The sequence below is a fragment of the Neobacillus vireti genome (genome assembly GCF_036962345.1).
Taxonomy (GTDB): Bacteria; Bacillota; Bacilli; order Bacillales; family Cytobacillaceae; genus Neobacillus; species Neobacillus vireti_A.
Window position 1 is genome coordinate 1 of the sequence record NZ_JBALNB010000021.1, and the last position, 55,660, is coordinate 55,660.

Genomic DNA, 55,660 nt, shown 5'->3' on the forward strand with positions numbered 1-55,660 from the left:
GTAGGACGTTGCCAGGCAAATGAAGCACAACCTGATTAGGGTTGTGTTTTTTTGTGTTATTTGGATGTTTAAAGGGTGGAGACAGAATAGTTATAGAAGATTCATGCCCGTATGATGGTGTTTTACTAAAAAGAGGAACGAATGTTGGTTATTCGTGCCCATGCGGTGGTGTTTTACTAAAAAGAGGTAACAAAAGCTGGCTATTCGTGCCCGTGCGGGGGCATTTTTATTGAAAAGGGGAACGATAGTCGGAGAATTATGTAATCTGATTTCCAAAAGAGGTCATAATTAAGGTTTGAGGGAATCAGAACCCCAATGTGATTCCCTCAAACCTGATTTTCCCACGAGAGAGGGAACCAAGCCAACTCTTTGATTCCCTCAAACCTGACTTTCCTACGATAGAGGGAACCAAGCCAACTCTTTGATTCCCTCAAACCTGATTTTCCCCACGATAGAGAGAACCAAGCCAACTCTTTGATTCCCTCAAACCTGATTTTCCCACGATAAAGGGAACCAAGCCACTCTTTGATTCCCTCAAGCTTAATTCTCCCACGATAAAGGGAATCAAAAGCCACAAAGCTCCTCCACCCCCTACAAATTACCTAAAAACTAATTTAACAGGTTTCACACACGCGAAATATGGAGAAAATCATTAGTAGCAGTTGTTTGCAACTACATAAAATTTTCAGTATAATTAAAGTCAAAGATAGTCAAAGTCAGATGAAGGAGGTGGGAAGATGAGGAACATCTCCGATATTATCGAAAAGTATTTGAAGCAAGTGCTAGAAATGAGTGAGCAAGAGCATGTTGAAATAAAGCGCAGTGAAATTGCTGATAAATTTCAATGTGTTCCTTCACAAATCAATTATGTCATTAATACACGCTTTACCATTGAACGAGGATATATCGTAGAAAGTAAACGCGGGGGAGGCGGATATATTCGAATTATGAAGGTTCAGTCACATGATTTAGTTGACGTAATCGATCATTTACTATCACTCTTTGATAATCGTATTGCACAGTCTACGGCAGAAGATGTTATCTATAGACTAGTCCATGAGGAGATAATCACAAAAAGAGAAGCGAAAATTATGTTAAGTGTTATTGATCGTTCAGTCTTATATATTGATCTTCCATTCCGAGATGAACTTAGAGCTAGAATGTTAAAAGCAATGTTAACATCATTGAAATATAAATAATATATACCAGCTAGAGAGGTGAAATAAAAAATGATTTGCCAGGAATGTAATCAAAGGCCTGCTGCACTGCATTTTACAAAAATCATCAACGGTGAAAAAACGGAAGTTAATCTTTGCGAAAAGTGTGCCCATGAAAAGGGCGAGATGTTTATGATTACTGGAGGATCTGGTTTTACTTTTAATAACCTATTAGCAGGTCTATTAAATATAGATACTACTGTTCAAAAGCAAAATCAAAATACGTTCCATCAGGAAGAAATTCTCCAGTGTAATGTATGTTCGATGACCTTTCCGCAATTCATCAAAGTGGGGCGTTTCGGATGTGCCCATTGTTATGAGACATTTCATGAGCAGCTTCCGCCAGTTTTAAAGAGACTTCACAGCGGGAATTGGTCACATAGCGGTAAAATACCGAAAAGAATAGGTGGAGGTATTCACCTAAAAAAACAAGTAGAAAATCTAAAAAGTGAACTAAAAGAATTAATCCAACAAGAAGAATTTGAGAAAGCTGCTCAGATCCGAGACGAAATCCGAACACTTGAAAAAGAATTACCGGGCAGCAATAAGGGAGGGGAATAACGTGTCGCTTGAACGCTTTATTAGTCAAGCAGTCAGCTCATGGATGAGCGAGGAGGGACCTGATTCAGATATTGTCCTTAGTTCCCGAATCCGTTTAGCCCGAAACTTTGAGAATGTAAAATTTCCAACATTATTTTCCCACGAAGAAGCACAATCCATTATTTTAAGGATGGAAGAAATACTCCGTGAATCAAATTTTTCAAAGTTTGGGCAAATGGAATTACTAAAAATTGATGAATTACAGCCTTTACAAAAAAGGGTGTTAGTAGAAAAGCATTTGATTAGTCCAAATTTAGCAGAGGATTCACCATATGGTGCAGTTCTTTTAACCGAAAATGAAGAAGTTAGTATTATGATTAATGAAGAGGATCATATCCGCATTCAATGTTTATTTCCAGGACTGCAATTAACAGAGGCTTTGGCCGCAGCAAATGAATTGGACGATTGGCTTGAGAGTTTTATTCACTTTGGTTTTGATGAGAAGCACGGATATCTTACAAGCTGCCCTACGAATGTAGGTACCGGTCTCCGAGCTTCAGTCATGATGCATTTGCCAGGGCTTATTTTGACCCAGCAAATAAATCGTATCATTCCGGCCATTAATCAGCTGGGATTGGTTGTAAGAGGGATCTATGGTGAGGGGAGTGAAGCGCTCGGCAATATATTTCAAATCTCCAATCAAATTACATTAGGAAAGTCAGAGGAAGATATTTGCCGTGACCTAAAAGGTGTTGTAAGCCAGTTAATTTCACAAGAAAGGTCTGCACGTGAAGCATTACGCAAAACTTCGAACATACAATTAGAAGATAGAGTATTCCGATCTTATGGTGTGTTATCCAATAGCAGGATCATTGAAACCAAAGAGGCTGCAAAGTGCTTATCTGATCTTCGCTTAGGTATTGATATGGGATACATTGATAATCTCCCTAAGAATATTTTAAATGAATTAATGATTTTAACGCAGCCAGGATTCCTGCAGCAATACGCAGGCGGGCATTTAAGACCAAATGAAAGAGATATAAGACGAGCAGCCCTAATTCGAGAACGACTAAAAATGGAGCAAGATAAAAGGTGAGGAGGAATGGAATATGATGTTTGGCCGTTTTACTGAGAGAGCTCAAAAGGTATTAGCTTTAGCACAAGAGGAAGCAATTAGACTAGGACACAACAATATTGGAACTGAGCATATTTTATTAGGTTTAGTCCGTGAGGGAGAAGGCATTGCTGCAAAAGCGCTTTATGGGCTTGGACTAGGTTCTGAGAAAATTCAAAAGGAAGTAGAATCGTTAATCGGAAAGGGCCAGGAAGCATCCCAAACGATCCACTACACACCTAGAGCGAAAAAGGTTATTGAATTATCTATGGATGAGGCTAGAAAATTAGGACATTCTTATGTTGGTACAGAGCATATTCTCCTTGGCTTAATCCGTGAAGGAGAAGGTGTAGCAGCAAGAGTTCTTAATAACCTAGGAGTAAGTTTGAATAAAGCACGTCAACAGGTACTTCAATTGCTAGGCAGTAATGAATCTGGCGGACATCAGGGAGGGACCTCAGTCAGCGCAAATACTCCAACTCTCGACAGTCTAGCTAGAGATTTAACGTCAATCGCTAGAGAAGGAAGCTTGGACCCTGTCATTGGAAGAAGTAAAGAAATTCAGCGTGTTATTGAAGTGTTAAGCCGTCGTACAAAAAACAACCCAGTTTTAATTGGTGAACCAGGTGTCGGTAAAACAGCTATTGCTGAAGGACTTGCACAACAAATTGTGAATAACGAGGTTCCAGAGATTCTTCGTGATAAGCGAGTTATGACATTAGATATGGGAACAGTTGTAGCTGGTACCAAATATCGTGGAGAATTTGAAGATCGTTTGAAAAAGGTTATGGATGAAATTCGCCAGGCTGGCAATATCATTCTTTTTATCGATGAATTGCACACATTAATTGGAGCAGGTGGAGCAGAAGGTGCGATTGACGCTTCTAACATCTTAAAGCCATCCCTAGCACGTGGCGAGCTTCAATGTATTGGAGCCACTACGCTGGATGAATATCGTAAGTATATTGAAAAAGATGCCGCACTAGAACGCCGCTTCCAGCCAATTCGTGTGGATGAGCCAACAGCTGAGGAGTCGGTCAGAATACTAGAAGGTCTTCGAGATCGTTATGAAGCGCATCACCGTGTTTCCATTACAGATGAGGCTATTGAAGCAGCGGTAAAGCTGTCTGACCGCTATATTTCTGACCGTTTTCTCCCAGATAAAGCAATCGACTTAATTGATGAAGCTGGGTCAAAAGTCCGTTTACGTTCTTATACAACACCGCCAAATTTGAAAGAATTAGAAGTGAAGCTTGATGAAGTTCGTAAGGAGAAAGATTCTGCTGTTCAAAGCCAAGAATTTGAAAAAGCAGCGTCCTTGAGGGATACAGAACAGCGCCTACGTGAGCAGTTGGAAGAAACGAAGAAGACATGGAAAGAAAAGCAAGGGAAAGAAAACAGTGAAGTTACAGTTGAGGATATTGCGAGTGTTGTTGCAAGCTGGACCGGAATACCTGTCTCTAAGCTAGCTCAAACAGAAACCGCAAAATTACTTAATTTAGAAGAAATTCTTCATTCCCGAGTCATTGGTCAGGAGGAAGCGGTTAAGGCTGTTGCCAAAGCGGTTCGTCGTGCAAGGGCAGGTTTAAAGGATCCAAAACGCCCAATTGGTTCTTTTGTTTTCCTTGGCCCTACTGGTGTAGGTAAAACTGAGTTAGCTCGAGCACTTGCTGAAGCCATGTTTGGTGATGAGGATGCCATGATTCGAATCGATATGTCGGAGTACATGGAAAAGCATTCTACATCCAGACTGGTTGGATCTCCTCCAGGGTATGTTGGTTATGAAGAAGGTGGTCAACTAACGGAGAAGGTAAGAAGAAAGCCGTATTCCGTTATCCTGCTCGATGAAATTGAAAAGGCACACCCTGATGTATTTAATATTTTATTACAAGTTCTAGAAGACGGTCGCTTAACGGATTCTAAAGGAAGAACCGTTGATTTCCGTAATACCGTTCTGATCATGACCTCCAACGTAGGAGCCGAAGCATTAAAACGTAATAAGTATGTTGGTTTTAATATTCAAGATGGAGAACAGAATTATAAGGATATGAAGGGAAAAGTAATGGAAGAATTGAAAAAGGCCTTCCGTCCAGAATTCTTAAACCGTATTGATGAAATTATTGTCTTCCATGCTTTAGAGAAAAAGCATCTTGGAGAAATTGTTACACTGTTATCTGACCAGCTTGTGAAACGTCTCCAAGAGCAAAATATATCTTTAGAGCTTACGGAAGCTGCTAAGGATAAAATATCGATTGAGGGCTACGACCCAGAATACGGTGCCCGCCCATTACGCAGGGCTATTCAGAAGCATATTGAAGACCGTCTCTCTGAAGAATTGCTCAGAGGTACAGTTTTAACAGGTCAGCATGTTATAGTTGATGTGGATAATGGTGAATTCTTAGTTAGAACTGCTGAGAAAACTACTCTAACTAAATAACCATTACTGACTTTTAAGAAAAACTAAAGGGGTACACGAAACAAGTTTGACCGTGTACCTCTTTTTATATTTGGCTGTTTTCGTAGATTATTGTTAAAATCTTAAAGCCGATTTTAACGTGAAAATAGTTATTTGTGCTTTTGAATAAATTTTGCAGCTCTTTCAAAAAATGCTATTTTCTGCAGGAATTAAGTACAAACATTAAATTTTGTTTAAATAGTAATAATATAAGAAAAGAGCCTTGTATTTAGAGTAGGAGAAGATAGAAATGGCCAAACGCAAAACGAAGTTCATGTGTCAGGAGTGCGGGTATGAATCTCCTAAATGGATGGGAAAATGCCCTGGATGCGGGCAATGGAACAAAATGGTGGAGGAAGTGGAGGTAACAGGTGGAAATAGAAGGGGTGCCTTTGCTCATTCTCAGGGAGGTTCTACAATCCTCTCCAAGCCAACCCCTATTACAGCAGTTGAATCCCTGTCTGAACCTAGGATTCTTACCGACTTACAAGAACTTAATCGTGTATTAGGCGGTGGAGTGGTAAAGGGTTCACTGGTATTAATTGGTGGTGACCCTGGTATCGGTAAATCAACCCTGCTTCTGCAAGTATCATCTCAACTGGCGAATAAAGGGAATAAAGTCTTATACATATCCGGCGAGGAATCCTTGAGACAAACGAAGCTCCGTGCGGAAAGGCTGGGAGTCCAGTCTGAAAACCTGCTTGTGTATTCTGAAACCAATTTAGAAGAAATAAACCGAAATATTGAAAGTACGAGCCCCAGCTTTGTTATTATTGATTCTATACAAACTGTGTTTCATCCGGAAGTAACTTCTGCGCCAGGCAGCGTTTCACAGGTTCGCGAGTGTACCTCTGAGTTAATGAGAATAGGGAAAACAAATGGGATTGCTATTTTCATTGTTGGTCATGTAACAAAAGAAGGATCGATTGCCGGACCAAGACTACTAGAGCATATGGTAGATACCGTTCTTTATTTTGAAGGGGAACGCCACCATACGTATCGAATTCTGCGGGCGGTAAAGAATCGTTTTGGATCAACAAACGAAATGGGAATTTTTGAAATGAAGGAATTTGGGCTTGATGAAGTGGCAAACCCATCTGAGATTTTCCTTGAAGAAAGATCACAAGGTGCAGCGGGTTCAACGGTGGTAGCCTCCATGGAGGGTACACGTCCGGTACTTGTTGAAATTCAAGCTTTAATCTCGCCAACAAGTTTTGGGAATCCAAGAAGAATGGCAACAGGGATTGATCATAATCGTGTTCCATTGTTAATGGCTGTATTAGAAAAGCGAATGGGCATGCTGCTTCAGAATCAGGATGCATACCTGAAGGTGGCTGGCGGGGTAAAATTAGATGAACCTGCTATTGATTTAGCAATCTGTGTAAGTATTGCTTCCAGCTTTCGAGATAAACCTACGAGGGCAACAGATTGTATTATCGGTGAGGTTGGGCTGACTGGTGAAGTAAGAAGAGTCTCTAGAATTGAACAGCGCGTTCAGGAGGCTGCAAAGTTAGGCTTTGAACGTGTCATTTTACCTGCTAATAATTTGAGCGGCTGGCAATCTCCGAAAGGTGTAGAGTTAATTGGTGTATCTACTGTAGCTGAAGCCTTAAAAGCAGCGTTGGGAGTGTAGTAGATGGAAAATAGAAAGCTGGGTGAACAAGCCGTAAGCGAGGTTTTACAGTTTATTGCCCCGGGTACACCTATTCGTGAAGGAATCGATAATGTGCTTAGGGCAAATACCGGCGGGCTGATTGTAATTGGGTACAATGATAAGGTTAAAAGTATCGTGGATGGTGGTTTCCAAATCAATTGTCCGTTTTCTCCAAGCTATCTATATGAGTTAGCAAAGATGGATGGGGCAATTATCCTGAATGAAGCAGGGAATACCATTTTAATTGCGAATGCTCAGCTTGCACCTGATTCAGATATTCCTGCTTCGGAAACGGGCATGAGGCATCGTACAGCTGAAAGGGTAGCGAGACAAACAAAGGCACTTGTTATTGCTATTTCTCAAAGAAGAAATGTAATCACGCTCTATCAAGGAAATTTCCGGTATGCACTTAAAGATATTTCTGTCATTCTAACGAAGGCGAATCAGGCTATTCAAATGCTAGAAAAGTATAAATCAGTCCTCGAGAGAAGCATCGCAAATTTGAGTATTTTAGAGTTTGAGGAGTCCGTTACCTATAACGATTTTCTTCTTGTTCTGCACCGATTCGAAATGGTGTTAAGAATAAAAAATGAACTGATTACGTACTTAAACGAGCTCGGTACTGAGGGCAGACTGATTCGTCTGCAAATGAACGAAATTTTAACGGACCTAGAAGAAGAGACAGCCCTTATTATTAAAGATTATGCTTTGGATAGGGATATAAAGGCAAGAGATGTCCTTAAACGAATGCAGACAGTCACCAGTAATGGATCATTAGATGATATTACGATTTTAAAACTAATGGGTTATCAAGGATATATTCCGTTAGATGAAAGTAAACAACCTCGTGGGTATCGGATTTTGAACAAAATACCTCGTCTTCCAATGGTGATTATTGAAAATATCATTAACAGCTTTAGTGAGTTTTCCGCAATCGTCTCAGCAAGTGTTGAAAATTTAGACGATGTTGAAGGCATAGGAGAAATTCGCGCAAAAAAAATCAAGGAAGGCTTAAAGTTAATTAAAGATCGCTTATATACGGAGCGACAAATATAAGTTTTTTAAATTTCCATTTGTTGACAGAAGATTTCTCGAGTGCTACCCTATGAAGTGAAAATTATAACGATTTATTTTAACCATTTTGACAAAATAATCGACAAACAAAGGTTTCAATTTTGGGAATATGTTTATAATGAGTAGAGGAGGTGAAGGAATGTTAAGACGTATTGTGCAAGCATGTTTTCTCATAACTGGCGGTACGCTTGGAATATTGTTAATTCCGCAACTGCTAAAATTAATTAATTTTGATGACATTCCAATAATCAGTAACTCATATGCAGCAGCTATTATAGGTGCAATTATTTTTTATCTTATAACTTTTTGGGCAGTAGATTATGTACTTGAGTTTATTAAATGGGCAGAAGATTCACTGGTAAAAATCCCGGTAACAGATGTGATTTTTGGCAGTATGGGATTAATCTTTGGCTTATTAGTAGCCTTTTTAATCGGATTTGCTCTAAATGCAGTTCAAGAACCTATACTAAATGCTGTCGCTCCCATTTTACTGACATTATTATTTGGTTACTTAGGCTTTCAGGTGGGATTTAAGAAAAGAGATGAGTTTTTAAATCTTTTTGGCAGCCGAGGGAAAAAGAAATCTGGGGATGAAGATCCTGAAAAGGCTGAAGGGCAATCGCTGAAGATTCTAGATACAAGTGTAATTATTGATGGTCGAGTGGCTGATATTTGCCAAACAGGGTTTTTAGAAGGAACCATTGTAATTCCTCGTTTTGTGCTTGAGGAATTACAGCATATAGCTGATTCTTCTGACGTCCTTAAGCGTAATAGAGGGAGACGGGGATTGGATATCTTAAATCGAATTCAAAAGGAACTTGCCATTAAAGTTGAAATTTATGAAGGCGATTTTGATGAAATACAAGAAGTGGACAGCAAGCTGGTGAAACTAGCCAAGATTACGAACGGTATGCTTGTAACAAATGATTTTAATCTTAATAAGGTATGTGAATTACAGAGCGTCTCTGTCTTAAATATCAATGATTTAGCCAATGCGGTTAAACCGGTGGTCCTGCCTGGAGAAGAGTTAGCCGTACAGGTAATCAAGGATGGAAAAGAATATCACCAAGGTGTTGCGTATCTTGATGATGGAACCATGATTGTAGTGGAAGAGGGCAGAGAATATATCGGAAAAAGAATAGATGTTCTAGTTACGAGTGTTCTTCAAACTTCAGCAGGAAGAATGATATTTGCAAAACCAAAATTACTAGAGAAGGCACTGTAATGGCGGACAAAATAGCGGAAGCACCAAGTCGCTAGTGCTAGACAATAAGAAAGAGCAGATTGGAGTTTTTCTATGGCTTATCAAGTCATTATCCCGGCAGCCGGCCAAGGGAAAAGGATGGGAGCGGGGAAAAATAAGCTTCTGTTAGAACTAAATAACATGCCTGTACTCATTCACTCTCTAAAGGTGTTCGATGAAGATGAGTTATGTGAGGGCATTATTTTAGCTATTAGCCCTCAGGATGAGGTAGAATTTAAATTATTATTAAAGCAGCATCAGGTGAAAAAGGTGCTGAGATTAGTTCCTGGTGGAAAAGAACGTCAGGATAGCATTTATAATGCATTAAAAACAGTGGAGACCGATGGAATTATTCTTGTTCATGATGCCGCCCGACCTTTTATTCTGAAGGAACATATTCACCGATTGTTGGAAACAGCACAACAAACAGGTGCAGCAATCATTGGAGTGCCAGCGAAAGATACCATGAAAACAGTACGTGATCATTTGGTAATGGCAACTGTCGAAAGGTCTAGCTTGTGGGCTGTTCAAACCCCACAAGCTTTTCGTTTTTCCATATTGTATAAGGCATATGAACAGGCCGAGAAGGATTCTTTTATTGGCACGGATGATTCAAGTTTGGTAGAGAGAATCTCTCATCCAGTCACCATGATTGAGGGGGATTATGATAATATCAAGCTTACTACCAAAGAAGATTTATTTTTTGCAGAAGCAATAGTTAAGAAAAGACAAGGGAGTTTTTAAATATGTTTCGAATTGGTCAGGGCTTTGACGTACACCAATTAACGGAAGACCGTCCGCTTATAATTGGAGGGATTACGATCCCCTATGAAAAAGGGCTGCTAGGTCACTCAGACGCAGATGTATTATTGCACACCGTAACAGATGCATGTCTTGGAGCGATTGGGGAAGGTGATATAGGCAGGCATTTCCCAGATACAGATCCGGAGTTTAAAGATGCAGATTCTGCTAAGCTGTTGGAACATGTATGGCAACTTGTGAAGGACAAAGGATATGAGCTTGTAAATGCAGACTGTACTATTATTGCACAGAAGCCAAAAATGGCACCCTATATCGGGCAAATGAAAGAGCGAATTGCAGAATTACTAAATGCTTCTCCTGAACAAATCAATGTAAAAGCAACGACAACTGAGAAGTTAGGTTTTACAGGCCGTGGTGAAGGGATTGCCTCACAAGTAGTTGTATTGTTGAAAAAGATATAATTTATCTTTATTGCGTAAATACACAATGATAAAATAAATCAGATGTAGTTATTAAACTTAGAGAAATGTCTAGCTGCAGCGCCTAGGGGCTCGGGTCATAAGCCAATCCGTCAAGAAGGTTAAAGAGCAACCTTCTAGCCGGCTCGTCTTATGCCTGTCGCCCCTGGTCAAGGCGCTTCCGCTCTTCTAATAGGAGGCATAATGATGTCAAGTGAAGTTCGTGTAAGGTATGCTCCAAGTCCAACTGGACATTTACATATTGGAAATGCCCGTACAGCATTATTTAATTATTTGTTTGCCCGCAATCAGGGCGGGAAATTTATTATCCGGATTGAGGATACTGATAAAAAAAGAAATATTGCCGGCGGAGAAGAAAGTCAATTAAAATATTTAAAATGGCTTGGTATGGATTGGGATGAAAGTGTGGATGTCGGTGGTGAATATGGTCCATATCGACAGTCTGAAAGAAATGATATTTATCAAACCTATTACAATCAATTACTAGAGAATGGCCATGCCTATAAATGTTATTGTACAGAAGAAGAGATAGAAGCAGAGCGGGAAGCACAAACAGAGAGAGGCGAAACTCCTCAGTATTCTGGAAAGTGCCGACATCTAACTGCTGAAGAACGAGCCAAATTAGAGAGTGAAGGCCGTGAGCCAAGTATAAGAATGTTGGTACCAGAAGGAAAGACTTTTACATTTGATGATATGGTAAAAGGACCGGTATCTTTTGAATCTGAAGGAATGGGTGATTGGGTAATCATTAAAAAGGATGGGACACCAACTTATAACTTTGCGGTTACCATCGACGATCACTTAATGAAAATTTCGCATGTACTTCGCGGTGATGACCATATTTCGAATACCCCTAAGCAGCTAATGGTTTATGAAGCATTGGGCTGGGAGCCGCCGATATTTGGTCATATGACACTGATTGTAAATGAAAGCAGAAAGAAATTAAGCAAACGTGATGAATCAATCATTCAATTCATCGAGCAATATGAAGAATTAGGATATTTGCCTGAAGCCCTATTTAATTTTATAACATTACTAGGATGGTCTCCATCTGGTGAAGAGGAACTCTATTCGAAAGAGGAGTTTATCAAGATATTCGATGCCAATCGTTTATCAAAGTCACCAGCTTTATTTGATACACAAAAGCTTACATGGATGAACAACCAATATATGAAAAAGGTAGACGTAGACCGAGTTTATGAGGTTTCCTTACCACATCTCGTCAAAGCTGGACGATTAAATGAGAACATAACAGAAGAGGAACAGCAATGGACAAAAAGCTTAGTTTCGCTTTTACAAGAAAAAATGAGCTTTGGTGCAGAGATTGTTGAATTATCGGATATGTTCTTCATAGAGGAAGCATTATATGAAGAGGACGCCAAGGAAGTATTATCAGGGGAAACCGTACCCCAAGTCCTAAAGGCATTTTCCGAAGAGCTTGAAAAGCTGGAGCACTTTAAAGCCGACGAAATTAAGGGCGCAATGAAGTCAGTTCAAAAATCTACTGGGCAAAAGGGAAAAAATCTGTTTATGCCAATTCGTGCAGCTGTTTCAGGTCAAACTCACGGTCCAGATTTACCCCAAGCGATTGAGCTTTTAGGAAAAGAAAAAGTATTAAAGCGAATTCAAAAAATTATTGGTTAACATCGGAGCCAAAATGTAATATAGTAAAAGAAATAAACTTTTTATATGAAAAAGTGTAGATGAGGAAAAGTAGAAGATGATGCTTTAAAGAGAAAACCATCACCGGCTGAAAGTGGTTTAAGCCTCTCATGTTTGAACATGCACCTCTGAGTCCCATTTCGAAAAGATGAAATCTGTGTAGATTTGGGCGGAACCCTTCCGTTAACAGGTAGAGTGAGACCCATGTAAGCTGCATGCAGATAAGCTTACCGGTCTAATCAGAGTGGAACCACGCCGAACGCGTCTCTGTCGTTAAGACAGGGGCGTTTTTTATTTTATGGGGAAAAGATGGGGATTGTTTTACACATAACGTATCCATACATTTAGGGGGGAATGAGAACATGTTCAAAAGGATGAAGGAGGATATTGAGGTTGTTTTTGAACAAGATCCTGCAGCAAGAAGTCACATTGAAGTAATCTTAACGTATTCAGGATTACATGCCATTTGGGCGCATCGCATTGCCCATGCATTTTTCAACAGAAGGTTTTATTTCTTTGCACGGGTCATTTCTCAAATAAGTCGATTCTTCACAGGTATTGAAATCCATCCAGGTGCAAAAATAGGCAGGAGATTCTTTATTGACCATGGTATGGGGGTTGTCATTGGGGAGACTTGTGAAATTGGTGATAACGTTACGGTATTTCAAGGGGTAACACTCGGAGGAACGGGGAAAGAGAAAGGGAAACGTCATCCAACCATTATGGATAATGCATTAATCGCAACAGGTGCAAAAGTGCTGGGTTCGATAACGATAGGCGAAAACTCCAAGATTGGTGCAGGATCGGTTGTCTTAAAAGAAGTACCGCCAAATTCAACGGTTGTCGGGGTACCTGGAAGGGTAGTTATTCAAAATGGAAAGCGAATTACAAGGGATCTAGACCATAGTAATCTCCCAGACCCTATTGCGGACCGAATTAGAGATTTGCAAGACGAACTAGCTGATTTGAGAAATGAGTTATATGAATTGAAGAAAGAAAGGAAAAAGATGAATGACCATACAGCTGTATAATACACTAACCCGTAAAAAAGAAGTATTTGTCCCGCTCGAAGAAGGAAAAGTAAAAATGTATGTTTGCGGTCCGACTGTCTATAACTATATTCATATCGGCAACGCAAGACCGGCAATTGTTTTTGATACGGTTCGCCGTTATTTTGAGTATCGAGGGTATGACATTCAATATGTATCTAACTTTACAGATGTAGATGATAAATTAATCCGTGCTGCCAATCAGCTTGGAGTAGATGTCCCAACGGTTGCTGACCGTTTTATTGAAGCATATTTTGAGGATGTAACAGCATTAGGGTGCAAACATGCCGATGTCCATCCGCGTGTAATGGATAATATGGATATCATAATTGAATTTATTGATGCTCTCATCCAAAAGGGCTATGCCTATGAATCTGAAGGAGATGTCTACTTCCGTACAAGAAGGTTTAATGGTTACGGAAAGCTGTCTCATCAATCCATTGATGACCTGCAGGTAGGTGCGAGGATTGAGGTTGGAGAGAAGAAACAAGATGATTTAGATTTTGCCTTATGGAAAGCGGCAAAAGAAGGAGAAATCTATTGGGAAAGTCCTTGGGGAATTGGGCGGCCAGGCTGGCATATCGAGTGCTCCGCAATGGCAAAGAAATACCTAGGCGAGACGATTGATATTCATGCAGGCGGTCAAGACTTAACCTTCCCTCACCATGAAAATGAGATTGCTCAGTCAGAGGCGCTTTCTGGGAAACCATTTGCACGCTACTGGATGCACAATGGCTATATCAATATCGACAATGAAAAAATGTCAAAATCCCTTGGGAACTTTGTTCTTGTTCATGACATTATTAAGCAGCATAATCCACAAGTATTACGATTCTTTATGCTATCTGTTCATTACCGTAATCCAATCAACTATAGTGAAGAGTTATTGGAAAGTACAAAGGCTGCCTTTGAACGATTAACTACCTCTTATCAAAATCTAAAGCATCGGAAAGAATCGAGTACAAATCTAACAAATGATAATCAGGAGTGGTTAGACAAAATCACAGCCTTACAGGAAGAGTTTATTAAAGCGATGGATGATGATTTCAACACAGCGAAAGCTATTTCCGTTCTATTTGACCTTTCGAAGCTCGCCAATTACTACCTTTTAGAAAAGAATACAGCAGTAGAAGTAATTGATGCGTTCACAAACCAATTTGATGAATTATTTAATGTCTTGGGTCTGACACTGGAAGCGGCGGAAATGTTAGATGAAGAAATAGATGCCCTCATTGAAAAAAGGATCCAGGCTCGTAAGGACCGTAATTTTCAGCTATCAGATCAGATAAGAGATCAATTAAAGGAAATGAATATTATTCTGGAAGATACACCGCAGGGAACAAGATGGAAAAGAGGCTAATTCATGCTTGATTATCAAGAAAAAATAGACGCCAATCAATTGAATAGTCTTGCGCTGGCTTATATGGGTGATGCTGTATATGAGATGTATGTCAGACGTCACCTCCTGCAAAGCGGGAGAGTAAGGCCAAACCTTCTCCACCGCGAGGGAACAACCTATGTTTCTGCTAAAGCTCAATGCCAGGTACTATTTAAGATGATGGATGAAAATCTCTTGTCAGAAGAGGAGTTAGCGGTGGTCAAACGCGGGCGTAATGCTAAATCAGGTACAGTACCGAAAAATACAGATGTTCAAACGTATCATTACAGCACCGCATTTGAAGCACTAATGGGTTTCTTATATTTGACAGGTGATATAGAACGATTAGAAGAACTGATCTTAAAGTCCTTTGAATTTGTTGAAGAAAAGAAAGGAGGAACAAGCAAATGAACGAGAACAAGGATTATATCATTGGGAAAAATCCGGTAATGGAGGCTCTTAGGTCAGAAAGAGACATTAACAAAATATTAATTGCAGAATCTTCGCAGCGTGGTCAAATGCAGCAGTTAATCCAATTAGCAAAGGAAGCAAATGTAATTGTCCAATATGTCCCTAAGAAAAAAATTGATCAGCTATCGGATGAAAATCATCAAGGAGTTCTAGCTTATGTCGCTGCCTATCAATATGCAGAACTGGATGATTTATTTACAGCTGCAGAAAAGAGTAACGAGCCTCCTTTCTTTTTGTTATTGGATGAAATTGAGGACCCGCACAATTTGGGATCGATCATGCGGACAGCTGATGCAGTGGGAGCCCATGGAATTATTATTCCAAAAAGAAGAGCGGTTGGTTTAACGGCAACAGTGGCAAAAGCCTCAACGGGTGCAATCGAACATATTCCGGTTGTCCGTGTAACCAACATGGCAAGAACGATTGATGAATTAAAAGAGCGCGGTATTTGGATTGCAGGTACTGACGCCAGTGGAAAACAAGATTATCGTCAAATGGATGGTACAATGCCACTAGGTCTTGTGATTGGAAGTGAAGGAAAAGGTATGGGGAGGCTGATACGAGATAAATGTGACTTTCTCATAAACCTGCCGATGGCTGGAAAGGTAACTTCATTAAATGCGTCCGTTGCTGCAGCCATATTAATGTATGAGGTATACCGCAGGCGGCATCCTCTAGAGGGATAGAAATGGATATATTGCTTGTTGATGGATATAACATTATTGGGGCATGGCCGGAGCTAAGGGCATTAAAAGACCATGATTTGCCCGCTGCAAGAGACCGCTTAATAGAGAGAATGGCAGAATACCAGGCTTTTTCAGGTTATCGTGTTATCATTGTATTTGATGCCTACTATGTTCAGGGTATCGAGAAAAAATATAAAAACCATAAGGTAGAGGTTATTTTTACAAAAGAAAACGAAACAGCTGACGAACGGATTGAAAAAATGGCCATTGCTTTAAATAATCGGAGGACTCAAATTCATGTAGCTACCTCCGATTTTACGGAGCAATGGGCTATTTTTGGACAAGGAGCATTAAGGAAATCAGCGCGGGAGTTACTTATAGAGATGTCCTTGGTGGAAAAAGGAATAGAGAAAAAAGTAAAAAACATACAAGAGGAACGACCATTCTCAAAAATACCGATTAGTAATGAGATTGCAGAAATTTTCGAAAAATGGCGCAGGGGTGAAAAGTAAGCGTTGCACCCATAAGTTTCGGGCGGTATAATAATACTATCTATGCTTGTTCGGTGGAGGGGATCTTAATTGGGTACAGACTTCGGGGAAAAAGGCAACGAGCTATTTTTTTCAATGGAAGACGAGGAAATGGTGGATCTAGTGCACCAAGGAAATAGTGAGGCATTAGATTATTTAATTCACAAGTATCGTAACTTTGTACGTGCAAAGGCAAGGTCCTACTTCTTAATTGGAGCGGATAAAGAGGATATTGTCCAGGAGGGAATGATTGGCCTTTATAAGGCTATACGTGATTTCCGTGAGGACAAGCTGACTTCATTTAAAGCGTTTGCAGAATTATGTATCACCCGGCAAATTATTACTGCTATTAAAACAGCAACAAGACAAAAGCATATACCGCTAAATTCCTATGTATCCTTGGACAAGCCTATTTATGATGAAGAATCCGATCGTACATTAATGGACGTCTTATCGGGTGCAAAGGTGTTGGATCCAGAGGAATTGATTATTAATCAAGAAGAGTTTGATCATATCGAAGTGAAAATGGCCGAATTATTAAGTGATTTGGAACGGAAGGTTCTGGCATTATACCTTGACGGGCAATCCTATCAAGAAATATCAGAAGAACTGAACCGCCATGTAAAGTCAATTGATAATGCCCTGCAGCGTGTGAAAAGGAAATTAGAACGGTATTTAGAAATTAGAGAGTTTAGTTTGTAAAATTGAAAACTTTGTCAAACTTTTGAATCCGCTCACACGGGTTGTTGACAATAATTAGGGGTCGTGTTATCTTTTTATGGATATAAAGATGGATGTTGAAGGTGACACATTATGAGTAAAAAGGTTGTTCTAGCATGTGCTGACTGTGGTTCACGTAATTATTCCACGAATGCTAACCCGTCACAATCTGAACGGTTAGAATTAAAAAAGTATTGCAAAACATGCGCCTCCCATACAATCCACAGAGAAACAAAGTAATTTCAGTCATACATGCAATGTTATTCCGATAGTTGGAGGGTTACAGATATGCAACGCTTAAAGAATTTCTTCAGTGATATATTCCGTGAAATGAGAAAAGTTAGTTGGCCAAAACGGAAAGAACTAACACGCTATACGATTACAGTTATCACAACAGTTGCTTTTTTTGCTATTTTCTTTGGTGTTATAGATTTAGGGATTTCAGAATTGATTCGAGTTATTCTTGAATAACAAAAGGTATTTCATGGTATAATGGTGAATAATAAAGGAAATTTTCTTTCAAAGCCCGTTTAACGGGTTTTTTCATTTGGTTTAAATAACGAAAAGCGTAAGCGCCTTGTCCAAGGAAAAAAGCAGTTCATTTTTTCCCAGGGGCGACAGGCATAAGACGAGCCGGCTAGAAGGTTGTTCTTTAACCTTCTGGACGGATTGGCTTATGACCCGAGCCCCTAGGCGCTGAAGCTAGACAAAAACGTGTTTATAAAAGTACGGGGAGGGATGGACGCTTAGTCCTCTTGAATGGAAAAGAACTGGTATGTTTTACATACTTACTCAGGTTATGAGAATAAAGTAAAAGCAAATTTAGAAAAACGTGTAGAATCGATGGGTATGACAGATAAAATCTTTAGAGTGGTCGTTCCTGAAGAAGAAGAAACAGAAATTAAAAACGGTAAAACGAAAGTCGTTAAACGAAAAGTATTCCCGGGTTATGTTCTGGTGGAAATCGTGATGACAGACGATTCTTGGTATGTAGTTCGGAATACTCCTGGTGTAACGGGTTTTGTTGGCTCTGCCGGAGCGGGTTCGAAACCAACACCTCTTCTACCTGAAGAAGTACAGGTTATTTTAAAAAGAATGGGTGTTGAAGAAAAGCGCATCGATGTTAATTATGAAATTGGTGAAACTGTTCGGGTGAAGGAAGGACCATTTACGAACTTTACAGGAACAGTTGAAGAGATGGATAAAGACAAGGCGAAACTTAAAGTTCTTGTTAATATGTTCGGCCGGGATACCCCGGTAGAACTAGAATTTACACAAATTGAAAAGTTATAATTGAAAAAAACTTGAAATCACTTTTAAAAAGTGGTAATATTTCATAGGTCAGTATGTCTCTTAATGAGACTAGACTTTTGATAAAATCTTTATCTTTATCTTTATATAAAGAAAGATACCTGAGTGGGAGGGTAAAACCCTATTACCACATCACGGACTTTAAGGAGGTGTGTCTCGTGGCTAAAAAAGTAATTAAAGTTGTTAAATTACAAATTCCTGCTGGGAAAGCAAACCCTGCACCACCAGTTGGTCCTGCACTAGGTCAAGCCGGTGTTAATATCATGGGATTCTGTAAGGAATTTAACGCTCGTACAGCTGATCAAGCTGGATTAATTATTCCTGTTGAAATCACGGTGTTTGAAGACCGTTCATTTACATTTATTACGAAAACTCCTCCTGCTGCCGTTCTTTTGAAAGTAGCAGCTGGAATTCAGTCTGGTTCTGGTGAACCAAACCGTAATAAGGTAGCAACAGTTAAGCGTAACACAGTACGCGAGATTGCGGAACAGAAAATGCCTGACCTAAACGCAGCAAGCGTTGAAGCAGCAATGCGCATGGTTGAAGGTACTGCACGCAGCATGGGTATCACAATCGAAGATTAATCCATGTAAACTGTTTTGTTGTAATGAAGGGGGTTGCGTTACTTACGCAACCTTTATTCGTGGGAGGTTATTCCGTTAAAACCACAATCTAGGAGGAAATAAAAATGGCTAAAAAAGGTAAGAAGTATTTAGAAGCTGCTAAGCTTGTTGATAACACTAAAGCTTACCCAGTTGCTGAAGCAATTGAACTTGCAAAGAAGACAAACTTTGCTAAATTTGATGCAACATTAGAAGTTGCTTTCCGTTTAGGCGTAGACCCTAAGAAAGCGGACCAACAAATTCGTGGTGCAGTTGTACTTCCAAATGGAACTGGTAAAACTCAACGCGTTTTAGTATTCGCAAAGGGTGAAAAAGTGAAAGAAGCAGAAGCTGCTGGTGCAGATTATGTTGGGGATGCAGAATACATCAACAAAATCCAACAAGGTTGGTTTGAGTTTGATGTAATCGTAGCTACACCTGATATGATGGGTGAAGTTGGTAAGCTTGGTCGTACATTAGGACCAAAAGGTTTAATGCCAAACCCTAAAACTGGTACAGTTACATTTGATGTAACAAGAGCGATTAGCGAAATCAAAGCAGGTAAAGTTGAATACCGTGTTGACAAAGCTGGAAATATCCACGTTCCAATCGGTAAATCATCTTTCGAAAACGAAAAACTTGTTGAGAACTTCAATACTGTATTCGAAACAATGTTAAAAGTTAAACCTGCAGCTGCAAAGGGAACATATATGAAGAACGTAACTGTTACTTCAACAATGGGACCTGGAGTGAAGGTTGATCCTTCATCTGCTAACGCTAAGTAATTTTTTACCAATTGACAAATATAGATACATTTTATATAATCTATTTTGTTGTTTAAAATATAAACATTTGTACTGAAGACAGCAGGTGCTCATTAGAGCTTAATTTCCTGCCGAGGTAATACGATAAATCGGCTGAAATCTTCGGCTATCCGTATGCGCCTCCATGTCTGAGAACTGATATGGAGGCTTTACTTTGCCTGGTATAAATGTAGAGAACCTACAGGAGGTGTAAAGATGAGCAGCGCAATCAATCAAAAGATTCAAATCGTTGATGAAATCACAGCTAAGTTACAAGCTAGTGTTTCAACAATTGTTGTTGACTACCGCGGACTAACTGTTGCTGAATTAACTGAACTTCGTAAGCAGCTTCGTGATGCAGGTGTTGACTTCAAGGTATATAAAAACTCTATGACTCGCCGTGCAGCAGATGCTGCTGAGCTTTCAGGATTAAACGCAGCATTAACTGGTCCGAACGCAATTGCGTTCAGCGCAGAAGATGTTGTAGCACCTGCAAAAATTCTTAACGACTTTGCTAAGAAGCATGAAGCACTTGAAATTAAAGCTGGTGTAATCGAAGGCAACGTAGCAACAGTTGAAGATGTTAAAGCACTTGCAGAACTACCTTCACGCGAAGGCTTGCTTTCTATGCTACTCAGCGTACTACAAGCTCCAATCCGCAACCTTGCTCTTGCTACAAAAGCAGTTGCAGAACAAAAAGAAGAACAAGGCGCGTAAGTTGATTGAAAGGCGAAAGCCGGACAAACTTAACGCTTAACAAATAACGGAACGAAAACTAAGGAGGAAAATTAAAATGACTAAAGAACAAATCATTGAAGCGGTTAAATCTATGACTGTTTTAGAACTTAACGATCTAGTAAAAGCTATCGAAGAAGAATTCGGCGTAACTGCTGCTGCTCCTGTAGCAATGGCTGGCGGCGCTGGTGCTGCTGCTGTTGAAGAGCAAACTGAATTTGATGTAATCCTTGCTAGCGCTGGAGATCAAAAAATCAAGGTTATCAAAGCTGTTCGTGAAATCACAGGTCTTGGTCTTAAAGAAGCAAAAGATCTTGTTGACAACACTCCAAAGCCTGTTAAAGAAGGCGTGTCTAAAGAAGAAGCTGAAGAAATTAAAGCTAAACTTGCTGAAGTTGGAGCTAACGTTGAAGTTAAGTAATAACCTTATAGAAAAGCTCGCTGTATAAGCGAGCTTTTTTTAGATAGATTTTTTCCCTCTGGTTACCTCATTCATTTACACTCCTCAGGAGGTGAGCTATATGTCTGAACATTACTATTCTCGTACCCAAAAGGTTGAAAGTGAACCGAAATATTGGGACTTTACCTTAAAGAATAAGTTATTTCGTTTTAAAACAGATAACGGCGTATTTTCAAAAAAGGAAGTAGACTTTGGTTCCCGCTTATTAATAGAAGCGTTTGAAGTACCTGCCGTGGAAGGGCCAGTTTTAGATGTAGGCTGCGGATACGGACCAATCGGTCTTTCGATTGCAAAACATTATCCAGAACGTCGTGTACATATGATTGATGTAAACGAACGAGCGATTGAACTGGCAAAGGCTAATGCTGAACAAAATTCTGTACAGAATGTTGAAATTTACGAAAGTGATACCTTGAAAAGTGTAAGGGAATATAACTTTGCTGCTATTTTAACAAACCCGCCTATTAGAGCAGGTAAAAAGACGGTACACGCTATTTTTGAACAGAGTTATGAGCATTTAGTCACCGGTGGTGAGCTTTGGGTTGTAATTCAGAAAAAGCAAGGTGCGCCATCAGCGATTGAAAAATTAAAAGAACAATTTAACACAGTAGATACTATTGACAAGTCTAAGGGTTATTTTATTATTAAGGCTGAAAAATAGTTGACTTGAATTTGTCAAGTGTGTTAGCATTATAAAATGCCATCATAATAATTTCCGATTTATTCCTGAAAATACTTATTTTATTAGTATAAAATGTGTTTCAGACGGAAATGATGACAAAATAATAGTCAAAATGTGAAAATGTGGTTTTTGATACATAAAAACCCTTTTTCTTTTTTGTCCAATGAAGAAGCTATTTAGTTTCTGAAGAGGACCAAAATATATTTTTAAAAAACGCTTGATTTGAGGGGTGAATCAGTTGACAGGTCAACTAGTTCAGTATGGACGACACCGCCAACGAAGGAGTTACGCACGAATCAGTGAAGTTTTAGAATTACCAAATCTAATTGAAATCCAAACCTCTTCTTATCAATGGTTTCTTGATGAGGGTTTGCGTGAAATGTTCCAGGATATTTCACCGATTGAAGACTTTACTGGTAACCTATCACTAGATTTTATTGATTACAGCCTTGGCGAACCGAAGTATTCAGTTGCGGAATCGAAAGAGCGGGACGTTACATATTCTGCACCATTGCGTGTTAAAGTACGTCTTGTAAACAAAGAAACAGGCGAAGTAAAAGACCAGGATGTATTTATGGGTGATTTTCCACTCATGACAGAAACGGGAACGTTTGTCATTAACGGGGCAGAACGTGTTATCGTTTCTCAGTTAGTACGTTCACCGAGCGTATATTTTAGTGGAAAACTTGATAAAAACGGTAAAAAAGGGTTTACAGCTACAGTCATTCCGAACCGCGGCGCTTGGCTTGAATATGAAACAGACGCCAAAGATGTCGTCTATGTCAGAATAGATCGTACTCGGAAACTGCCCGTTACGGTTCTTTTGCGTGCACTTGGGTTCGGCTCTGATCAAGAAATCATTGAATTGATTGGAGACAATGAGTACATCCGAAATACTCTTGAAAAGGATAACACGGAGGGAGTAGAAAAAGCGCTTCTAGAAATCTACGAGCGTCTGCGCCCGGGTGAGCCTCCAACAGTAGAAAACGCAAAAAGTCTATTGGTTTCAAGATTTTTTGATCCAAAAAGATATGACCTTGCAAATGTAGGTCGTTATAAAATCAACAAAAAGCTTCATATTAAAAATCGTTTATTTAACCAACGTTTGGCTGAATCTCTTGTTGATCCTGAGACAGGTGAAATTATTGCAGAAAAAGGTACGCTTTTAGACCGTAGAAACCTTGATCGAATCATTCCTGCTCTTGAAAAGAATGTTAACTTCAAAGGCTTTAATCCTGTTGGCGGTGTAGTGGAAGATGAAATTACTCTTCAAGGTATTAAAATCTATGCGCCAAATGACGACGGTGAAAAAGTAATCAACGTACTAGGAAATGCCTATGTTGCAGAACCAATAAAGAATATTACACCGGCTGATATCATTGCTTCTATCAGTTACTTCTTTAACTTATTACATGGTGTTGGTGACACGGATGACATTGACCACTTAGGAAACAGACGTCTTCGTTCTGTTGGTGAATTACTTCAAAACCAGTTCCGAATTGGTTTGTCTCGTATGGAACGTGTTGTACGTGAGAGAATGTCGATTCAAGACACTGCTACGATTACACCGCAGCAGCTAATCAATATTCGTCCTGTCATTGCATCAATAAAAGAGTTCTTCGGAAGTTCTCAGTTATCGCAATTCATGGACCAAACGAATCCGCTTGCTGAATTAACTCATAAGCGTCGTTTATCTGCATTGGGACCTGGTGGATTAACACGTGAACGTGCTGGATTTGAAGTTCGTGACGTTCACTATTCCCACTATGGCCGCATGTGTCCGATTGAAACGCCAGAGGGACCGAACATTGGTTTAATTAACTCGTTATCATCATTTGCTAAGGTGAATCGTTTTGGATTTATTGAAACTCCATACCGCCGGATAGATCCGGATACTGGGAAGGTTACAAGCCGAATTGATTACTTAACCGCAGATGAAGAGGATAACTATGTTGTGGCTCAGGCGAACTCCCGTCTTGGTGATGATGGTACCTTCCTAGATGAAGATGTTGTGGCTCGTTTCCGTGGTGAAAACACAGTTGTAAAACGTGATCGTATCGACTATATGGATGTATCACCTAAACAGGTTGTTTCTGCTGCAACTGCGTGTATTCCGTTCCTTGAAAACGATGACTCTAACCGTGCACTGATGGGTGCGAACATGCAGCGTCAAGCAGTACCTTTATTACAACCCGAAGCACCGCGAGTGGGTACAGGAATGGAATATGTATCCGGTAAAGACTCAGGTGCTGCAGTAATCTGTAAGCATGAGGGTATCGTTGAGCATGTTGAGGCACGTGAGGTTTGGGTTCGTCGTATCAACACAGTCGATGGTCAAGAAGTAAAAGGTGACCTTGATAAATATAAAATGTTAAAATTCATCCGTTCTAATCAGGGAACCTGTTACAATCAACGCCCAATTGTTGCGGTGGGTAACCGCGTAACAAAAGGCGAGATTCTAGCTGATGGTCCTTCAATGGAACTAGGTGAATTAGCACTAGGCCGTAACGTATTAGTTGGCTTCGTTAACTGGGATGGTTACAACTATGAAGATGCGATCATCATGAGCGAACGCCTTGTAAAAGATGATGTTTATACTTCTATTCATATTGAAGAATATGAATCAGAATCTCGTGATACAAAGCTTGGACCAGAAGAAATTACCCGTGACATTCCAAATGTAGGAGAAGATGCCCTTCGTAATTTGGATGAGCGTGGAATTATTCGTACGGGTGCTGAGGTAAAAGATGGTGACTTGCTAGTTGGTAAAGTAACTCCTAAGGGTGTTACAGAACTTACTGCTGAAGAACGCCTATTGCATGCAATCTTTGGAGAAAAAGCACGTGAAGTTCGCGATACTTCCTTAAGAGTTCCGCATGGCGGAGGCGGTATTGTCCTTGATGTTAAAGTATTTAACCGCGAAGATGGCGATGAACTTCCACCGGGCGTAAACCAGCTTGTCCGTGTCTATATCGTTCAAAAACGTAAGATCCATGAAGGAGATAAAATGGCGGGCCGTCATGGTAACAAAGGGGTTATCTCACGGATATTGCCAGAAGAAGATATGCCGTATTTACCAGATGGTACCCCAGTCGATATTATGTTGAATCCGTTAGGTGTTCCTTCACGTATGAACATCGGACAGGTGCTTGAGCTCCATTTAGGTATGGCTGCCAGAGCACTCGGAATTCATGTAGCATCACCGGTATTTGATGGTGCAACGGAAGATGATGTTTGGAGCACGATTGAAGAAGCTGGAATGGCCAGCGATGCAAAAACTGTTTTATATGATGGACGTACCGGTGAACCATTTGATAACCGTGTGTCTGTTGGTGTTATGTATATGATTAAACTTGCTCACATGGTTGATGATAAGCTTCATGCCCGTTCAACTGGACCATACTCACTTGTAACGCAGCAGCCACTTGGCGGTAAAGCTCAGTTTGGCGGTCAGCGCTTCGGTGAGATGGAGGTTTGGGCACTGGAAGCATACGGTGCAGCCTATACACTACAAGAAATTCTGACAGTAAAATCAGATGACGTTGTAGGTCGTGTAAAAACGTATGAGGCAATTGTAAAAGGTGAGAATGTACCGGAGCCAGGTGTTCCTGAATCCTTCAAAGTATTAATAAAAGAACTTCAGAGTCTTGGTTTGGACGTAAAAATCCTATCAGGTGATGAAAAAGAAATTGAAATGCGTGATACGGAAGATGAAGATGACTTACAGCAAGTTGACACATTAAACATCGTACCAGATGCAGCAGCATTTGAATCAGAAAAGGTCGGTTCAAAGGAATAAGACTTAAGCTAAAAGCGCCTAGCTGTGCTTTTAGCTAAGGTTGTTTCCTAAAGATAGAAAGGGAGGTAGGCCCCTTGCTTGATGTAAATAATTTTGAGTATATGAAGATTGGTTTGGCTTCACCTGATAAAATTCGTTCTTGGTCTTTTGGAGAAGTAAAAAAACCAGAAACGATTAATTATCGTACATTAAAGCCTGAAAAGGATGGTTTATTCTGTGAGAGGATTTTTGGTCCGACGAAGGACTGGGAATGTCATTGCGGAAAGTATAAACGTGTCCGTTATAAAGGTGTTGTATGTGACCGATGTGGTGTTGAAGTAACACGTGCAAAGGTACGTCGTGAACGAATGGGGCATATTGAGCTGGCAGCTCCTGTCTCTCATATTTGGTATTTTAAAGGCATCCCTAGTCGTATGGGGCTTGTTTTAGATATGTCTCCTAGAGCTTTAGAGGAAATTATTTATTTTGCCTCTTATGTTGTTACGGAATCAGGAGATACAGCTCTTGATAAGAAACAACTTTTATCAGAAAAGGAATACCGAGCTTATCGCGAGAAGTACAGCAATAAGTTCCAAGCTGCGATGGGTGCGGAAGCGATTAAAAAGCTTCTATCTGATATCGATTTAAATAAAGAGGTTGATGCATTAAAAGAAGAACTAAAATCAGCTCAAGGGCAGCGTCGTACACGTGCTATTAAGCGTTTAGAAGTGTTGGAAGCATTCCGTAATTCTGGTAATGAGCCATCATGGATGGTTCTTGATGTTCTTCCTGTTATTCCTCCTGAGCTTCGTCCAATGGTACAGCTTGATGGCGGAAGATTTGCAACATCTGACTTAAATGATCTTTATCGCCGTGTAATCAATCGGAATAATCGTTTAAAGCGTCTTTTGGACCTTGGTGCACCGAGTATCATCGTTCAAAACGAAAAACGAATGCTTCAAGAAGCAGTTGATGCTTTAATTGATAACGGCCGTCGTGGTCGTCCGGTAACCGGTCCGGGTAACCGTCCGTTAAAATCACTTTCCCATATGTTAAAAGGGAAGCAAGGACGTTTCCGTCAAAACTTACTTGGAAAACGTGTTGACTATTCAGGTCGTTCTGTTATTGTTGTTGGTCCGAACTTAAAAATGTACCAATGCGGTCTGCCGAAAGAAATGGCTCTAGAGTTATTTAAGCCTTTCGTTATGAAGGAACTAGTTGAAAAAGGTTTAGCTCATAATATTAAATCTGCAAAACGTAAGATTGAAAGAGTTTCTCCTGAAGTTTGGGATGTATTAGAAGATGTTATTCGCGAGCACCCGGTTTTACTTAATCGTGCTCCAACACTTCATAGACTAGGAATTCAGGCATTTGAACCAACACTTGTTGAAGGAAGAGCAATTCGCCTTCACCCGCTCGTATGTACTGCATATAATGCGGATTTTGATGGTGACCAAATGGCTGTTCACGTTCCACTTTCATCTGAAGCGCAAGCAGAAGCTAGACTTCTAATGCTGGCAGCTCAAAACATCTTGAACCCTAAAGACGGTAAGCCAGTAGTTACACCTTCTCAGGATATGGTACTAGGTAACTATTATCTAACACTTGAAAGAGAAGCTGCTGTCGGAGAGGGTATGATTTTTAAAGATACGAATGAAGCATTAATTGCTTATCAAAATGGCTATGTACATCTGCACACCCGTGTTGCTGTCCATGCTGGTTCATTAGGAAATGAAACATTGACAGAAGAACAGAATAATAAGTTACTTATCACAACTGTGGGGAAACTTATTTTCAATGAAATTCTGCCAAAATCATTCCCATATATCAATGAGCCAACTAGACATAACTTAGAAGTTGAAACACCAGCAAAGTACTTTGTTGAAAAAGGTGAAGATGTTCCAGCTAGAATTAAGGAAATGCCTTTAGTTGATCCATTTAAAAAGAAAATCCTTGGTAACATCATTGCCGAAGTATTTAAGCGATTCAAAATTACTGAAACGTCTAAAATGCTAGACCGTATGAAGGACTTAGGATTTAAATATTCTACAAAAGCAGGGATTACCGTTGGTGTTGCCGATATCGTGGTATTACCTGAAAAGCAGGAAATTCTTCAAGAGGCTCAAAATAAAGTTGATAATGTTATGAAGCAGTTCCGTCGTGGATTAATTACGGAAGACGAACGTTATGATCGTGTTATTGCCATTTGGAGTGCTGCTAAGGATACCATTCAAGGAAAACTGATGAAATCCTTAAATAAAACAAATCCGATTTTCATGATGAGTGATTCCGGAGCCCGTGGTAACGCATCAAACTTCACCCAGTTAGCAGGTATGCGTGGACTGATGGCCAACCCGGCTGGACGTATTATCGAATTACCAATCAAGTCAAGTTTCCGAGAAGGTCTGACAGTATTAGAGTACTTTATCTCTACACACGGTGCGCGTAAAGGTCTTGCCGATACTGCCTTAAAAACTGCTGACTCAGGTTACTTAACACGTCGTCTAGTTGACGTTGCACAAGATGTAATTGTCCGTGAAGATGATTGTGGAACTGACCGTGGTTTGTTAATCCGTTCATTAAAGGATGGTACCGAGGTTATTGAGGGCTTGGATGAACGTTTAATTGGACGTTATGCACGTAATCCAATCAGACATCCTGAAACAAAAGAAGTTATTGTTCCTGAAAATGGACTAATAACAGAAGATCTTGCTGAAACAATTGTTGGTGTGGGAATTGAAGAAGTGAAAATTCGTTCTGCCTTTACGTGTAATACACGTCATGGTGTATGTAAGAAGTGTTATGGCCGTAACTTAGCTACAGGTCAAGAAGTTGAAGTTGGGGAAGCAGTTGGTATTATTGCAGCCCAATCAATTGGTGAACCTGGTACACAGTTAACAATGCGTACATTCCATACGGGCGGGGTTGCAGGTGACGATATCACGCAAGGTTTACCACGTATTCAAGAAATATTTGAAGCGCGTAATCCTAAAGGTCAAGCAGTCATTTCCGAAATTGATGGTGTGGTTGTCGGCATTAACGAAGGCCGTGACCGTCAGCATGAGATCATTGTTCAAGGTGAAATTGAATCACGTACTTATAATGCTCCGTATACAGCTCGTCTGAAGGTTGCTGTAAATGACCAAATAGGGCGTGGTCAGGAACTAACAGAAGGTTCTATCGATCCTAAAGAGTTAATTAAGGTAAAAGATGTAACAGCTGTTCAAGAGTACTTACTGCGTGAAGTTCAAAAAGTTTATCGTATGCAGGGCGTTGAGATCGGCGATAAACACGTAGAGGTAATGGTTCGTCAGATGATGCGTAAAGTTCGTGTAAGTGATGCTGGTGAAACAGATGTACTTCCAGGTACACTTCTTGACATTCACCAATTCACAGATGCAAATGAAAAAGCATTGTTAAGCGGGAAACTGCCTGCCACTGGACGTCCAGTATTGCTAGGTATTACAAAAGCATCCCTTGAAACAGACTCATTCTTGTCTGCCGCATCTTTCCAAGAAACTACTCGAGTTCTTACAGATGCAGCAATCAAGGGCAAGCGGGATGAATTACTCGGCTTAAAAGAAAATGTTATTATCGGTAAACTCGTTCCTGCTGGAACAGGTATGCAAAGATACCGTAAGGCAGAGCCAGTTTTAAGAGATACGACATCTGAAGAAACAATGTTGGTAGACTAAGCAAAATAAAATTAGCGGTACTTGCTTCAAAGCAAGTGCCGCATTTTATGAAAAATAATTCAAATATCTATTTGACATAAATTATAGAAAATGGTACTATATCAAAGGTGCTCCTATTCACCTGATACTTTGGAGGATATCGTAATATGTCTTATGAAAAAGTATTACAGGCTAATAAGATTGTTATAGGAACGAAACAAACAGTAAAAGCACTAAAGGATGGAACAGCAAGTGAGTTAATCATAGCAACTGACGCCGATACGAAGGTTACAGCTGCTGTAGTAAAACTAGCTCAAGATGTGAATATCCCGATTATCTATGTTGACTCGATGAAAAAACTCGGGAAAGCATGTGGAATAGAAGTTGGTGCTTCAACTGTAGTAATTATCCGTTAAAAACTGTTTTTGTAGATAGATGGTCTGCAAAGACTTTGTTTTTGCACAAAAATGAACCACCTGGATGTGTGGACTTAGAAATAATGAAGGGAGGAAACAAAACATGCCTACTATTAATCAATTAGTGCGCAAGCCGCGTCAGGCAATGACTGAGAAATCAAAATCACCTGCGCTAAATAAAGGTTACAACAGCTTTAAGAAATCACAAACAAATGTAACTTCACCACAGAAAAGAGGAGTATGTACTCGTGTTGGTACAATGACTCCAAAGAAACCGAACTCAGCGTTACGTAAATATGCACGTGTACGTTTGACTAACGGTATCGAGGTGACTGCTTACATTCCTGGTATCGGCCACAACCTTCAAGAGCACAGTGTTGTTCTTATCCGTGGAGGACGTGTAAAAGACTTACCAGGGGTACGTTATCACATCGTACGTGGTGCACTAGATACGGCTGGCGTTAACAACCGTATGCAAAGTCGTTCAAAATATGGTACGAAGAGACCGAAAGCAGCTAAGAAGTAATTCAGATTAAATAGAAAGCTCGTTTGAAAGGAGGAAATTAAATGCCACGTAAAGGTCCTGTAGCAAAAAGAGACGTGTTACCAGATCCACTTTACAATTCTAAATTAGTTACTCGTCTAATCAATAAAATGATGGTTGACGGTAAAAGAGGTAAATCACAAGAAATTCTATATTCTGCATTTGAAACAATCCGTGAACGCTCTGGTAAAGAGCCGATGGAAGTTTTTGAAGCAGCAATGAAGAATATCATGCCAGTACTTGAGGTAAGAGCACGCCGTGTAGGTGGTGCGAACTACCAAGTACCAGTTGAGGTGCGCCCTGATCGCCGAACAACTCTTGGTCTTCGCTGGTTAGTAAACTATGCTCGTCTTCGCGGTGAAAAAACCATGGAAGAGCGTTTAGCGAATGAAATTATGGATGCTGCTAATAGCACTGGTGCATCTGTTAAGAAGCGTGAAGATACACACAAAATGGCTGAAGCAAACAAGGCGTTTGCTCACTATCGTTGGTAGAATTACATTAATCATAAAATCTTTCATACTAGGAAGGAGAAAGACCCAATGGCAAGAGAGTTCTCCTTAGAAAAAACACGTAATATCGGTATCATGGCTCATATTGATGCTGGTAAAACGACAACAACTGAGCGTATCCTTTACTATACTGGTAAAATCCACAAAATCGGTGAAACACACGAGGGTGGAGCACAGATGGACTGGATGGAGCAAGAGCAGGAACGCGGAATCACCATTACATCTGCAGCCACAACTGCACAATGGAAAGGACACCGCGTTAATATCATCGATACTCCAGGACACGTAGACTTCACAGTTGAAGTTGAACGTTCATTGCGTGTACTTGATGGTGCTGTTACTGTGCTTGATGCACAATCCGGAGTTGAACCACAAACTGAAACGGTTTGGCGTCAAGCTACAACATATGGCGTACCACGTATTGTTTTTGTTAATAAAATGGATAAAATCGGTGCGGATTTCTTATATTCAATTTCTACACTTCATGACCGTTTACAAGCAAATGCAGCAGCGATTCAATTACCAATCGGTGCAGAAGATCAGTTCAGAGGCATCATTGATTTAGTTGAAATGAACGCTACAATGTACAATAATGATCTTGGGACAGACATGGAAGAAATAGAAATTCCTGAAGAATTTAAGGCACAAGCCGAAGAATACCGTGAAAAGTTAATTGAAGCAGTAGCTGAATTAGACGAAGAATTAATGGAAAAGTATCTTGGTGGAGAAGAAATCACCAAAGAAGAGCTAAAAGCAGCAATTCGTAAAGGTACTATTAACGTTGAGTTCTATCCGGTATTGTGTGGAACTGCATTTAAAAACAAAGGTGTTCAAAAGATGCTTGATGCAGCAATTGACTATCTTCCGGCTCCAACAGATGTACCGGCAATCAAAGGTCATGCTGTTGATGATGAAGAAGAATTGATTGAACGTCATTCAAGTGATGAAGAGCCATTCTCAGCCCTTGCTTTTAAAGTAATGACTGATCCTTATGTTGGTAAATTAACGTTCTTCCGTGTTTATTCTGGTACTTTAGATTCTGGATCATATGTTCAGAACTCTACTAAAGGAAAGCGTGAACGTATTGGACGTATCCTGCAAATGCACGCAAACAGCCGTCAAGAAATCTCTAAGGTTTATGCTGGTGACATTGCTGCTGCTGTAGGACTAAAAGATACAACTACTGGTGACACTCTTTGTGACGAGAAAAATCTTGTTATCTTAGAGTCAATGAACTTCCCTGAACCAGTAATCCAGCTTTCTGTTGAACCAAAATCAAAAGCCGATCAAGACAAAATGACAACTGCACTACAAAAACTTCAAGAAGAAGATCCAACATTCCGCGCGCACACTGACGTGGAAACTGGACAAGTTATCATCGCTGGTATGGGTGAACTTCACCTTGATATTCTAGTAGACCGTATGCGTCGTGAGTTTAAAGTAGAGGCTAATGTTGGTGCACCTCAGGTTGCTTATCGTGAAACTTTCCGTGCTTCTGCACAAGTTGAAGGTAAATTTGCGCGTCAATCTGGTGGTCGTGGACAATACGGTCACGTTTGGATCGAATTCTCACCTAACGAAGAAGGAAAAGGATTTGAATTTGAAAACGGTATTGTCGGTGGTGTTGTTCCTCGTGAATACATTGCTCCAGTTCAAGCTGGACTTGAAGATGCTCTAAAACGTGGTGTTCTTGCTGGATATCCATTAGTTGATATTAAAGCAAGATTATTCGATGGATCTTACCATGATGTTGACTCCTCTGAAATGGCGTTTAAGATTGCTGCTTCAATGGCTCTTAAAAATGCTGCTTCTAAGTGTCAGCCTGTAATCCTTGAGCCTATGATGAGGGTTGAAGTAGTAATGCCTGAAGAATATCTAGGAGACATTATGGGTCAAATCACTGCACGCCGTGGTCGTGTAGAGGGCATGGAAGCACGTGGTAACGCACAAGTAGTTCGTGCTCAAGTTCCACTTTCAGAAATGTTCGGATATGCAACATCACTTCGTTCAAGCACACAAGGTCGTGGAGTATTCTCTATGCACTTTGATCACTATGAAGAAGTACCAAAATCAGTTGCTGAAGAAATTATCAAAAAAAATAAAGGTGAATAATTGATTTTCACCTTTTAATAAAGTATAACTACTTATGTAACCGTGGAAACTGTTAATTTGAGACCATCAATTTACAGTTTCCATAAAATATACTTAATTTTTTTATATTAAAGGAGGATTTTCCTAATGGGTAAAGCTAAATTCGACCGTTCAAAGCCACACGTAAATATTGGTACAATTGGTCACGTTGACCACGGTAAAACAACTTTAACTGCAGCTATCACTACTGTACTTGCAAAAGCAGGTGGCGGTGAAGCAAGAGGATATGACCAAATTGATAACGCTCCAGAAGAAAAAGAGCGTGGAATCACAATCTCTACTTCTCACGTAGAGTATGAAACTGCTAACCGTCACTATGCACACGTTGACTGCCCAGGACACGCTGACTATGTTAAAAACATGATCACTGGTGCTGCGCAAATGGACGGCGGTATCCTAGTAGTTTCTGCAGCTGACGGCCCAATGCCACAAACTCGTGAGCACATTCTTCTTTCTCGTCAAGTAGGTGTTCCTTACCTTGTTGTATTCATGAACAAGTGTGACATGGTTGATGACGAAGAACTTCTTGAATTAGTAGAAATGGAAATTCGTGATCTATTATCAGAATACGACTTCCCTGGCGATGACACTCCAGTTATCAAAGGTTCTGCTCTTAAAGCTTTAGAAGGCGATGCAGCATGGGAAGAAAAAGTTCTTGAGTTAATGGCAGCTGTTGATGAGTACATTCCAAACCCAACTCGTGACACTGACAAGCCTTTCATGATGCCAGTTGAGGACGTATTCTCAATCACTGGTCGTGGAACTGTTGCTACAGGACGTGTAGAGCGTGGTGTAGTTAAAGTTGGTGACGTAGTCGAAATCGTTGGTTTCACTGAAGAGCCAAAATCTACTACTGTAACTGGTGTAGAAATGTTCCGTAAGCTTCTTGATTTCGCTGAAGCTGGAGACAACATTGGTGCATTACTTCGTGGTGTAGCTCGTGATGACATCGAGCGTGGACAAGTTTTGGCTAAGCCAAAATCAATCACTCCACACACAAAGTTTAAAGCACAAGTTTACGTATTATCAAAAGAAGAAGGTGGACGTCACACTCCATTCTTCACAAACTATCGCCCACAATTCTATTTCCGTACTTCTGATATTACTGGTATTTGTAATCTTCCAGAAGGCGTAGAAATGGTTATGCCTGGCGACCACATCGAAATGACTGTTGAGCTTATCGCTCCAGTTGCGATCGAAGAAGGAACTAAGTTCTCAATTCGTGAAGGTGGACGTACTGTAGGTTCAGGTTCAATCACAACTATCACTGAGTAATCAGTAATATAAGAATCAGCTGGATGACGATCCAGCTGTTTTTTTATGCGAAAAACGAGTTTCTTCTATATATAAAGCTCGTTACATTTTCAAATAATAAAGCGTTATATTAGGTTATTTCTGGAGATTGATAATTTCTATTGAAAATGTCTATACTGGTCGTTATAATAATAAAAGTGTGCTGAACGTATTCAAAAAGAAATTGTAAAAAAAAGTTGCGTTAGCCTAATGTTTTATGTATAATAGACAATGTTGGTCTTTGACTGCGATGATGTGGAAGGTTGCTGACACACCCGGCCGCTTTGCCATGGCGAGTGTGTGGGAAATTTCCACTGAGAAATGTCTATTTTTAAAATAGGCGAATAAAGGAGGGAAAATAATGGCAAAACAAAAGATTCGTATTCGTTTAAAAGCTTATGATCACAGAATTCTTGATCAATCTGCAGAAAAGATCGTTGAAACAGCAAAACGTTCAGGTGCAGCAGTTTCTGGTCCGATTCCACTTCCAACTGAGAAGGCGATATACACGGTCCTTCGTGCGGTGCATAAGTATAAAGATTCTCGTGAACAGTTCGAAATGAGAACACATAAGCGTCTAATCGACATCGTTAACCCAACTCCACAAACAGTTGATGCGTTAATGCGTTTAGATTTACCATCTGGTGTTGATATCGAAATTAAACTTTAGTAAAAATAAATAAACAAATTCTCTAGGAGGTGTGACTTAAATGACCAAAGGAATCTTAGGAAGAAAGATTGGTATGACTCAAGTATTTGCAGAAAACGGCAACTTAATTCCGGTTACTGTTGTAGAGGCTGCTCAAAACGTAGTACTTCAAAAGAAAACAGTTGAAAGCGACGGTTACGAAGCTGTTCAAGTTGGATTTGAAGATAAGCGTGAGAAGTTATCGAACAAACCTGAAAAGGGCCACGTTAGCAAGGCGAATACTGCTCCTAAGCGCTTCGTTCGCGAATTCCGCGGAGTTGACGTAACAGGATATGAAGTTGGTCAAGAAGTCAAAGTTGATATTTTCGCTGCAGGCGATTTAGTAGATGTAACAGGAATCTCAAAGGGTAAAGGTTTCCAAGGCTCAATCAAGCGTCATGGACAATCTCGCGGCCCAATGGCACACGGTTCACGTTATCACCGTCGCCCTGGTTCAATGGGACCTGTTGCTCCAAACCGTGTATTCAAAGGTAAATTATTACCTGGACGTATGGGTGGGGAACAAATTACAGTTCAAAATCTTGAAATTGTAAAGGTTGATGTTGAACGTAACCTGATCTTAGTCAAAGGGAATGTTCCTGGACCTAGAAAAGCATTATTAAAAATCAAAAGTGCGGTTAAAGCGTAATATCTTCATATGAAAGGAGGGGCAAAAGAATGCCTAAAGTTTCACTATTTAACCAAAACGGTTCTCAAGTTGGTGAAATCGAACTTAACGAAACAGTATTTGGTATCGAGCCAAACCAACACGTACTATTCGAAGCGATTGTTATGCAAAGAGCTTCTTTACGTCAAGGTACTCATAAAACTAAAATTCGTTCTGAAGTGCGCGGCGGTGGACGTAAGCCATGGCGTCAAAAAGGAACTGGTCGTGCTCGTCAAGGGTCTATCCGTTCTCCACAATGGCGCGGAGGTGGTACAGTATTCGGACCAACACCACGCAGCTACAGCTATAAATTACCGAAAAAAGTACGTCGCTTAGCGATTAAATCTGCATTATCTTCTAAAGTATTAGAAGAAAATATCTTAGTGTTAGAAAGCCTAGCTTTCGATGCTCCGAAAACAAAAGATTTTAAAACAGTATTAGGTGGACTTTCTATCGAGAAGAAAGCACTTATTGTTACTGCTGACCTAGATGAGAATGTAGCACTATCTGCTCGTAATATTCCAGGTGTAACAGTTGTAACAGCTGATGGAATCAACGTACTAGACGTTGTAAATCATGATAAATTAATCATGACTAAAGCAGCGGTTGAAAAAGTAGAGGAGGTGCTTGCATAATGGATGCACGCGATATCATTAAGCGCCCCGTTATCACTGAACGTTCTACTGACCTAATGGCTGAAAAGAAATATACATTTGAAGTTGATGTGAGAGCTAACAAGACTCAAGTTAAAGACGCAGTTAAAGAAATTTTCGGCGTTGAAGTTGAGAAAGTTAACATCATGAACTATAAAGGTAAATTCAAGCGCATGGGTAAATTCGGTGGTTACACAAACAAACGCCGTAAAGCAATCGTAAAATTAACTGCTGACAGCAAAGAAATCGAATTCTTTGAAGCATAAGAACCTAACAAGAAGAGGAGGGAAATAAAATGGCGATTAAAAAGTACAAACCTACCTCTAATGGTCGTCGCGGTATGACAGTTTCTGATTTCGCTGAAATCACAACTAGCACACCAGAAAAGTCTCTATTAGCACCAGTCAAGAGAAAAGGCGGCCGTAATAACCAAGGTAAGTTAACTGTTCGTCATCAAGGTGGCGGCCATAAGCGTCAATATCGTTTAATTGACTTTAAACGTAACAAAGATGGCATTCCTGGACGCGTTGCCACTATCGAGTACGATCCAAACCGTTCTGCGAATATTGCACTAATTAACTATGTAGATGGTGAAAAGCGTTATATCCTAGCTCCTAAAAACCTAGTAGTAGGTATGGAAGTTATGTCAGGCCCAGAGGCTGATATTAAAGTAGGTAACGCATTACCATTAGTAAACATCCCTGTTGGTACTGTAGTACACAACATTGAGTTAAAACCAGGTAAGGGTGGCCAATTAGTACGTTCTGCTGGTACATCTGCACAGGTTTTAGGTAAAGAAGGAAAATACGTACTTGTACGTTTAAATTCTGGTGAGGTTCGTATGATCCTAGCTGAGTGCCGTGCTACAATCGGTCAAGTAGGAAATGAACAGCACGAACTTATCAATATTGGTAAAGCAGGTCGTTCTCGCTGGTTAGGCAAGCGCCCAACAGTTCGTGGATCTGTAATGAACCCTAACGATCACCCACACGGTGGTGGTGAAGGACGTTCACCAATCGGACGTAAATCACCTATGTCTCCATGGGGTAAACCAACTCTTGGATTCAAAACTCGTAAGAAAAAGAATAAATCCGACAAGTTTATCGTACGTCGTCGTAAAAAATAACGGGGTTGAACTACGGTTCAAAGAAAGAGCCGTAGACCAATCACGAAGGGAGGTTCATCCATGGGTCGCAGCCTTAAAAAAGGACCATTTGTTGATGATCATTTAATGGTTAAGATCGAAAAGTTAAATGAAACTGAAGGTAAGCAAGTTGTTAAAACTTGGTCACGTCGTTCTACGATCTTCCCACAATTTATCGGCCACACTATCGCTGTTTATGATGGTCGCAAACATGTGCCTGTATATGTTACTGAAGACATGGTAGGACACAAGCTTGGAGAATTCGCTCCAACTCGTGCTTACAAGGGTCATGGTAATGATGATAAGAAAACCAGACGTTAAGAGAGGAGGGCATCCAAATGCAAGCTAAAGCTGTTGCAAGAACAGTTCGTATTGCTCCTCGTAAAGCACGTTTAGTCGTAGATCTAATTCGAGGAAAGCAAGTTGGTGAAGCGGTGTCGATTTTAAATCACACTCCAAAGTTTGCTTCTCCAATCGTGGAAAAAGTATTAAAATCTGCTATGGCAAATGCCGAGCACAATTATGAAATGGACGTTAATAGCTTGGTAGTAACACAAGCTTTTGTAGACGAAGGACCAACGTTGAAACGTTTCCGTCCACGCGCAATGGGCCGTGCAAGCCAGATTAACAAACGCACTAGCCACATCACAATCGTTCTATCAGAAAAGAAGGAGGGATAATCTGTGGGTCAAAAAGTAAATCCAGTCGGTTTGCGTATCGGGATCATCAAAGATTGGGAATCTAAGTGGTACGCAGGTAAAGACTTCGCTGATCTTTTACACGAAGACCTAAAAATTCGTGAGTATATCACGAAGCGTTTGAAGGATGCTTCTGTATCTAAAGTTGAGATCGAACGTGCAGCTAACCGTGTGAATGTAACTGTTCATACTGCTAAGCCTGGAATGGTTATCGGTAAGGGCGGTACTGAAGTAGAAGCACTTCGTAAAGCTTTAAATCAATTAACTGGCAAACGAGTTCACATTAACATTCTTGAAATCAAGAGAGCAGATGTTGACGCGAAATTAGTTGCTGAAAATATTGCTCGTCAATTAGAAAATCGTGTATCTTTCCGTCGTGCACAAAAGCAAGCTATACAACGTGCTATGCGTGCAGGTGCAAAAGGTATTAAAACAATGGTATCAGGACGTCTTGGCGGTGCAGATATTGCTCGTTCAGAACACTATAGCGAAGGTACAGTTCCACTTCATACACTTCGTGCTGATATCGACTATGCTCATGCTGAAGCTGATACTACTTACGGTAAGCTTGGTGTAAAAGTATGGATCTATAAGGGAGAAGTCCTTCCTACTAAGAAGAAATCTGCGGAAGGAGGCAAATAATATGTTATTGCCAAAACGCGTAAAATATCGCCGTCAACACCGTGGAAAAATGCGTGGTAACGCAAAAGGTGGCACTGAAGTAACATTCGGTGAATTCGGCTTACAAGCTACTGAAGCTTCTTGGATCACAAACCGCCAAATTGAAGCTGCCCGTATTGCGATGACTCGTTACATGAAACGTGGCGGTAAAGTTTGGATTAAAATCTTCCCACATAAGCCTTATACTGCAAAACCTCTAGAGGTGCGGATGGGTTCTGGTAAAGGGGCACCTGAAGGATGGGTAGCTGTTGTTAAACCAGGGAAAATAATGTTTGAAATCGCGGGTGTTTCTGAAGAAATCGCACGTGAAGCACTACGTCTTGCTATGCACAAACTTCCTGTAAAATGTAAGTTTGTAAAACGTGAAGAAATTGGTGGTGAATCAAATGAGAGCTAATGAAATTAAAGACCTTACCACTGCCGAAATAGAACAAAAAGTTAAATCTTTAAAAGAAGAGCTTTTCAACCTTCGCTTCCAATTAGCGACTGGTCAACTTGAAAATACAGCTCGCATTCGTGAAGTGCGCAAAGCGATTGCTCGCATGAAAACTGTGATTCGCGAAAGAGAAATCAGCTTTAACAAGTAATAATTGAGAGGAGGTTCACATAATGAGTGAACGTAATCAACGCAAAGTTTACACTGGGCGCGTGGTTTCAGACAAAATGGATAAAACTATTACTGTTTTAGTCGAAACACACAAAAAGCATCCTCTTTACGGTAAACGCGTTAAGTACTCTAAAAAGTTTAAGGCTCATGATGAGCAAAACGAAGCAAAAATCGGCGATATCGTACGTATCATGGAAACTCGTCCGCTTTCAGCTACAAAACGCTTTCGTTTAGTTGAAGTAACAGAAAAAGCAGTTATTATTTAATTGTTCGGATTAAAGCTCTATTCCGAAGGGAGGTTACACACATGATTCAACAAGAATCACGTTTAAAAGTTGCTGATAACTCTGGTGCTCGTGAGGTACTTACCATTAAAGTTCTTGGTGGTTCTGGCCGTAAAACTGCGGGTATTGGTGATGTTATCGTTTGTACAGTAAAACAAGCAACACCTGGTGGCGTTGTTAAAAAAGGTGACGTTGTTAAAGCTGTTATCGTTCGTACGAAAAGCGGTGCTCGTCGACCTGATGGATCATACATTCGTTTCGATGAAAACGCATGTGTAATTATCAAGGATGATAAGAGCCCTCGAGGAACACGTATATTCGGACCAGTTGCTCGTGAACTTCGCGATAGCAATTTCATGAAAATCGTATCCTTGGCTCCAGAAGTACTATAATATAAATTAATTGCCTTTAAGGAGGTGCTTACGAATGCATGTTAAAAAAGGTGACAAAGTAAGAGTTATCTCCGGTAAGGATAAAGGCAAAACAGGAGTAATCCTAGCAGCCTATCCTAAAGATAGCCGTGTACTAGTAGAAGGTATTAATATCGTGAAAAAACACGCGAAACCTTCTCAAGTGAATCCCCAAGGCGGAATTATGAGCTTTGAGGCACCAATTCATGTATCAAACGTTATGCCTATCGACCCTAAGTCTGGTAACCCAACTCGTGTAGGTTACACAACGGTTGATGGTAAAAAAGTACGCGTAGCAAAATCCGGTGAAGTTTTAGATAAATAATAGTTTAAATTAAGAAGGGAGGTACTATGAATGAACCGCCTAAAAGAAAAATTTGTTAAAGAAGTTACTCCTGCTCTAATGAGCAAGTTCAACTATAAATCTGTAATGCAAGTTCCTCAACTTGAAAAGATTGTTATTAACATGGGTGTAGGTGATGCAGTTGCAAACGCAAAAGCATTAGATATTGCTGTTGAAGAACTAGCTACTATCACAGGTCAAAAACCTGTTGTCACTCGTGCAAAAAAATCAATCGCTGGTTTCCGTCTTCGTGAAGGTATGCCAATCGGTGCTAAAGTTACACTTCGCGGTGAGCGCATGTATCAATTCTTGGATAAATTAGTTTCTGTTTCTTTACCTCGTGTACGTGACTTCCGTGGTATTTCTAAAAAATCATTCGATGGTCGCGGTAACTATACTTTGGGTGTTAAAGAACAATTAATCTTCCCTGAAATTGATTACGATAAAGTAAGCAAAGTTCGTGGTATGGATATCGTAATCGTAACGACTGCTAACACTGATGAAGAAGCACGTGAACTGTTAACACAATTTGGAATGCCATTCCAAAAGTAATCGCTAAATAAGGGAGGCGAAAACGTGGCTAAAAAGTCAATGATAGCGAAACAAAAGCGCACGCCTAAATTCGCGGTACAAGAGTACACTCGCTGTGAACGTTGCGGCCGTCCACACTCTGTATACCGTAAATTTAAGCTATGCCGTATTTGTTTCCGTGAATTAGCATACAAAGGACAAATTCCTGGTGTCAAAAAAGCTAGCTGGTAAACCCCAAGTCTGGGAAGGAGGTAAAAATAATGGTCATGACAGATCCGATTGCTGATATGCTTACTCGCATTCGTAATGCGAATATGGTGCGTCACGAAAAGTTAGAAGTACCTGCTTCTAATATCAAGAAACAAATCGCTGAAATCTTAAAGCGTGAAGGCTTCGTTCGTGATGTAGAATTTATCGAAGACAACAAACAAGGTATTATCCGTATCTTCTTAAAGTACGGTTCTAATAATGAACGTGTTATCACGGGTCTTAAGCGCATAAGCAAGCCTGGACTTCGTGTTTATGCAAAATCTAATGAGGTGCCACGTGTCCTTAATGGTCTAGGTATTGCATTAGTATCAACATCAACTGGTGTTATAACTGATAAAGAAGCTCGTGCTAAACAAGTTGGCGGAGAAGTATTAGCTTACGTTTGGTAATATAGTTTCTGAATGAATGGAGGTGCTACTTAAATGTCACGCGTAGGAAAAAAACCTATTGAAATACCTGCAGGAGTAACGGTTACATTAAATAATCATACCGTTACCGTTAAAGGACCAAAAGGAGAATTAACTCGCTCTTTTAATCCAGATATTGAAATCAAAATCGAAGAAAACATTATCACGATCTCTCGTCCATCTGACGTGAAAGAACACCGCGCATTGCACGGAACTACTCGTGCGGTAATCGCGAACATGGTCGAAGGTGTTTCCAAAGGTTTCGAAAGAAAATTAGAATTAATCGGGGTTGGTTACCGTGCTTCAAAGCAAGGTAGCAAACTTGTGTTAAACGTTGGATACTCTCATCCAGTTGAATTCGAACCTGAAGCTGGTCTTGAAATTGAAGTACCTGCGAATACAAAGATTACGATTAAAGGTACAGACAAAGAACGTGTTGGTGAATTAGCTGCCAATATTCGTCAAGTCCGTCCTCCAGAGCCGTATAAAGGCAAAGGAATTCGTTACGAAGGCGAATTTGTTCGTCGTAAAGAAGGTAAAACTGGTAAGTAATGCCGCATAGGTAAACGAAAGGAGTGACGTAAATGATTACGAAGCTTGACAAAAATGCTAGCCGCAAGAAAAGACATGCTCGTGTTCGTGCGAAACTTAGCGGTACTGCAGCTCGTCCACGTCTAAATGTGTTTCGTTCTAATAAGCATTTATATGCTCAATTAATCGATGACATGAGTGGAGTTACGTTAGCAAGTGCATCTACTATGGAAAAAGATATTAATCTTGAATCTACAAGCAATGTTGAAGCAGCTAAGTTGGTCGGAGAATTAGTCGCTAAACGTGCGGTAGAAAAAGGTATCACTGCAGTTGTTTTTGACCGTGGAGGATACCTTTATCATGGACGTATTCAGGCATTAGCTGATGCAGCCCGTGAAAACGGCTTACAATTTTAATAGACAAAGGAGGGACACATAAATGATACGTCGTATTGATCCAAACAAACTTGAACTTGAAGAACGCGTTGTAACGGTTAACCGTGTAGCGAAAGTTGTTAAGGGTGGTCGTCGTTTTCGTTTCACTGCTCTAGTAGTAGTTGGAGATAAAAACGGTCATGTTGGTTTCGGTACTGGTAAAGCTCAAGAAGTACCAGATGCGATTCGTAAAGCAATTGAAGATGCTAAGAAGAACTTAGTCGAAGTACCAATGGTTGGAACTACTGTTCCTCACCAAGTAATTGGACGATTTGGCGCTGGCGAAATTCTTCTAAAGCCTGCTTCTGAAGGTACAGGGGTTATTGCTGGTGGTCCAGTCCGTGCTGTTCTAGAATTAGGCGGGGTAGGAGATATCCTTTCTAAATCATTAGGAACAAACACTCCAATTAATATGGTACGTGCAACGATTGATGGTATTAAACAACTAAAACGTGCTGAAGACGTAGCCAAGTTACGTGGTAAATCAGTAGAAGAACTGCTAGGATAAGGAGGGAAATCAAATGGCAAACAAACTATTAATTACCCTCAATAAAAGCGTTATTGGTCGCCCTGGTGACCAAAAAGCGACAGTTACTGCTCTAGGTTTACGCAAATTGAATCAAACAGTTGAGCACCAGGATAATGCTGCTATCCGCGGTATGATTACGAAAGTTGCTCACCTTGTAACAGTTAAAGAACAATAATTGATTGTTTTCTTTCATAAGGAGGTGCCAATATGAAACTTCATGAATTAAAGCCTGCTGAGGGTTCTCGAAAAGAACGCAAACGTTTAGGACGTGGTATCGGTTCTGGTCAGGGAAAAACTGCTGGTAAAGGTCATAAAGGTCAAAACGCTCGTTCCGGCGGCGGTGTCCGTTTAGGTTTCGAGGGTGGTCAAACACCTTTATTCCGTCGTTTACCAAAACGTGGTTTTACAAATATCAATCGTAAAGAATTTGCAATTGTAAACCTTGATACTCTTAACCAGTTCGAAGAGGGTACAGAAGTTACTCCAGAACTTCTAATCGAATCTGGTATTGTTAAGAACGAAAAGGCGGGAATTAAAATTCTTGCAAAAGGGAACGTAGAGAAAAAACTTACTGTTAAAGCTCACAAATTCTCCTCTACCGCCAAAGAAGCAATTGAAGCTGTAGGTGGAACTACTGAGGTGATCTAATGTTCCAGACAATCTCCAATTTTATGCGCGTGGCTGAAATTAGAAGAAAGATCATTTTCACTCTTTTAATGTTAATCGTATTTCGACTTGGCAGTTTTATTCCTGTTCCGAATGTAAATGCTGAAATTTTGGCTGCACAAGATAAATTAAGTGTATTCGGGATATTAAATACCTTTGGTGGTGGAGCGTTGCAAAACTTCTCCATCCTTGCTATGGGTATTATGCCTTATATCACAGCTTCCATTATTATTCAGCTTTTACAAATGGATGTAGTTCCGAAATTTACGGAATGGTCAAAGCAAGGAGATGCTGGACGTCGAAAGTTAGCTCAGTTTACTCGTTATTTCACGATTGTACTTGGCTTTATTCAAGCCTTAGGTATGTCCTACGGTTTTAATAGTATGTCAAGCGGGCAATTGATTGAAAATCCCGGAATTGGTACTTATCTATTGATTGCAGTTGTTTTAACTGCTGGTACTGCCTTTTTAATGTGGTTAGGTGAGCAGATTACCGAAAAGGGTGTTGGAAATGGTATTTCCATCATTATCTTTGCCGGTATCGTTGCGAGTATCCCTAACACAGTTAATCAGATTTATGTACAGCAGTTTGAAAATGCTGGTGAGCAGTTATTCCTCCGTATCGTTACGGTTCTGTTAATTGTCTTGGCAGTAATTGCAATTGTTGTTGGTACTATTTTCATTCAACAAGCAATTAGAAAAATTCCAATTCAGTATGCAAAACAAAGAGCGATTAACGGTCGTAATGCTGGTGCACAACAATCCACTCATATGCCGTTAAAAGTGAATGCTGCTGGTGTTATCCCTGTAATCTTTGCAGTTTCCTTTATTGTAACCCCAAGAACCATTGCATCATTTTTTCCAACAAATGACGTAACACTTTGGATTACAAGAGTATTTGATTATTCCCATCCAATTGGGATGACGCTTTATGCTGCTTTGATTATCGCTTTCACGTATTTCTATGCATTTATTCAGGTTAATCCAGAACAAGCTGCAGAAAATCTACAAAAGCAAAGTGGTTATATTCCAGGTATTAGACCTGGCAGGAGTACACAGGAATACTTAACACGCGTACTATATCGTTTAACATTTGTAGGTGCCCTTTTCTTAACAGTAATTGCGATTCTTCCTATTATCTTCATTGAAATAGCGAATCTTCCGCAATCTGCTCAAATAGGGGGAACAAGTCTTTTGATCGTAGTGGGTGTTGCCCTAGATACGATGAAACAGCTTGAAGCACAACTTGTTAAACGTCATTATAAAGGATTTATCAAATAAGAAGGTTTTGGGGACTTTCGCTCCCTAAAACCCATAATTAGCACGAGGGGGAACACGTGTGAATTTAGTATTAATGGGGCTTCCGGGTGCTGGAAAAGGTACTCAGGCCGAGCAAATCGTCGAACAATACGGCATCCCTCATATCTCTACTGGAGATATGTTCCGTGCAGCGATGAAAGAAGGAACAGAGCTAGGGTTAGAAGCTAAGTCTTTCATGGACAAAGGTGAACTTGTTCCTGATGAAGTTACAATCGGCATTGTTCGTGAACGATTAAGTAAAGACGACTGTATAAATGGCTTTTTACTTGATGGCTTTCCTAGAACTGTACCTCAAGCAGAAGCATTGGAAAATCTATTATCTGACTTAGATAAAAAGATTGATTACGTAATTAATATTAATGTTGATAAAGAGATATTAATGGATCGTTTGACTGGCCGTCGAATCTGTAAAGAATGTGGTTCAACATACCATTTAGTTTTTAATCCTCCTGCAAATGAGGGCACTTGCGACAAATGTGGCGGAGAGCTCTATCAACGGGCAGATGATAATGCTGAAACTGTTCAAAATCGATTAGACGTCAATATCAAACAACAAGAACCATTGCTTACTTTTTATGAAACAAAAGGTTACCTGCGTTCAATTGATGGTCAGCAGGATATTAAACAAGTATTTGCTGATATCCAGCAGTTGGTCGGGGACTTACGTTAATGGCCATTAGTTTAAATGTACAATCGACTCTCGAACATCTCTTCATTAAGCTTCAAAAGTATGTAGATGTAAATGGCTTTTCTATTGTACTGAGTATGTAGGACCGAGAGTTGGGCAAGACTTACATGTGGAATTCGATATTTCAAACCATGTAATATTTACTTGCGGACAGATGACAAACATTATGTTACTATTATAAGGTTGCTATTGTTTTGTACGAGTGAAAAGAATTTGCCTTGCATTTTCAAAAAGAATAATTGAATTGAGAAGGGAGACGAATTAATGGCCAAAGATGATGTAATTGAAATTGAAGGTAAAGTAATTGAAACTTTGCCAAATGCAATGTTTAAGGTAGAATTAGAAAATGGTCATACCGTGCTAGCTCATGTTTCTGGTAAAATTCGAATGCACTTCATTCGCATCCTTCCGGGTGACAAAGTTACTGTCGAGCTTTCTCCATATGACTTAACACGCGGAAGAATAACTTACCGCTTTAAATAATTGCTTGCACTCCGTATTACTAAGGAGGTTAGGATAATGAAAGTAAGACCATCTGTTAAGCCGATCTGCGAAAAGTGCAAAGTTATCCGTAGACGCGGTAAAGTCATGGTTATCTGTGAAAACCCTAAACATAAACAAAAACAAGGTTAATCTTGAAGGAGGTGCGCTCATTTATGGCACGTATTGCTGGTGTAGATATTCCACGTGAAAAACGTGTAGTTATCTCTTTAACTTACATTTATGGTATTGGTAAAAATACTGCACAAAAAGTTCTAGCAGAAGCTGGTGTTTCTGAAGATACTCGAGTGCGTGATTTAACAGAAGACGAACTAAACAAAATCCGTGATATCATCGACAAATTAAAAGTTGAAGGTGACCTTCGCCGTGAAATTTCTCTTAACATTAAGCGTTTAATGGAGATTGGTTGCTACCGCGGATTACGTCATCGTCGTGGTTTACCGGTTCGTGGACAAAACACGAAAAACAACGCTCGTACACGCAAAGGTCCTCGTAAGACTGTTGCGAACAAGAAGAAGTAATCGGCAAAGGAGGTTATTTAAATGGCACGTAAAACAAATACACGTAAACGTCGTGTTAAAAAGAATATTGAATCAGGTATTGCCCATATCCGTTCAACATTTAACAATACAATTGTAACCATTACTGATGTACATGGTAATGCAATTTCTTGGTCTAGTGCAGGTGCGCTTGGATTTAGAGGTTCACGTAAATCAACTCCATTCGCTGCTCAAATGGCAGCTGAAACTGCAGCTAAGACATCGATTGAACACGGTATGAAGACTCTAGAAGTTACAGTTAAAGGACCTGGTGCAGGTCGTGAGGCTGCAATTCGTGCGTTACAAGCTGCTGGTCTTGAAGTAACAGCTATTAAAGACGTTACTCCAGTACCTCATAACGGATGCCGTCCACCAAAACGCCGTCGTGTTTAATTTTTCTGTATAGAATTTGTATCGCTGTCTATAATGGGATATGATACTAATTTTTCCGTTCTTACAGAAGATTTATTCCAGTTGTTGTGCACAAAACGGGAACGTATACATGGGGGAATTTCGATTAGATAATTTACTAATCGAGGTTTCGACGTTTTGAAGGAGGGTTATTTGATGATCGAAATAGAAAAACCAAAAATCGAAACGGTTGAGATCAACGATGATGCCAAGTACGGAAAGTTCGTCGTAGAACCACTTGAGCGTGGATATGGTACCACTTTGGGTAACTCCTTACGTCGTATCCTTTTATCTTCACTCCCAGGTGCCGCTGTTACATCGATTCAGGTCGATGGGGTACTTCATGAGTTCTCAACAATTGAAGGCGTCGTAGAGGATGTAACATCCATCATATTAAACATTAAAAAATTAGCTTTAAAAATCTATTCTGATGAAGAAAAAACTCTTGAAATTGATGTACAGGGTGAAGGTCCAGTAAAAGCAGCCAACATTACTCATGATAGTGATGTTGAAATCTTAAATCCTGATCTTCATATTGCTACCTTAGCTTCAAGTGGGCATCTTCGCATGCGTTTGACTGCTAAGCGTGGACGTGGTTATACTCCAGCTGAGCAAAATAAGCGTGAAGATCAACCAATTGGTGTGATTCCAATTGATTCTATTTTCACTCCTGTTTCACGTGTGTCTTATCAGATAGAAAATACTCGTGTGGGTCAGATGACAAACTATGATAAGCTAACGCTTGATGTTTGGACAGATGGAAGCACAGGGCCAAAAGAAGCAATTGCTCTTGGTTCAAAGATTTTAACTGAGCATTTAAATATATTCGTTGGTTTAACTGACGAAGCTCAAAATGCTGAAATTATGATCGAAAAAGAAGAGGATCAAAAAGAAAAAGTCCTTGAAATGACGATCGAAGAATTAGATTTATCCGTTCGTTCATATAACTGCTTAAAGCGTGCAGGAATCAATACTGTTCAGGAATTAGCTAATAAGACTGAAGAGGATATGATGAAAGTACGTAACTTAGGCCGCAAATCACTCGAAGAAGTGAAGGCGAAACTAGAAGAGCTTGGATTAGGCTTACGTAAGGATGACTAATTAAGTCAACTCCGACTAACTAACTAATCCGTTTAATGACTTCAACAAAGGAGGGAACCCTTCATGGCATACAGAAAGTTAGGACGCACAAGTTCACAGCGTAAAGCTATGCTTCGTGATTTAACTACAGACTTAATCATCAATGAGCGCATTGAAACTACAGAAACACGTGCAAAAGAAATTCGTGGTACTGTTGAGAAGATGATCACTTTAGGTAAACGTGGTGATTTACACGCTCGCCGTCAAGCTGCTTCTTACGTTCGTAATGAAGTTGCTGATGTTGAAAAAGGTACTGATGCATTACAAAAACTTTTCACTGATATCGCTCCTCGTTATCAAGAGCGCCAAGGTGGATACACTCGTATTATGAAACTTGGACCACGTCGCGGCGATGGTGCACCAATGGTAATTATCGAGTTAGTTTAATACTTGGAAGCAGACAACAAGGGCGCTGGACAGTTTAGTTACAAACTTGTTCTTGAGCCCTTTTTCTGTATAAAACCTAATAATGTACGATCCAAGCCAAAAAGAGTGTTATGATGAGCGTGACCCTTATCTTAAGGGCACTTTAGGGAGTTTTTTTTCCTTTGGAATGATAATGTAAGCCTTTTATCTTTTTCACGTCTCGTCTAGCTCATGCACCTCCTCCCATTTCTTTTTAGAAATCCCGTTAATCGGCAGAATGTATTCGAACTTCTGCCCGGGGGTGAGGTGCAGGCTTTTTTTGTATTCACGAGCTTAGCATAGAAATGGAACAATAGGCGAGTTGAGAGGAGAATAGTAAATGAGAAATTCAGTTGTTTCCTTAAAGAATGTTTCTTTTCAATATGATAACCAGAACAACTACGCTCTTCAGAATGTAAATATTGACATCTATGAAGGTGAATGGTTAGCAATTTGTGGACATAATGGCTCAGGTAAATCAACAATGGCAAAACTTCTGAATGGTTTACAATTTCCACAACAGGGTGAGATTGAAGTCTGTGGGATTCCTTTGAATGAAGAGTCCATTTGGGAGATAAGAAAGAAATTAGGAATGGTGTTTCAAAATCCTGATAATCAGTTTGTGGGAACAACCGTTCAGGATGATGTGGCTTTTGGTTTAGAAAACCATGGGATCCCAAGAGATGAGATGATCTTTAGGGTAGAGGATTCCTTAAAAAAAGTCAAAATGGATCAATTTCTTAATCAAGAGCCGCACCATCTTTCAGGAGGGCAAAAGCAGCGTGTTGCTATTGCTGGTGTACTTGCATTAAGACCCTCAATTATCATCTTAGACGAAGCTACGTCCATGCTCGATCCGAAAGGCAGAGAGGAAGTTTTGGAAACTGTTCGGGAATTAAAGGATGAGAAGTCCCTTACTGTTATCTCCATTACGCATGATTTGGAAGAGGCCGCTAAAGCAGATCGTATTATCGTTATGAATCAAGGTAAGGTATATCGAGAAGGTACTCCCGAGGATATTTTCTCCTTGGACGATGAATTGGTTCAATTAGGTTTGGATATCCCTTTTTCTATTAAAATGAGTAATGCATTCCGCCAAAAAGGAATTGGTTTATCCAAGCACTATTTATCGGAAGAAGAGTTGGTGAATGAGCTATGGACATTTCGCTCCAAAATATAGAGTACCGTTATCAAGCAAACACTCCATTTGAACATTTGGCTATTAAAGATGTGTCCTTTGACGTACCATCAGGAACGTATATGGCTGTAATTGGACACACGGGTTCAGGAAAGTCTACTGTCCTTCAGCATTTAAATGCATTGTTAATTCCTACAGAAGGAACAGTTGTTATAGGTGACCGTGAAGTTAAGGCCAAACAAAAGAATAAAAACTTACGACTGATTCGGCAAAAAGTCGGGATTGTTTTTCAATTTCCGGAACATCAGTTATTTGAAGAAACAGTTGAAAAGGATATCATTTTTGGTCCAATGAATTTTGGTGTCTCCGAAGAAGAAGCAAAGAAAAGGGCTCGACTTGCTTTAAAACAAGTGGGACTTCAAGAGGAGATATTAGAGAAGTCTCCATTTGATTTGTCCGGCGGGCAAATGCGTCGTGTTGCAATCGCAGGTGTCCTTGCTATGGAGCCCGATTGTTTGGTGCTTGATGAGCCTACAGCTGGCTTGGATCCGCGGGGACGTAAGGAAATTATGGACATGTTCTATTCACTTCATAAAGAGAGAAAGCTGTCTACCATACTGGTTACTCATAGTATGGAAGATGCAGCAAAGTATGCGGATCAAATTGTCATTATGCAACAAGGACATGTGGTTAAACAAGGGACACCAATTGAAATATTTTCCTCTGTTACTGAGCTTGTTGAAATGGGATTGGATGTACCAGAAGTGGTTCGCTTTCAGCGGAACCTTGAAGAAAAATTAGGGGTTAATCTTGGTATTACCTATCTTTCTATTGAGGAACTGTCTGCTGCAGTTGCTGAAATGTTAAGGGGTGCACCAGTATGATGGAAAAAATGATCATCGGCAGATATGTTCCTTCAGATAGTTTAGTTCATAGGATGGACCCACGGTCAAAGCTTGTCATTATCTTCTTATTCGTTTGTATCATATTTCTGGCAAACAATTTCTTTACCTATGCTCTTATTGGTCTTTATACATTTTTAATGCTTGGTTTATCTCGAATTCCCATTCGTTTCTTATATGCTGGTTTAAAACCGGTGCTCTGGTTGGTTTTATTTACCTTGCTATTACAGGTCTTCTTTACAAAAGAAGGCAATTTACTCTATGAGGTAGGCCCGATTAAGATTTATGAAGAGGGAGTGAGACAGGGTATTTTTATATCCATGCGATTCTTTTTTCTGATCTTGATGACGAGTCTGCTCACATTAACAACCACTCCAATAGAAATAACCGATGGGTTGGAAACACTTTTAAATCCATTGAAAAGGGTTCGTTTTCCCGTACATGAAATGGCATTAATGATGTCTATTTCTCTTCGGTTTATACCAACGCTTATGCAGGAAACCGATAAAATTATGAAAGCACAAATCGCAAGAGGGGTAGATTTCTCAAGCGGTCCTATTAAGGAAAGAATAAAAGCAGTTATTCCTTTATTGATCCCGTTATTTGTCAGCTCGTTTAAACGTGCTGAGGAGCTTGCTATCGCCATGGAGGCGAGAGGCTATCGCGGGGGTGAGGGCAGAACCAAGTACCGTCTATTGAGCTGGAGGTTTGCTGACACACTGCAAATTTTAATTCTTGCCTTTTTAACGTTATTATTAATCTTACTACGTTCATAATGGAGCTAAAAATGAATCGCTATAAATGCATCCTTTCTTACGATGGTTCCGGGTTTTCCGGCTATCAGGTTCAACCGAATAAACGAACCATTCAAAGTCAAATTGAAGCGGTACTAGCAAAAATGCATAAGGGAAGTTCTATTAAAATTTCAGCTTCTGGTAGAACCGATGCGGGTGTCCATGCAAAAGGTCAGGTGATTCATTTTGATTCACCGCTGCCGCTTGTTGAGGAAAAGTGGGAGCTGGCCTTAAACTCTATGCTTCCTGAAGATATTTCTATACTATCTGTGAAAAAAGTAGATCCGTCCTTTCATGCCCGTTTTGATGCCAGCGGGAAAGAATATCGCTATTTCCTTAATCAATCTCCGAAAAGGGATCCTTTTAAGCGGAATTATGCTTATCATTATCCCTATCCCTTAAATGTGGGGGCTATGAAAGAAGCTTGCCAATACTTACTAGGCACCCATGATTTTTCCAGTTTTTGTTCAGCTAGAACCGAAGTAGAGGATAAGGTAAGAACCATTGAGACGATTGAAATTTTGCAAGAGGAAGAGCGTTTTTGTTTTCGTTTTGTAGGAAATGGCTTTTTATATAATATGGTTCGAATATTAGTCGGTACGTTGCTAGAGGTTGGTTCTGGAAAACGAGAACCATCAGAAATTGCAGAGATTCTTGAAAAAAAAGATCGCCGCTATGCTGGGAAAACCGCACCTGGACAAGGATTATATCTTTGGAAGGTATATTATTAAAATAAATTTAGTAAACAACTCATCCTAGTGTAACATTTTCTTGACATTCAGCTCTAAAGAATTTATTATATAATATGGTTGTGTTTTTAATCCCACGATTAAGCCCCGGAAAGTCTTCATCGTGATTGAAAATATATGATACTGAAAATTGAGCGCACAGTGGCCTTATCGTTTTTTCCCGGAACAGAATAAACGATAACAGCTTATGATGGTGCGAAAAATAATCTTTATGGATTTAAATTAGGAGGGAAATTCATGCGTACAACGTTTATGGCTAACGCCAACAATATCGAGCGTAAATGGTACGTGATTGATGCTGAAGGCAAAACTCTTGGACGTCTTGCTTCTGAAGTAGCAGCAATCTTACGCGGTAAAAATAAACCAACTTTTACACCACATGTTGACACTGGTGATCATGTTATCATCATCAACGCTTCTAAAGTTGAATTAACTGGTAAAAAATTAACTGACAAAATCTACTACCGTCACACAATGCATCCAGGTGGTTTAAAAACTAGAACTGCTCTTGAAATGCGTACAAACTATGCTGAGAAAATGATCGAGCTTGCTGTTAAAGGTATGCTTCCAAAGAATTCTCTTGGCCGTCAAACATACAAAAAATTACACGTATATGCTGGCGCAGAACATCCGCACCAAGCACAACAACCTGAAGTTTACGAACTTCGCGGTTAATAAAGAGGGAGGGAATTAACTTGGCACAAGTTCAATATATTGGTACTGGTCGTCGTAAGAGCTCTGTCGCACGTGTGCGCTTAGTTCCAGGTACAGGTAAAATTACAATTAACGGACGTGACATCGAAGAATATATCCCATTTGCAGCTTTACGTATGGTTGTAAACCAACCATTAGTTGCTACTGAAACAACAGGTAGCTACGATGTTCTTGTAAACGTAAGCGGCGGTGGATATACAGGTCAAGCGGGCGCAATCCGTCATGGTATTGCTCGCGCATTACTTACAGTTGATCCTGAATATCGTCCAACATTAAAGCGTGCAGGTCTATTAACTCGTGACCCACGTATGAAAGAACGTAAGAAATACGGACTTAAAGGCGCTCGTCGTGCACCTCAGTTCTCAAAACGTTAATTATCAACATCTCAAGGCTCTTTTCACTTATGTGGAAAGGGTCTTTTTTATATCTAAAAGGCGCTTGTGACCACATTTTGACCACCAAAATATTTTTTGACCACTAATCATAGCTCTAGGTACCTTTGGAACTTAGTTGCTGTTTGTTCTCTTAGCGTGTCTGTGACGTGTGTATAGATGTTCATTGTTGTTTTGATATCCTCATGGCCCAGCCGTTCCTGTACTTCTTTTATACTTGCTCCAGCTTCTAAAGGATATTCTTGATCGCAGCGGTTATAAGGCGACTGATAAGATAGAACAAAAGAATGAGCATTCAGGTAAAATAACTTTCGGATTTTGCGGCCCTGCTGCAGCGGATGTATAATTTTGTTAAAAAACTGTTTGAATAGATGAGAGAAGTACAGTCATAATGATTGTATCTCTCTTTTTTTTAGCCATAATTATTGTTGATAAAATCATATGCCATGATAACAATTGGTGTGTTGTAGGGAATTCTTTAATAGGAGCTGGTCATATAGTAAAATTTCGTTAAGAGTAATCGGTGAGATGTTTGAAGTCACATTTCAATCAGTACGAAGAAGAGCGGCTGCGGAAAAGTGGCATAATCGGCGGTTATATTTGTGGTATGAAGAGAATGCTACAAAGATTGAAAAATGTTAAGAATTATGCATGTTCCAATCAGATGCAATTATCACTGAAACCTCGAAAAAATAAGTAATGATTTCAGTTGACTATTATTACCTTATTGTATTTATTAACTTTTATAGCAATCATTTTTAATGTAATGCCTGCGCTTGTGAATGGGAATAATTATTTTAGATTTACAGATGCCTAGCAATATTGCTGGGCATTCCTATTTTTTGTAGGTTCCGTTAGGGCATTTACAGAAAAATAAAGTTTTGAATGTTAAACCAAAATAGTTATTTTATGGATATTTTTGATATAGTAAAGATTGCCGCAGGTATGATTGTCGGGGTTTGTAGAACTTAAGATGCGAATGGCGCTACCGTTTAGATTATTATTGACCTCTGTCTTCATTAAAATTTAACAATATTGGTTGTAATATAAATGTTTAGCCTAAGGGATTTAGAAAAACAATTAAATTAAAGGAGGGAATCAAATGAAAAAACAAAATGAAGACTCAATTATTGATTGGCCAACTGATTGTTGCAGGGTCTATGATAAAGGTAAATTAGTGTATATGGAGGATATGAGCTATCTAAATAGTGATATTGCTTGTCTTGTGAAAAATTGGGGAACAAATCCAAAAAAGGAACCGGGAGATTCTTATAATGTTTCTTATGGGAAGAAATGTGATGATGTTCCTGATCCAATTATTATTGCCGATGAAAGTAACCCTAAATAGGGGAATGAAAAGTTGAGGCATGACTGGTGTTGTTTGTAAAACATAACTTACACAAATGTTAAACTATTTCATTGGTGAAATCCAATTCGTGAAAATAATGAACAAATTATATGTGGGCACTAAAAAAGTCCCTATACTGCGACACAGGTATAATCCTCTTTATCAAAAAGGATTATACCTGTTTTCTGTTTAACTATTATATCCATTTAAACCGGATGGGTACTTTGAAACGATTCCAACATTACATTTTAGTCCAGGTCCCATTTAGACTGAATGGAAACATTGCCTCTTCAAAGGTGATTTCCCATTCTGCAATGTGATTACCTGCAAGTAGAAGTCTTACCGGATATTTCTCAATCGCCCACGTGGATGGAGCTTCTGATACGGTAACCAATAAGGCGTCATCTTCTCTGATTGGAATATCGTTCACTGATGCTGGACCATGTATGATAGTGCTTTGCAGTTCCTGGAAAGGTATCGAAGTTGTAATGGCATTGGTATCAAAGCATTTGAAATTGTACCATGCTTGTTTCACATCGTTATCATAGAAAGCACATTGGAATTTAATAGTATTAACTCCGGAATTTATCCCAATAGACATATTTTCAAGAAGAAGTCCTTGTTTTGCCATTTTTATAATCTCCTTTATTAGATGCCAGAATTGATTGTAAATATGTCCCCACATTTAATTAACTAATGAGCTATGAGTCGGATAACAATAATCTTATTTAACAAGAGTAGCCGCTATCGATCTATGAGTCGCTATTCGTTATGTGTGCTTTATCTTCCATAAGTTATTTTCAATATGGGGTAATACCCCTTTTTTACGATAAAAAATACCCCTCTTATACAAAATGGATTTACACAAGAGGATAATATTAGTGAAAATTATATCGTGTAAGTTAGAAGCTCAATCATTTCAATGGCCGTAGGATATGTGAAAAAGTTCGCCGACCATGGTGACTCTTGTTCCGCTGTTGTAAATAGTCGCCAGGAACAAAGCTAAGGTGGGCGCTATTAATTCGTTTATTAACTGAACATAATTTCAGGGTCAACGATCCTCGCATGCCTCGGGATGGTGA

At 39.8% G+C, this 55,660-nt stretch carries 70 protein-coding genes, 1 pseudogene and 1 other annotated feature (1 of these 72 cut by a window edge); of the genes and pseudogenes, 67 read left to right on the plus strand and 4 right to left on the minus strand.

Annotation, left to right across the window (positions count from 1 at the left end):
* Positions 1-326 precede the first annotated feature (326 nt).
* Positions 327-575, minus strand: coding sequence for a hypothetical protein (locus V7108_RS23800; RefSeq protein ID WP_335569639.1), 249 nt, complete (start codon positions 573-575; stop codon positions 327-329).
* Positions 576-737: 162 nt separating this feature from the next.
* Here V7108_RS23800 and V7108_RS23805 point away from each other — a divergent pair, with 162 nt between their 5' ends.
* From V7108_RS23805 to rpsI, 66 genes are all read left to right on the plus strand, one after another.
* Positions 738-1,199, plus strand: a complete 462-nt coding sequence (locus V7108_RS23805; protein WP_335513247.1) for a CtsR family transcriptional regulator — start codon at positions 738-740, stop codon at positions 1,197-1,199.
* Positions 1,200-1,229: 30 nt separating this feature from the next.
* Positions 1,230-1,778: a UvrB/UvrC motif-containing protein gene (locus V7108_RS23810; protein WP_335513249.1), complete on the plus strand. Its 549-nt coding sequence runs from the start codon at positions 1,230-1,232 to the stop codon at positions 1,776-1,778.
* A 1-nt stretch (position 1,779) separates the two neighbouring features.
* Positions 1,780-2,853: a protein arginine kinase gene (locus V7108_RS23815; protein WP_335513253.1), complete on the plus strand. Its 1,074-nt coding sequence runs from the start codon at positions 1,780-1,782 to the stop codon at positions 2,851-2,853.
* Between the two features lie 13 nt (positions 2,854-2,866).
* Complete coding sequence (gene clpC, locus V7108_RS23820) at positions 2,867-5,308, plus strand: ATP-dependent protease ATP-binding subunit ClpC (protein ID WP_335513254.1); 2,442 nt, start codon at positions 2,867-2,869, stop codon at positions 5,306-5,308.
* Between the two features lie 268 nt (positions 5,309-5,576).
* Positions 5,577-6,959, plus strand: coding sequence for a DNA repair protein RadA (radA, locus tag V7108_RS23825; protein ID WP_335513256.1), 1,383 nt, complete (start codon positions 5,577-5,579; stop codon positions 6,957-6,959).
* A 3-nt stretch (positions 6,960-6,962) separates the two neighbouring features.
* Complete coding sequence (gene disA, locus V7108_RS23830; protein WP_335513258.1) at positions 6,963-8,036, plus strand: DNA integrity scanning diadenylate cyclase DisA; 1,074 nt, start codon at positions 6,963-6,965, stop codon at positions 8,034-8,036.
* Positions 8,037-8,193: 157 nt separating this feature from the next.
* Positions 8,194-9,279 (plus strand): PIN/TRAM domain-containing protein, encoded by a 1,086-nt coding sequence (locus tag V7108_RS23835; RefSeq protein WP_335513260.1) that lies wholly within the window; start codon positions 8,194-8,196, stop codon positions 9,277-9,279.
* A gap of 72 nt (positions 9,280-9,351) precedes the next feature.
* Positions 9,352-10,041 carry a 2-C-methyl-D-erythritol 4-phosphate cytidylyltransferase gene (ispD, locus tag V7108_RS23840; RefSeq protein ID WP_335513261.1) on the plus strand — a complete coding sequence of 230 codons (690 nt, stop codon included), beginning with the start codon at positions 9,352-9,354 and terminating at the stop codon, positions 10,039-10,041.
* Positions 10,042-10,043: 2 nt separating this feature from the next.
* Complete coding sequence (ispF, locus tag V7108_RS23845; RefSeq protein ID WP_335513263.1) at positions 10,044-10,520, plus strand: 2-C-methyl-D-erythritol 2,4-cyclodiphosphate synthase; 477 nt, start codon at positions 10,044-10,046, stop codon at positions 10,518-10,520.
* A 204-nt stretch (positions 10,521-10,724) separates the two neighbouring features.
* Positions 10,725-12,182 (plus strand): glutamate--tRNA ligase, encoded by a 1,458-nt coding sequence (gene gltX, locus V7108_RS23850; protein ID WP_335513265.1) that lies wholly within the window; start codon positions 10,725-10,727, stop codon positions 12,180-12,182.
* Between the two features lie 380 nt (positions 12,183-12,562).
* Complete coding sequence (cysE, locus tag V7108_RS23855) at positions 12,563-13,231, plus strand: serine O-acetyltransferase (RefSeq protein ID WP_335513267.1); 669 nt, start codon at positions 12,563-12,565, stop codon at positions 13,229-13,231.
* Complete coding sequence (gene cysS / locus V7108_RS23860; RefSeq protein WP_335513269.1) at positions 13,212-14,609, plus strand: cysteine--tRNA ligase; 1,398 nt, start codon at positions 13,212-13,214, stop codon at positions 14,607-14,609. The genes cysE and cysS overlap by 20 nt, the downstream gene beginning before the upstream one ends.
* Positions 14,610-14,612: 3 nt before the next feature.
* Positions 14,613-15,038, plus strand: a complete 426-nt coding sequence (locus tag V7108_RS23865; RefSeq protein WP_335513271.1) for a Mini-ribonuclease 3 — start codon at positions 14,613-14,615, stop codon at positions 15,036-15,038.
* The gene (gene rlmB / locus V7108_RS23870; RefSeq protein WP_335513273.1) at positions 15,035-15,784 is read left to right on the plus strand and encodes a 23S rRNA (guanosine(2251)-2'-O)-methyltransferase RlmB; all 750 of its coding nucleotides are present in this window, start codon (positions 15,035-15,037) and stop codon (positions 15,782-15,784) included. The genes V7108_RS23865 and rlmB overlap by 4 nt, the downstream gene beginning before the upstream one ends.
* A 2-nt stretch (positions 15,785-15,786) precedes the next feature.
* Positions 15,787-16,296 carry an NYN domain-containing protein gene (locus tag V7108_RS23875; RefSeq protein ID WP_335513275.1) on the plus strand — a complete coding sequence of 170 codons (510 nt, stop codon included), beginning with the start codon at positions 15,787-15,789 and terminating at the stop codon, positions 16,294-16,296.
* Positions 16,297-16,410: 114 nt separating this feature from the next.
* Entirely contained in the window at positions 16,411-17,016 is a 606-nt protein-coding gene (gene sigH / locus V7108_RS23880) for an RNA polymerase sporulation sigma factor SigH (protein WP_335513383.1), read from the plus strand.
* A 111-nt stretch (positions 17,017-17,127) separates the two neighbouring features.
* Positions 17,128-17,274, plus strand: coding sequence for a 50S ribosomal protein L33 (rpmG, locus tag V7108_RS23885; RefSeq protein ID WP_335513277.1), 147 nt, complete (start codon positions 17,128-17,130; stop codon positions 17,272-17,274).
* 48 nt (positions 17,275-17,322) lie between these two features.
* Complete coding sequence (gene secE, locus V7108_RS23890; protein ID WP_335513279.1) at positions 17,323-17,505, plus strand: preprotein translocase subunit SecE; 183 nt, start codon at positions 17,323-17,325, stop codon at positions 17,503-17,505.
* A gap of 288 nt (positions 17,506-17,793) precedes the next feature.
* Positions 17,794-18,327 (plus strand): transcription termination/antitermination protein NusG, encoded by a 534-nt coding sequence (gene nusG, locus V7108_RS23895; RefSeq protein ID WP_335513281.1) that lies wholly within the window; start codon positions 17,794-17,796, stop codon positions 18,325-18,327.
* Positions 18,328-18,503: 176 nt separating this feature from the next.
* Positions 18,504-18,929, plus strand: coding sequence for a 50S ribosomal protein L11 (gene rplK / locus V7108_RS23900; protein ID WP_139185721.1), 426 nt, complete (start codon positions 18,504-18,506; stop codon positions 18,927-18,929).
* 104 nt (positions 18,930-19,033) lie between these two features.
* Positions 19,034-19,732: a 50S ribosomal protein L1 gene (gene rplA, locus V7108_RS23905; protein WP_335513283.1), complete on the plus strand. Its 699-nt coding sequence runs from the start codon at positions 19,034-19,036 to the stop codon at positions 19,730-19,732.
* Between the two features lie 54 nt (positions 19,733-19,786).
* Positions 19,787-19,933 (plus strand) — a sequence feature (ribosomal protein L10 leader region).
* Between the two features lie 33 nt (positions 19,934-19,966).
* Positions 19,967-20,467, plus strand: coding sequence for a 50S ribosomal protein L10 (gene rplJ, locus V7108_RS23910; RefSeq protein WP_335513285.1), 501 nt, complete (start codon positions 19,967-19,969; stop codon positions 20,465-20,467).
* A gap of 76 nt (positions 20,468-20,543) precedes the next feature.
* The gene (gene rplL / locus V7108_RS23915; RefSeq protein ID WP_335513287.1) at positions 20,544-20,906 is read left to right on the plus strand and encodes a 50S ribosomal protein L7/L12; all 363 of its coding nucleotides are present in this window, start codon (positions 20,544-20,546) and stop codon (positions 20,904-20,906) included.
* A gap of 100 nt (positions 20,907-21,006) precedes the next feature.
* Positions 21,007-21,606, plus strand: coding sequence for a class I SAM-dependent methyltransferase (locus tag V7108_RS23920; RefSeq protein ID WP_335513289.1), 600 nt, complete (start codon positions 21,007-21,009; stop codon positions 21,604-21,606).
* Between the two features lie 259 nt (positions 21,607-21,865).
* Entirely contained in the window at positions 21,866-25,426 is a 3,561-nt protein-coding gene (gene rpoB, locus V7108_RS23925) for a DNA-directed RNA polymerase subunit beta (RefSeq protein ID WP_335513291.1), read from the plus strand.
* Positions 25,427-25,500: 74 nt separating this feature from the next.
* Positions 25,501-29,100, plus strand: a complete 3,600-nt coding sequence (gene rpoC, locus V7108_RS23930; protein WP_335513294.1) for a DNA-directed RNA polymerase subunit beta' — start codon at positions 25,501-25,503, stop codon at positions 29,098-29,100.
* A 146-nt stretch (positions 29,101-29,246) separates the two neighbouring features.
* Positions 29,247-29,495 carry a 50S ribosomal protein L7ae-like protein gene (locus tag V7108_RS23935; RefSeq protein WP_335513297.1) on the plus strand — a complete coding sequence of 83 codons (249 nt, stop codon included), beginning with the start codon at positions 29,247-29,249 and terminating at the stop codon, positions 29,493-29,495.
* A 103-nt stretch (positions 29,496-29,598) separates the two neighbouring features.
* Complete coding sequence (gene rpsL, locus V7108_RS23940; protein ID WP_335513385.1) at positions 29,599-30,021, plus strand: 30S ribosomal protein S12; 423 nt, start codon at positions 29,599-29,601, stop codon at positions 30,019-30,021.
* Between the two features lie 41 nt (positions 30,022-30,062).
* A complete protein-coding gene (gene rpsG, locus V7108_RS23945) occupies positions 30,063-30,533 on the plus strand; it encodes a 30S ribosomal protein S7 (protein WP_335513299.1) in 471 nt (156 codons plus the stop codon).
* A gap of 48 nt (positions 30,534-30,581) precedes the next feature.
* Entirely contained in the window at positions 30,582-32,663 is a 2,082-nt protein-coding gene (gene fusA, locus V7108_RS23950) for an elongation factor G (protein WP_335513301.1), read from the plus strand.
* A gap of 126 nt (positions 32,664-32,789) precedes the next feature.
* Complete coding sequence (tuf, locus tag V7108_RS23955; protein WP_335513303.1) at positions 32,790-33,977, plus strand: elongation factor Tu; 1,188 nt, start codon at positions 32,790-32,792, stop codon at positions 33,975-33,977.
* A 379-nt stretch (positions 33,978-34,356) separates the two neighbouring features.
* Complete coding sequence (rpsJ, locus tag V7108_RS23960) at positions 34,357-34,665, plus strand: 30S ribosomal protein S10 (protein WP_335513305.1); 309 nt, start codon at positions 34,357-34,359, stop codon at positions 34,663-34,665.
* 40 nt (positions 34,666-34,705) lie between these two features.
* The gene (rplC, locus tag V7108_RS23965; protein ID WP_335513307.1) at positions 34,706-35,332 is read left to right on the plus strand and encodes a 50S ribosomal protein L3; all 627 of its coding nucleotides are present in this window, start codon (positions 34,706-34,708) and stop codon (positions 35,330-35,332) included.
* Positions 35,333-35,361: 29 nt separating this feature from the next.
* The gene (gene rplD / locus V7108_RS23970; protein WP_335513309.1) at positions 35,362-35,985 is read left to right on the plus strand and encodes a 50S ribosomal protein L4; all 624 of its coding nucleotides are present in this window, start codon (positions 35,362-35,364) and stop codon (positions 35,983-35,985) included.
* Positions 35,985-36,269 carry a 50S ribosomal protein L23 gene (gene rplW, locus V7108_RS23975; protein ID WP_040203238.1) on the plus strand — a complete coding sequence of 95 codons (285 nt, stop codon included), beginning with the start codon at positions 35,985-35,987 and terminating at the stop codon, positions 36,267-36,269. The genes rplD and rplW overlap by 1 nt, the downstream gene beginning before the upstream one ends.
* Positions 36,270-36,298: 29 nt before the next feature.
* On the plus strand, positions 36,299-37,129 hold the full coding sequence (gene rplB / locus V7108_RS23980; protein WP_335513312.1) for a 50S ribosomal protein L2: 831 nt from the start codon (positions 36,299-36,301) through the stop codon (positions 37,127-37,129).
* A 60-nt stretch (positions 37,130-37,189) separates the two neighbouring features.
* Positions 37,190-37,468, plus strand: coding sequence for a 30S ribosomal protein S19 (gene rpsS / locus V7108_RS23985; protein WP_026574091.1), 279 nt, complete (start codon positions 37,190-37,192; stop codon positions 37,466-37,468).
* 17 nt (positions 37,469-37,485) lie between these two features.
* Complete coding sequence (rplV, locus tag V7108_RS23990) at positions 37,486-37,827, plus strand: 50S ribosomal protein L22 (protein ID WP_034676086.1); 342 nt, start codon at positions 37,486-37,488, stop codon at positions 37,825-37,827.
* 3 nt (positions 37,828-37,830) lie between these two features.
* Positions 37,831-38,487, plus strand: coding sequence for a 30S ribosomal protein S3 (rpsC, locus tag V7108_RS23995; RefSeq protein ID WP_335513316.1), 657 nt, complete (start codon positions 37,831-37,833; stop codon positions 38,485-38,487).
* Between the two features lies 1 nt (position 38,488).
* Complete coding sequence (rplP, locus tag V7108_RS24000) at positions 38,489-38,923, plus strand: 50S ribosomal protein L16 (protein WP_335513318.1); 435 nt, start codon at positions 38,489-38,491, stop codon at positions 38,921-38,923.
* On the plus strand, positions 38,913-39,113 hold the full coding sequence (gene rpmC, locus V7108_RS24005) for a 50S ribosomal protein L29 (protein ID WP_132096513.1): 201 nt from the start codon (positions 38,913-38,915) through the stop codon (positions 39,111-39,113). The genes rplP and rpmC overlap by 11 nt, the downstream gene beginning before the upstream one ends.
* A 22-nt stretch (positions 39,114-39,135) precedes the next feature.
* Complete coding sequence (rpsQ, locus tag V7108_RS24010) at positions 39,136-39,399, plus strand: 30S ribosomal protein S17 (RefSeq protein WP_090767638.1); 264 nt, start codon at positions 39,136-39,138, stop codon at positions 39,397-39,399.
* Positions 39,400-39,440: 41 nt separating this feature from the next.
* Positions 39,441-39,809: a 50S ribosomal protein L14 gene (gene rplN, locus V7108_RS24015; RefSeq protein WP_335415953.1), complete on the plus strand. Its 369-nt coding sequence runs from the start codon at positions 39,441-39,443 to the stop codon at positions 39,807-39,809.
* Between the two features lie 34 nt (positions 39,810-39,843).
* Entirely contained in the window at positions 39,844-40,152 is a 309-nt protein-coding gene (rplX, locus tag V7108_RS24020; RefSeq protein ID WP_335513320.1) for a 50S ribosomal protein L24, read from the plus strand.
* Between the two features lie 30 nt (positions 40,153-40,182).
* The gene (rplE, locus tag V7108_RS24025; protein ID WP_335513322.1) at positions 40,183-40,722 is read left to right on the plus strand and encodes a 50S ribosomal protein L5; all 540 of its coding nucleotides are present in this window, start codon (positions 40,183-40,185) and stop codon (positions 40,720-40,722) included.
* 24 nt (positions 40,723-40,746) lie between these two features.
* Positions 40,747-40,932: a 30S ribosomal protein S14 gene (gene rpsN, locus V7108_RS24030; RefSeq protein ID WP_090767650.1), complete on the plus strand. Its 186-nt coding sequence runs from the start codon at positions 40,747-40,749 to the stop codon at positions 40,930-40,932.
* A gap of 29 nt (positions 40,933-40,961) precedes the next feature.
* On the plus strand, positions 40,962-41,360 hold the full coding sequence (rpsH, locus tag V7108_RS24035; RefSeq protein ID WP_335513325.1) for a 30S ribosomal protein S8: 399 nt from the start codon (positions 40,962-40,964) through the stop codon (positions 41,358-41,360).
* A 33-nt stretch (positions 41,361-41,393) separates the two neighbouring features.
* Complete coding sequence (gene rplF, locus V7108_RS24040; protein WP_335513327.1) at positions 41,394-41,930, plus strand: 50S ribosomal protein L6; 537 nt, start codon at positions 41,394-41,396, stop codon at positions 41,928-41,930.
* A gap of 32 nt (positions 41,931-41,962) precedes the next feature.
* Positions 41,963-42,325 carry a 50S ribosomal protein L18 gene (rplR, locus tag V7108_RS24045; RefSeq protein ID WP_335513329.1) on the plus strand — a complete coding sequence of 121 codons (363 nt, stop codon included), beginning with the start codon at positions 41,963-41,965 and terminating at the stop codon, positions 42,323-42,325.
* 25 nt (positions 42,326-42,350) lie between these two features.
* On the plus strand, positions 42,351-42,851 hold the full coding sequence (gene rpsE, locus V7108_RS24050; protein ID WP_132096580.1) for a 30S ribosomal protein S5: 501 nt from the start codon (positions 42,351-42,353) through the stop codon (positions 42,849-42,851).
* A 13-nt stretch (positions 42,852-42,864) separates the two neighbouring features.
* Positions 42,865-43,047, plus strand: coding sequence for a 50S ribosomal protein L30 (rpmD, locus tag V7108_RS24055; RefSeq protein WP_132096527.1), 183 nt, complete (start codon positions 42,865-42,867; stop codon positions 43,045-43,047).
* A gap of 32 nt (positions 43,048-43,079) precedes the next feature.
* Positions 43,080-43,520 (plus strand): 50S ribosomal protein L15, encoded by a 441-nt coding sequence (gene rplO / locus V7108_RS24060; protein ID WP_335513332.1) that lies wholly within the window; start codon positions 43,080-43,082, stop codon positions 43,518-43,520.
* Positions 43,520-44,818, plus strand: coding sequence for a preprotein translocase subunit SecY (gene secY, locus V7108_RS24065; RefSeq protein WP_335513335.1), 1,299 nt, complete (start codon positions 43,520-43,522; stop codon positions 44,816-44,818). Before rplO ends, secY begins: the two co-directional genes overlap by 1 nt.
* A gap of 58 nt (positions 44,819-44,876) precedes the next feature.
* Positions 44,877-45,527 carry an adenylate kinase gene (locus V7108_RS24070; RefSeq protein WP_335513337.1) on the plus strand — a complete coding sequence of 217 codons (651 nt, stop codon included), beginning with the start codon at positions 44,877-44,879 and terminating at the stop codon, positions 45,525-45,527.
* 282 nt (positions 45,528-45,809) lie between these two features.
* Entirely contained in the window at positions 45,810-46,028 is a 219-nt protein-coding gene (gene infA, locus V7108_RS24075; RefSeq protein WP_007085268.1) for a translation initiation factor IF-1, read from the plus strand.
* Positions 46,029-46,064: 36 nt separating this feature from the next.
* Positions 46,065-46,178 (plus strand): 50S ribosomal protein L36, encoded by a 114-nt coding sequence (gene rpmJ, locus V7108_RS24080; protein ID WP_000868344.1) that lies wholly within the window; start codon positions 46,065-46,067, stop codon positions 46,176-46,178.
* Between the two features lie 23 nt (positions 46,179-46,201).
* Entirely contained in the window at positions 46,202-46,567 is a 366-nt protein-coding gene (gene rpsM, locus V7108_RS24085; protein ID WP_026565543.1) for a 30S ribosomal protein S13, read from the plus strand.
* 21 nt (positions 46,568-46,588) lie between these two features.
* Positions 46,589-46,978 carry a 30S ribosomal protein S11 gene (gene rpsK / locus V7108_RS24090; RefSeq protein ID WP_024027886.1) on the plus strand — a complete coding sequence of 130 codons (390 nt, stop codon included), beginning with the start codon at positions 46,589-46,591 and terminating at the stop codon, positions 46,976-46,978.
* A gap of 174 nt (positions 46,979-47,152) precedes the next feature.
* Positions 47,153-48,097 carry a DNA-directed RNA polymerase subunit alpha gene (locus V7108_RS24095; RefSeq protein ID WP_034676137.1) on the plus strand — a complete coding sequence of 315 codons (945 nt, stop codon included), beginning with the start codon at positions 47,153-47,155 and terminating at the stop codon, positions 48,095-48,097.
* 63 nt (positions 48,098-48,160) lie between these two features.
* Positions 48,161-48,523 (plus strand): 50S ribosomal protein L17, encoded by a 363-nt coding sequence (rplQ, locus tag V7108_RS24100; protein WP_335513339.1) that lies wholly within the window; start codon positions 48,161-48,163, stop codon positions 48,521-48,523.
* A gap of 358 nt (positions 48,524-48,881) precedes the next feature.
* Positions 48,882-49,721, plus strand: coding sequence for an energy-coupling factor ABC transporter ATP-binding protein (locus V7108_RS24105; RefSeq protein ID WP_335513341.1), 840 nt, complete (start codon positions 48,882-48,884; stop codon positions 49,719-49,721).
* Complete coding sequence (locus tag V7108_RS24110; protein WP_335569640.1) at positions 49,697-50,563, plus strand: energy-coupling factor ABC transporter ATP-binding protein; 867 nt, start codon at positions 49,697-49,699, stop codon at positions 50,561-50,563. The genes V7108_RS24105 and V7108_RS24110 overlap by 25 nt, the downstream gene beginning before the upstream one ends.
* Positions 50,560-51,357: an energy-coupling factor transporter transmembrane component T family protein gene (locus V7108_RS24115; protein WP_335513345.1), complete on the plus strand. Its 798-nt coding sequence runs from the start codon at positions 50,560-50,562 to the stop codon at positions 51,355-51,357. The genes V7108_RS24110 and V7108_RS24115 overlap by 4 nt, the downstream gene beginning before the upstream one ends.
* 11 nt (positions 51,358-51,368) lie before the next feature.
* The gene (gene truA / locus V7108_RS24120) at positions 51,369-52,106 is read left to right on the plus strand and encodes a tRNA pseudouridine(38-40) synthase TruA (protein WP_335569641.1); all 738 of its coding nucleotides are present in this window, start codon (positions 51,369-51,371) and stop codon (positions 52,104-52,106) included.
* 255 nt (positions 52,107-52,361) lie between these two features.
* Positions 52,362-52,799, plus strand: coding sequence for a 50S ribosomal protein L13 (rplM, locus tag V7108_RS24125; RefSeq protein WP_335513348.1), 438 nt, complete (start codon positions 52,362-52,364; stop codon positions 52,797-52,799).
* A gap of 20 nt (positions 52,800-52,819) precedes the next feature.
* Entirely contained in the window at positions 52,820-53,212 is a 393-nt protein-coding gene (rpsI, locus tag V7108_RS24130) for a 30S ribosomal protein S9 (RefSeq protein ID WP_034676157.1), read from the plus strand.
* Positions 53,213-53,319: 107 nt separating this feature from the next.
* On the opposite strand, the pseudogene V7108_RS24135 reads toward rpsI, so the two are convergent.
* Positions 53,320-53,460, minus strand: a pseudogene (locus V7108_RS24135) (tyrosine-type recombinase/integrase); the annotation flags it as partial.
* A gap of 872 nt (positions 53,461-54,332) precedes the next feature.
* On the opposite strand from V7108_RS24135, the gene V7108_RS24140 reads away from it, so the two are divergent.
* Entirely contained in the window at positions 54,333-54,578 is a 246-nt protein-coding gene (locus V7108_RS24140; protein ID WP_335513350.1) for a hypothetical protein, read from the plus strand.
* Positions 54,579-54,819: 241 nt separating this feature from the next.
* Here the strand turns inward: V7108_RS24140 and V7108_RS24145 are convergent, their stop codons facing one another.
* Positions 54,820-55,209, minus strand: coding sequence for a hypothetical protein (locus V7108_RS24145; protein ID WP_335513351.1), 390 nt, complete (start codon positions 55,207-55,209; stop codon positions 54,820-54,822).
* Positions 55,210-55,629: 420 nt separating this feature from the next.
* Positions 55,630-55,660, minus strand: the 3' end of a protein-coding gene (locus tag V7108_RS24150; protein WP_335513352.1) for a hypothetical protein. The gene runs 356 nt beyond the window's last position; only the last 31 of its 387 coding nucleotides appear in the window; the start codon falls outside the window, past its right edge; its stop codon occupies positions 55,630-55,632.

What these genes read in the sequence shown, in the direction of transcription:
- V7108_RS24105 (WP_335513341.1), top strand. Translation starts at nt 48,882, where the DNA reads ATGAGAAATTCAGTTGTTTCCTTAAAGAATGTTTCTTTTCAATATGAT.
- disA (WP_335513258.1), top strand. Translation starts at nt 6,963, where the DNA reads ATGGAAAATAGAAAGCTGGGTGAACAAGCCGTAAGCGAGGTTTTACAG.
- V7108_RS24145 (WP_335513351.1), bottom strand. Translation starts at nt 55,209, where the DNA reads ATGGCAAAACAAGGACTTCTTCTTGAAAATATGTCTATTGGGATAAAT.
- gltX (WP_335513265.1), top strand. Translation starts at nt 10,725, where the DNA reads ATGTCAAGTGAAGTTCGTGTAAGGTATGCTCCAAGTCCAACTGGACAT.
- rpmJ (WP_000868344.1), top strand. Translation starts at nt 46,065, where the DNA reads ATGAAAGTAAGACCATCTGTTAAGCCGATCTGCGAAAAGTGCAAAGTT.
- rpsQ (WP_090767638.1), top strand. Translation starts at nt 39,136, where the DNA reads ATGAGTGAACGTAATCAACGCAAAGTTTACACTGGGCGCGTGGTTTCA.
- truA (WP_335569641.1), top strand. Translation starts at nt 51,369, where the DNA reads ATGAATCGCTATAAATGCATCCTTTCTTACGATGGTTCCGGGTTTTCC.
- V7108_RS24140 (WP_335513350.1), top strand. Translation starts at nt 54,333, where the DNA reads ATGAAAAAACAAAATGAAGACTCAATTATTGATTGGCCAACTGATTGT.
- clpC (WP_335513254.1), top strand. Translation starts at nt 2,867, where the DNA reads ATGATGTTTGGCCGTTTTACTGAGAGAGCTCAAAAGGTATTAGCTTTA.
- rplF (WP_335513327.1), top strand. Translation starts at nt 41,394, where the DNA reads ATGTCACGCGTAGGAAAAAAACCTATTGAAATACCTGCAGGAGTAACG.
- rpmC (WP_132096513.1), top strand. Translation starts at nt 38,913, where the DNA reads ATGAGAGCTAATGAAATTAAAGACCTTACCACTGCCGAAATAGAACAA.
- nusG (WP_335513281.1), top strand. Translation starts at nt 17,794, where the DNA reads ATGGAAAAGAACTGGTATGTTTTACATACTTACTCAGGTTATGAGAAT.
- rplJ (WP_335513285.1), top strand. Translation starts at nt 19,967, where the DNA reads ATGAGCAGCGCAATCAATCAAAAGATTCAAATCGTTGATGAAATCACA.
- sigH (WP_335513383.1), top strand. Translation starts at nt 16,411, where the DNA reads ATGGAAGACGAGGAAATGGTGGATCTAGTGCACCAAGGAAATAGTGAG.
- infA (WP_007085268.1), top strand. Translation starts at nt 45,810, where the DNA reads ATGGCCAAAGATGATGTAATTGAAATTGAAGGTAAAGTAATTGAAACT.
- rplV (WP_034676086.1), top strand. Translation starts at nt 37,486, where the DNA reads ATGCAAGCTAAAGCTGTTGCAAGAACAGTTCGTATTGCTCCTCGTAAA.
- rplD (WP_335513309.1), top strand. Translation starts at nt 35,362, where the DNA reads ATGCCTAAAGTTTCACTATTTAACCAAAACGGTTCTCAAGTTGGTGAA.
- rplL (WP_335513287.1), top strand. Translation starts at nt 20,544, where the DNA reads ATGACTAAAGAACAAATCATTGAAGCGGTTAAATCTATGACTGTTTTA.
- ispF (WP_335513263.1), top strand. Translation starts at nt 10,044, where the DNA reads ATGTTTCGAATTGGTCAGGGCTTTGACGTACACCAATTAACGGAAGAC.
- V7108_RS23810 (WP_335513249.1), top strand. Translation starts at nt 1,230, where the DNA reads ATGATTTGCCAGGAATGTAATCAAAGGCCTGCTGCACTGCATTTTACA.
- rplA (WP_335513283.1), top strand. Translation starts at nt 19,034, where the DNA reads ATGGCTAAAAAAGGTAAGAAGTATTTAGAAGCTGCTAAGCTTGTTGAT.
- rlmB (WP_335513273.1), top strand. Translation starts at nt 15,035, where the DNA reads ATGAACGAGAACAAGGATTATATCATTGGGAAAAATCCGGTAATGGAG.
- V7108_RS23835 (WP_335513260.1), top strand. Translation starts at nt 8,194, where the DNA reads ATGTTAAGACGTATTGTGCAAGCATGTTTTCTCATAACTGGCGGTACG.
- V7108_RS23865 (WP_335513271.1), top strand. Translation starts at nt 14,613, where the DNA reads ATGCTTGATTATCAAGAAAAAATAGACGCCAATCAATTGAATAGTCTT.
- rplO (WP_335513332.1), top strand. Translation starts at nt 43,080, where the DNA reads ATGAAACTTCATGAATTAAAGCCTGCTGAGGGTTCTCGAAAAGAACGC.
- rplW (WP_040203238.1), top strand. Translation starts at nt 35,985, where the DNA reads ATGGATGCACGCGATATCATTAAGCGCCCCGTTATCACTGAACGTTCT.
- rpsG (WP_335513299.1), top strand. Translation starts at nt 30,063, where the DNA reads ATGCCACGTAAAGGTCCTGTAGCAAAAAGAGACGTGTTACCAGATCCA.
- cysE (WP_335513267.1), top strand. Translation starts at nt 12,563, where the DNA reads ATGTTCAAAAGGATGAAGGAGGATATTGAGGTTGTTTTTGAACAAGAT.
- rplR (WP_335513329.1), top strand. Translation starts at nt 41,963, where the DNA reads ATGATTACGAAGCTTGACAAAAATGCTAGCCGCAAGAAAAGACATGCT.
- secE (WP_335513279.1), top strand. Translation starts at nt 17,323, where the DNA reads ATGCAACGCTTAAAGAATTTCTTCAGTGATATATTCCGTGAAATGAGA.
- rplN (WP_335415953.1), top strand. Translation starts at nt 39,441, where the DNA reads ATGATTCAACAAGAATCACGTTTAAAAGTTGCTGATAACTCTGGTGCT.
- V7108_RS23935 (WP_335513297.1), top strand. Translation starts at nt 29,247, where the DNA reads ATGTCTTATGAAAAAGTATTACAGGCTAATAAGATTGTTATAGGAACG.
- rpsL (WP_335513385.1), top strand. Translation starts at nt 29,599, where the DNA reads ATGCCTACTATTAATCAATTAGTGCGCAAGCCGCGTCAGGCAATGACT.
- rpsH (WP_335513325.1), top strand. Translation starts at nt 40,962, where the DNA reads ATGGTCATGACAGATCCGATTGCTGATATGCTTACTCGCATTCGTAAT.
- rplM (WP_335513348.1), top strand. Translation starts at nt 52,362, where the DNA reads ATGCGTACAACGTTTATGGCTAACGCCAACAATATCGAGCGTAAATGG.
- secY (WP_335513335.1), top strand. Translation starts at nt 43,520, where the DNA reads ATGTTCCAGACAATCTCCAATTTTATGCGCGTGGCTGAAATTAGAAGA.
- rpmD (WP_132096527.1), top strand. Translation starts at nt 42,865, where the DNA reads ATGGCAAACAAACTATTAATTACCCTCAATAAAAGCGTTATTGGTCGC.
- tuf (WP_335513303.1), top strand. Translation starts at nt 32,790, where the DNA reads ATGGGTAAAGCTAAATTCGACCGTTCAAAGCCACACGTAAATATTGGT.
- V7108_RS23920 (WP_335513289.1), top strand. Translation starts at nt 21,007, where the DNA reads ATGTCTGAACATTACTATTCTCGTACCCAAAAGGTTGAAAGTGAACCG.
- cysS (WP_335513269.1), top strand. Translation starts at nt 13,212, where the DNA reads ATGACCATACAGCTGTATAATACACTAACCCGTAAAAAAGAAGTATTT.
- rplP (WP_335513318.1), top strand. Translation starts at nt 38,489, where the DNA reads ATGTTATTGCCAAAACGCGTAAAATATCGCCGTCAACACCGTGGAAAA.
- rplQ (WP_335513339.1), top strand. Translation starts at nt 48,161, where the DNA reads ATGGCATACAGAAAGTTAGGACGCACAAGTTCACAGCGTAAAGCTATG.
- fusA (WP_335513301.1), top strand. Translation starts at nt 30,582, where the DNA reads ATGGCAAGAGAGTTCTCCTTAGAAAAAACACGTAATATCGGTATCATG.
- radA (WP_335513256.1), top strand. Translation starts at nt 5,577, where the DNA reads ATGGCCAAACGCAAAACGAAGTTCATGTGTCAGGAGTGCGGGTATGAA.
- rplE (WP_335513322.1), top strand. Translation starts at nt 40,183, where the DNA reads ATGAACCGCCTAAAAGAAAAATTTGTTAAAGAAGTTACTCCTGCTCTA.
- rplB (WP_335513312.1), top strand. Translation starts at nt 36,299, where the DNA reads ATGGCGATTAAAAAGTACAAACCTACCTCTAATGGTCGTCGCGGTATG.
- V7108_RS24095 (WP_034676137.1), top strand. Translation starts at nt 47,153, where the DNA reads ATGATCGAAATAGAAAAACCAAAAATCGAAACGGTTGAGATCAACGAT.
- rplC (WP_335513307.1), top strand. Translation starts at nt 34,706, where the DNA reads ATGACCAAAGGAATCTTAGGAAGAAAGATTGGTATGACTCAAGTATTT.
- V7108_RS24110 (WP_335569640.1), top strand. Translation starts at nt 49,697, where the DNA reads ATGGACATTTCGCTCCAAAATATAGAGTACCGTTATCAAGCAAACACT.
- V7108_RS24115 (WP_335513345.1), top strand. Translation starts at nt 50,560, where the DNA reads ATGATGGAAAAAATGATCATCGGCAGATATGTTCCTTCAGATAGTTTA.
- rpsS (WP_026574091.1), top strand. Translation starts at nt 37,190, where the DNA reads ATGGGTCGCAGCCTTAAAAAAGGACCATTTGTTGATGATCATTTAATG.
- V7108_RS23805 (WP_335513247.1), top strand. Translation starts at nt 738, where the DNA reads ATGAGGAACATCTCCGATATTATCGAAAAGTATTTGAAGCAAGTGCTA.
- V7108_RS23875 (WP_335513275.1), top strand. Translation starts at nt 15,787, where the DNA reads ATGGATATATTGCTTGTTGATGGATATAACATTATTGGGGCATGGCCG.
- rplX (WP_335513320.1), top strand. Translation starts at nt 39,844, where the DNA reads ATGCATGTTAAAAAAGGTGACAAAGTAAGAGTTATCTCCGGTAAGGAT.
- rpmG (WP_335513277.1), top strand. Translation starts at nt 17,128, where the DNA reads ATGAGTAAAAAGGTTGTTCTAGCATGTGCTGACTGTGGTTCACGTAAT.
- ispD (WP_335513261.1), top strand. Translation starts at nt 9,352, where the DNA reads ATGGCTTATCAAGTCATTATCCCGGCAGCCGGCCAAGGGAAAAGGATG.
- rpsJ (WP_335513305.1), top strand. Translation starts at nt 34,357, where the DNA reads ATGGCAAAACAAAAGATTCGTATTCGTTTAAAAGCTTATGATCACAGA.
- rpsK (WP_024027886.1), top strand. Translation starts at nt 46,589, where the DNA reads ATGGCACGTAAAACAAATACACGTAAACGTCGTGTTAAAAAGAATATT.
- rpsM (WP_026565543.1), top strand. Translation starts at nt 46,202, where the DNA reads ATGGCACGTATTGCTGGTGTAGATATTCCACGTGAAAAACGTGTAGTT.